This is a genomic window from Mycobacterium sp. Root135, from assembly GCF_001426545.1.
GTDB lineage: Bacteria > Actinomycetota > Actinomycetes > Mycobacteriales > Mycobacteriaceae > Mycobacterium.
Map to the genome: position 1 here is coordinate 1,026,428 of NZ_LMEZ01000005.1, position 56,968 is coordinate 1,083,395.

A 56,968-nucleotide genomic window follows, 5' to 3' on the forward strand; every position below is an offset into this window, starting at 1 on the left:
CCGTCGGCGCGGCCACCAACGTCAGCAGGGTCGCTTCCGGACGGCAGCAGAACCGGTACGGAGCGTACGGCGACGTGCCGAGCCCCGCGGAGACGTGCAATTGCATGTTGGCGCCCCACCGCGACGGTCCCTTGGCCCGCGAGGGGTCGAGATCGCAGTTGGTGACCAGCGCGCCCTTGAACGGCAGGCACAGCTGCCCGCCGTGGGTATGTCCGGCCAGCACCAGCTGATAGCCGTCGGCCGCAAAGCGGTCGAGGACGCGCGTGTACGGCGCGTGGGACATGCCGAGGGTCAGGTTCGCCGCCGGGTTCGGTGCGCCTGCGACGGTGTCGTAGCGGTCGCGCGAGAGGTGCGGATCGTCGACGCCCGCAACGGCGACCAGCTGACCCTTGACCTCGATCTCGCGGCGGGTGTGCGTCATGTCGAGCCAGCCGCGTTCGGTGAACGCCGCGCGCAGGTCCTGCCACGGAAGTGGTTCGCCGGTCTTGCGGTGCGACTTCTTGAACAGGTAGTTCGTCGGGTTCTTCGGTGACGGCCCGAAGTAGTCGTTGCTGCCGAAGACGAACAGTCCCGGCACCGACAACAGGTCGCCGAGCGCCTGGACCACCGACGGCACGGCCTTCGGGTGCGACAGATTGTCACCGGTGTTGATGACGAGATCGGGTTCCCAGCCGGCGAGCTCGCGGATCCAGTCCTGTTTGCGGCGCTGCCGCGGCGTCATGTGGAGGTCGCTGAGGTGCAGCACCCGCAGCGGAGCGGAACCCGGCGTCAGCACCGGCATCGTCGTCTCCCGCACGACGAACGCGTTGCGCTCGATCAAGGTTGCGTAGGCGATCCCCGCGGCCAGTGATCCGGCGGCCGCAGCTGCGGAATTCTTCAATACCGTCGAACGGGCGAACATGGGAGCAGCCTACTGCCACATCGCGGCCGCCATCGCGGGTTGCCCACCCCGCGGGCCGGTTACGGCGGTGGCGGTGGCGGTGGCGGACCCAACACCGGGACGGTTATCGGCGGCAGACCAGGGATCATCACGACGGTCGAACCCACGGGTGCGGGAATCGCGTTCGGGTCGTTCGGGTCGAAGGGGAATCCCGGCGGCGGGGGTGGCGGTGCCGGCGGAATGCCGTTGCTGATCTGGATCGTGATGATCGACCCCGGGACGGTTTGACCGTTGGGCGACGTTCCGACGACCGCACCCGCCGGCGAGCCGCTGTTGACCGGTGTCGCCTGATCGGCGACCTGGAAGCCGGCGTCCTTCAGTCGCTGCCGCGCCAAATCCTGGGTCATGCCCGCCACGCTGGGCACCTTCGAGCCCGGTGCGCCGTCGACGTACCGCGGATCGGTCGGCGGCAGTGCCACGTCCTCGGGGGTGAACTGCTTCATCGCGGTAAACCAGGTACGCGCCGGTTCGTTGCCGCCGTAGAGGTTGCCCGAGCCGCATTGCCGCAGCGGGAACGAGCACAGGTCCGACGGCGACGTCGAGTCGTCGTAGATGTAGTTGGCCGCCGCGTAGGCGCTGGTGAACCCGAAGAAGCCCGACGACCGGTGTGCCTCGGTGGTGCCGGTCTTGCCGGACACCGGCAGGCTCCAGCCGGCCGAATTCGCGGCGCTCGCCGCGGTGCCGCTCTGGTCGTCCTTGCTCATCGCGTTGGCGAGAGTGTTGGCCAGACCCTCGGGGACGACCTGCTCGCAGGTCTCCGTGGTGACGGAGACGTCCTTGCCGTTGCGGTCGTAGATCTTGTCGATCGGATTGGGCGGGCACCACGTGCCACCGGAGGCCAGGGTCGCGGCGACGTTGGACAGCTCCAGCGGGTTGACCTCGATCGGACCGAGGGTGAACGAGCCGAGATTTTGCCGCTTCACGAAGTCGGCGAGGCTTTCGTTGCTGTCGGGATCGTAGGCGCGGGCCGTGCCGGGCAACGCGTAGGAACGCAAGCCGAGCTTGACCGCCATGTCGACGGTGCGCTGCACGCCGACCTGGGAAATGAGCTTGGCGAAGGCGGTGTTGGGAGAGGTCGCCAGGGCGTCGGTGACGCTGATGGCGCCGCGGTAGTTGCCGTCGTTCAGCACGCACCACGTGGCGGGCGGGCAGCCCTTCGCGCCGCCGCTGCCGAGCCCCTTGGCCTCGAACCGGCCGGGGGCGTCGAGCTGGGCGTTGATGCCCATGCCCATCTCCAGGGCGGCCGAGGTGGTGAACAGCTTGAAGATCGACCCCGCGCCGTCGCCAACCAGCGAGAACGGCTGGGGCTGCATGGTCTCGCCGGCGTCGGTGTTCAAGCCGTAGGTGCGGTTGGACGCCATCGCGACGATCGGGTGGCTGTCCTTGCCCGGCTTGATCACGCTCATCACGCTGGCGACGCCGTCGAGGTCGGGTGCGGCGAGGTCGTTGATCGACGACTTCACCGAGTTCTGGATGTCGGGGTCGAGGGTGGTCTTGATGAGGTAGCCGCCCTTGGCTACCTGTTCCTTGCTGATCCCCGCGCGGGCAAGGTAGTCGAGCACGTAGTCGCAGAAGAAGGCGCGGTCGCCGGCGGCGATGCATCCGCGAGGCAGTTCGTTGGGCTGTGGGAGCACGCCGAGCGGCTCCAGCTTCGCCGCGCGCAGCGCCTCGGCCTCCTGGGGAACGTTGTCGATCATGGTGTCCAGCACCACGTTTCGACGTTCCAGGGCGCCCTCGGGGTTGGTGTAGGGGTTCAGCGTGCTCGTCGACTGCACCATGCCGGCCAGGAGCGCCGCCTGCTGCCAGTTCAGCTCGGAGGCGTTGATCCCGAAGTAGGTCTGCGCGGCGTCCTGCACGCCGAACGCGCCGTTTCCGAACGACACCAGGTTGAGGTAGCGCGTCAGGATCTCCGACTTGGTGAACGTCTTGTCCAACGTCAGCGCCATGCGGATCTCACGCAGCTTGCGGGCGGGCGTGGTCTCGATCGCGGCGCGCTTCTCGGCGTCGGTCTGCGCGATCACCAGCAGTTGGTAGTTCTTCACGTACTGCTGCTCGAGGGTGGAGCCGCCGCGGGTGTCGGCCGCCCCGGTCACGTATCCGGACAGGCCGGTGAGCGTGCCCTTCCAGTCGACGCCGTTGTGCTCGGCAAACCGCTTGTCCTCGATGGAGACGATCGCCAACTTCATTGAGTTGGCGATCTGGTCGCTGGGCACTTCGAATCGACGCTGGGTGTACAGCCATGCCAGCGGGTTGCCCTTGGCGTCGACCATCGTCGACACAGCGGGAACTTCGCCCTCGACCAGTTGGGCGGAGCCGTTGGCTACCACATCGGAGGCGCGGTTGGACACCAGCCCGAAGCCGCCGACCACCGGAAACATCAGACCTGCGGCGACGACGCTGGCGAGCAAAACGCACCAGGCGAGCTTGATCAGTGTGACCGCGGCTGGCACGCGCCGCGGTGGCGGCGTCGCCTGCGATCGGTCGGACATGGCTACAGAGTAGCGAGACCGATCACTACCAGCATCGCAGCGGTCCTTCTAACCCGTGGGGCGCGTAAATCGCAAGCGCAAAACGCGCGCAAACACGTATCACGGCACGGTCGTCCCATAAAATCGTGATTTGACTGTTGCGCAAAACCACCCTGACCACCTAGCTTTGACTGACAGTGCGATCTAGGTAACACTCCAAATCGCAATGTGGCGTAGATCGCAGTTGCGTTCTACACCGAGGACTGGGCCGTCGCAGGGGGCGGCTGGACGAAGGGATCGCTGGTGTCAGGAATACGGCCCGCGGCGCGCAGGACAGTCATGAGTTCCCCAGTCAACGGTGTGGTGGTCCAAAGCGCCGAAGCCGAAGCGCGCATCGCATGGGTCTCCCAGGCACGCTGCCGCCAGGCCGATCCCGACGAGTTGTTCGTCCGCGGTGCCGCTCAGCGAAAAGCGGCGGTGATCTGCCGCCATTGCCCGGTGATCTCCGAATGTGGTGCCGACGCACTGGACAACCGCGTCGAATTCGGTGTGTGGGGCGGCATGACCGAACGTCAGCGCCGAGCCCTGCTCAAGCAGCATCCCGAGGTCGTGTCCTGGTCGGAGTTCTTCGCCGCCCAGCGCAAGCACCGCAGCGCCGTCTAAGCGTCAGGCAAACTCGACGTCGCCCGTGATCTGATCGGCGATGGCGCGCAGCGCCTCCAGATCGGACACGTCGAACGGCAGCGACGGCACACCGACGATCGCCACGTGGGGGTTGGCGCCGGTGAACCGCGACAGCAGGCGCACTTCCCGCCTCGCCGTCTGCGCCCGATCGGCGTGCACCCGCAGCACCGCCGCTGCGAGGGCGTCCGCCTCGCCGCCGGTGGCCAGCTGATCGGCCGCCTCCCGAGCCTTGTCGCTCTGCAGATCGCACAGCGTGGGATGGGTGCGGTTGAGGATGAGGCCGGCGAGCGGCATCTTCTCGGTCGACAGGCGATCTACGAAGAAGGACGCCTCGCGTAGGGCATCCGGCTCGGCGGCCGAGACGACGACGAACTGCGTGCCCCTGCGCTTCAGCAATTCGTAGGTGCGATCGGCCTTCTCGCGGAACCCGCTGAACGTCGAATCAAGAGCCTGAACGAAACCGGCTGCGTCGGAAAGCATCTGGGAACCCAGGACGGTCGACAGCGCCTTCATGGCCAGGCCCACCGCGCCGGTCACCAGCTTGCCGATGCCCCGGCCCGGCGCCAACAGCAGACGCCACAGCCGGCTGTCCATGAAGCTGCCGAGCCGCTTTGGCGCGTCGAGGAAGTCCAGCGCGTTGCGCGACGGGGGAGTGTCGACGACGACGAGATCCCACTTGTCCTCGCCGAGTAGCTGGCCCAGCTTCTCCATGGCCATGTACTCCTGCGTGCCCGCGAGTGACGTGGCGACGGTTTGGTAGAACTGGTTCTCCAAGATCGCCTCCGCGCGGTCACCGCCGGAGTACTGGATGACCATCTCGTCGAACGTGCGACGCATGTCGAGCATCATCGCGTGCAGTTCACCGGTCACCTCGGGGGCCAGCGGCACCCGCTGCGGCGTGTTGCCGAGGTCCTTGATGCCAAGGGCCTGCGCGAGCCGCTTGGCCGGGTCGATGGTCAAGACGACCACGGTTCGGCCGTACTCCGCCGCCCGCAGCGCCATCGCCGCGGCGGTCGTCGTCTTGCCGACACCGCCTGCGCCGCAACACACTACGACGCGGTTGGACCGATCCATCAGGATCGAATGCAGGTCGAGCGCGGTCGGTGCGGTGCTCATCGGACTCCTTGCTTGGCAAGCGCTTCGGCCAGTTCGTACAGGCTGCCAAGGTCGACACCGTCGGAGATGGCGGGCAGTTCAAGTCGCGGAATGTCGACCTCGTCGAGCTGCGCCGCGCTCTCCGCTCGAGCGCTCACGCGGGTCGCGTGCTGAATCGTCTCGGTGAGCAAGCCGGCGAAGTCGTCGTCGCCCAACGTGATTCCCACCTTGGCGAGTCCGGCCCGCACCGAGTCCGCGTCGACGTCTCCCTCGGCGGCCTTCGCGATGTCGTCCGCGTCGAGGTATGACGGAATGTTGCGGTTGACGATGACGCTGCCGATCGGCAACCCAAGCACCTTGAGCTCGTCGATCGCCTCGATGGTCTCCTGAATGGGCAGGGCCTCAAGCAGGGTGACGAGGTGGATGGCCGTCAGCTCGGAGTGCAGCAGCTTGACGACGCCGTCGGCCTGCGAGTGTACGGGCCCGCCCTTCGCCAAGTCCGAGACGGCCTTGGTGACGTCGAGGAACCGGGCGATGCGTCCCGTCGGCGGTGAATCCACCACCACGGCGTCGTAACCGGTCGACTTGCCCTTCGACCCCTTCGCGGCGTCCTTCTGGGACCGCACCACGATCTCCTTGATCTTGCCGGTGAGCAGCACGTCACGCAGACCGGGTGCAATCGTCGTCGCGAACTCGACGGCGCCGATGCGACGCATCGCCCGGCCTGCGATCCCGAGGTTGTAGAACATGTCGAGGTACTCGAGGAACGCGGCTTCGGTGTCGATGGCCAGCGCGTTGACCTGACCGCCACCCTCGGCGGTCGCGATCTTCACCTCTTCGTACGGCAGCGGCGGTACGTCGAAGAGCTGGGCAATGCCCTGGCGGCCCTCGACTTCGACGAGCAGCACTCGGCGACCACCCGCGGCCAGGGCCAGCGCGAGGGACGCGGCGATGGTCGACTTCCCGGTGCCGCCCTTGCCGGTGACGAAGTGCAGCCGCGCCTTGGTCAACCGCGACGGCCAGCCAACGGAACTCCGGCTGCTGGATTCGGGAACATCGTTGCTCACCACTGCATGCTAGCCATCGCGCACACAGGCACCGATAAGCTCGGGCGCATGAGCGAACTGATCAAGTGGGAATACGTAACGGTGGCACTCCTGACGCACGCGACCAAGCAGATCCTCGATCAGTGGGGTGAGGACGGATGGGAGCTGGTCTCGATCGTTCCCGGGCCGACCGGTGAGCAGTTGGTGGCGTACATGAAGCGGCCAAAGTGACGACTTCGGAACGGCTTGCCGAGCTCGGCGTCGAACTGCCCGCCGTCGTCGCACCCCTTGCCGCCTACGTTCCGGCCGTTCGGACCGGCAACCTCGTCTATACCTCCGGGCAGCTGCCGATGATCGACGGAAAGCTGCCGCAGGCGGGCAAGGTCGGCGCCGAGGTCACCGCCGAAGAGGCCAAGGGCCTGGCGCGCACGTGCGCGTTGAACGCGTTGGCCGCCATTCACTCCCTCGTCGGCGTGGACTCCGTGGTCCGCGTGGTCAAGGTGGTCGGGTTCGTGGCGTCCGCGTCGGGTTTCAACGGCCAGCCAGGAGTCGTCAACGGAGCCTCGGAACTTCTCGGTGACGTCTTCGGCGACGCCGGCGTCCATGCCCGCTCGGCAGTCGGAGTGTCGGAGTTGCCGTTGAACGCGCCGGTGGAAGTGGAGTTGATCGTCGAGGTCGCGTGAGCGACGGTCAGGCGGAGGTCGCGTGACGGGGCTCGCGCATCCCGCGTACGGGCAGCTGCGGCGGGTCACCGACACCGCGTCGGTGCTGTTGTGCGACAACCCTGGCCTGATGACCCTCGACGGCACCAACACCTGGGTGCTGCAGGGGCCGGGCAGCGACGAGATGGTCGTCGTCGACCCGGGGCCCGACGACGACGCGCACGTCGAGCGGATCGCGGCGCTCGGGAAGATCCCGCTGGTGCTGATCAGTCACAAGCACGGAGACCACACCGACGGGATCGACAACCTCGTCGACCGAACGGGCGCTGTCGTACGTTCGGTGGGCAGCGGCTTTCTGCGCGGGCTTGGCGGCCCGCTGACCGACGGCGAGGTGATCGACGCCGCGGGCATGCGCATCACGGTGCTGGCCACGCCCGGGCACACCGCGGATTCGCTGTCCTTCGTCCTGGACGACGCGGTGCTGACGGCGGACACGGTGCTCGGCCGCGGCACCACCGTCATCGACAACGAGGACGGCAGCCTGCGTGACTACCTGGAGTCGCTGCGACGCCTCAACGGCCTGAGCGGGCGTGCCGTCCTGCCCGGGCACGGGCCGGATCTCGCAGACCTCGAGGCGGTCACGGCGACGTACCTCGCCCACCGCGAACAGCGGTTGAACCAGGTGCGTGACGCGCTGGTGGTGCTCGGTGAGGATGCGACCGCACGCCAGATCGTCGAGCACGTCTACACCGACGTCGACGAAAAGCTCTGGGAGCACGCCGAATGGAGCGTGCAGGCCCAATTGAACTATCTGCGTGACTGATTTGTGGAGTCTGACCGGCGGTGAGCGCCGGTAGAACTCCACAAATCACGTGGGGACTAGCGAGCTCGGCGGGCCAGCCGCTCGGAATCGCTGATCAGGACGCTCTTGCCCTCGAGGCGAATCCACCCGCGGTGGGCGAAGTCGGCGAGCGCCTTGTTGACCGTCTCGCGAGACGCGCCGACCAACTGGGCGATCTCCTCCTGGGTCAGGTCGTGCGTCACGCGGAGCGCGCCGCCCTCCTGCGTGCCGAAGCGCTGCGCGAGCTGCAGCAGCTGCTTCGCGACACGGCCGGGAACGTCGGTGAAGATGAGGTCGGCGAGGTTGTTGTTGGTGCGACGCAGACGCCGGGCCAACACGCGCAGGAGCTGCTCGGCGATCTCGGGCCGGTCGGCGATCCACGCGCGCAACGCATCACGGTCCATCGACACGGCGCGGACTTCGGTGATGGTGGTTGCACTCGAGGTGCGGGGACCGGGGTCGAAGATCGACAGCTCACCGAACATGTCCGACGGACCCATGATGGTGAGCAGGTTCTCGCGACCGTCCGGTGAACGCCGACCGATCTTCACCTTGCCGGAGATGATGATGTACAGCCGATCACCGGGCTCGCCCTCGGCGAACACCGTATGTCCACGCGGAAAGTCGACTGGTTGCAGCTGCTTGGTCAGCGCGGAGACCGCAGTCGGTTCCACCCCCTGGAAGATTCCGGCCCTCGCCAGGATCTCGTCCACGTTGCCCCTTAAGCCGTTGGAAATATGACACACGAAGGCCACCCCTGCGGGATGGCGAAGTCATTCTAAGCGTTGGCGCCTTCGCGAGATGCCAACGCTACACACGATAAGCGTGCCGAGTCGGCCGAAATTCCGTATTCGATTCGTGCGGGATGATCACGCGCGTCGGCAAATGCCGTCTCGAATCGGTGAATACGCTTTCCCGACAGACGTCGTCGTATCCGTCGTCGAGCAATTCATAACTCCCGACGGCACCGGTGCGCGCCGCGGGTTTGGCGCAGTCCGCCTTGGCCTGTTCGAGGAACGCGGTGACGTCCGCGGGAGACACGGTGTCGTCGTCCAGACCTGCCTCCAAGCGGTCGAGCCCGAATGTTGCCAACATCAGCAACACCGGGACGAACGCTACGAGCAACCAGGACACATGGCGAAGTAAACACGCCGAAGGTCTCGGTGGGATCACGAATTGCCACCGGTCCGCGCTTAGACTTGTCGGTTCCCTCAGTAGGCTGATGATCGTGGCAACGCGCGCAGTGGTGGCCCCCAAATCCGCCAAGTACGACAACGAAACTCACACCGGCCTGGTCCGACGGGCGAGGCGGATGAATCGCACGCTCTCCCAAGCCTTTCCGCACGTCTACTGCGAGCTCGACTTCACCAACCCGCTGGAGCTGGCCGTCGCGACCATCCTGTCGGCGCAGAGCACGGACAAGGGCGTCAACCTGGCCACCCCCGCCCTGTTCGCGAAGTACCGCACCGCGGCCGACTACGCCGCCGCCGACCGCGAGGAGTTGGAGGCCCTGGTCCGCACCACGGGCTTCTATCGGAACAAGGCCAATTCGCTGATGCGTCTCGGCCAGGAGTTGGTCGCGCGCTTCGACGGCGAGGTGCCGCGGACGCTCGACGAGTTGGTGACGCTGCCGGGCATCGGTCGCAAGACCGCCAACGTCGTCCTCGGTAACGCCTTCGAAATTCCGGGCATCACCGTCGACACCCACTTCGGCAGGTTGGTGCGCCGGTGGCGGTGGACCGAGCTGGAGGACCCAGTCAAGGTCGAGTTCGCGATCGGCGACCTCATCCCGCGCAAGGAGTGGACGCTGCTCAGCCACCGGGTGATCTTCCACGGCCGCCGGGTGTGTCACGCCAAGAAACCGGCCTGCGGAGTGTGCGTGTTGGCCAAGGACTGCCCGTCGTTCGGCCTCGGCCCGACGGATCCGTTGACCGCCGCCGCGTTGGTCAGGGGCCCCGAGACCGAGCACCTCCTGGCGCTGGCCGGTCTGTAGAGCCTGCCTGCCCCATGCGCGCATCAACTCGATGGACCCTGGCTGGGCTCGTCGTCATCGTGGCACTGGTCGTCGCGTTGTGGCGCGAGGTCGGCGCCGACGACCCGGCCGCGAACCCCGGTGGTGGTCTGTCGGCGGGCGTTGCCAGGGAACACCGCGACGCCGACACCGCCGAGGCGCTGGCGGGTCCGCGCGCCGAGGCCGACCTGCCTCCATGCCCCAGCCCGTCGACCGGATCCTCGCCCGAGGCGCTGCAAGGGATCACGACCGAGTGCGCCGCCGACGGCAGTCGCGCCGACGTCGCGGCGATGGTCGCGGGCCGCAACGTAGTGCTGAACCTCTGGGCCTACTGGTGTGGGCCCTGCGCCGACGAACTGCCCGCGATGGCCGAGTACCAGCGGCGGATGGGGCCGGCCGTGACGGTGCTGACCGTGCATCAGGACGAGAACGAGACCGCGGCGCTGCTGCGGCTGACCGAGCTGGGTGTGAAGCTGCCGACCCTGCAGGACGGTCGACGGCTGGTCGCCGCCGCGCTGAAGGTGCCCAATGTCATGCCCGCCACCGTCGTGCTGCGTTCGGACGGTACGGTGGCAAAAATCCTGCCGCGTGCGTTCACCAGCGCCGATGAGATTGCCGCGGCGGTGAATCCGGCGATGGGAGTGGGCGGTTGATGTCGAACGGTGCCGGGGGACCGTCGGCTGCCCTCGATGCCGCAGCGGCTCCGTCGTGGCTGAAGCCGCTGCTCGAGAACGTCGCCGACGTGCCGCGGGCGTACCGCGAGCGGGTGCCCGCCGACGTGCTCGCCGCCATCAAGGTCGCCAACGCCGCCGCGACGGTGACCGGAACCAAGCGTGACGCCGCCGTCCTGGTGCTGTTCTCCGGGCCGTTCGACTCCCCGTCCGGCGGCCTGCCGCCCGACGCCGACCTGCTGCTCACGGTCCGCGCCTCGACGTTGCGCCAGCACGCCGGTCAGGCCGCCTTCCCCGGCGGCGCGTCCGATCCCGGCGACGGCGGACCCGTCGGCACCGCGCTGCGGGAGGCCAACGAGGAGACCGGAGTCGACGTCACCCGGTTGCAGCCCCTTGTCACGCTGGACCGGATGTTCATCCCGCCGTCGGGCTTCCACGTGGTCCCCGTGCTGGCCTACTCACCGGACCCGGGACCGGTCGGCGTCGTCGACGACGGGGAGACGGCGATCGTCGCCCGCGTCCCCGTCCGCGCCTTCGTCAATCCCGAGAACCGGTTGATGGTGTACCGCAAGGAGAACACCACCCGATTCGCCGGGCCCGCCTTCATGCTCAACCAGATGCTGGTCTGGGGTTTCACCGGCCAGGTCATCTCCGCGATTCTCGACGTCGCGGGCTGGGCGGAGCCGTGGAACGCCGACGACGTCCGCGAACTGGACGTGGCGATGGCGCTCGTCGGCGGCGGCAGCGATTACCGTGATGGCCCACAATGACTTCGTCGCAGTGGCTTGATCTGGCCGTCCTCGCCATCGCCTTCGTCGCCGCCATCTCCGGGTGGCGCTCCGGGGCGCTTGGTTCGCTGTTGTCCTTCGTCGGCGTGATCCTCGGCGCCGTCGCGGGTGTGCTGCTGGCACCGCACGTCGTCGGTCACGTCGACGGGGCGCGGACCAAGCTGTTCGTGGCGCTGTTCCTGATCCTCGGGCTGGTCGTCATCGGTGAGATCGCCGGCGTCGTGCTCGGCAGGGCCGTGCGGGGGGCGATCCGCAACGGCGGGCTGCGCACCGTCGACTCGGTGGTCGGGGTCGCGCTGCAGCTGGTCGCGGTTCTGGTGGCGGCGTGGCTGCTCGCGACGCCGCTGACGTCCTCCGACCAACCCGATCTCGCTGCGGCCGTGCGTGGTTCGCGGGTGCTGTCGACGGTCGACCAGGCCGCGCCGGCCTGGCTCAAGCGGGTCCCGACGCGGTTGTCGTCATTGCTGGACACCTCCGGGCTGCCCGACGTGCTGCAGCCGTTCGGCCGCACCCCGATCGTCAACGTCGACGCGCCGGACGCCGCCCTGGCCAGCGACCCCGTGGTCGCGGCCACCCGGCCGAGCGTGCTGAAGATTCGCGGGGTGGCGACGAGCTGCCAGAAGGTGCTCGAGGGCAGCGGATTCGTCGTCGCGCCCAACCGGGTCATGTCCAACGCGCACGTGGTCGCAGGTTCGGAGAGCGTGACCGTCGAATCCGAGGGCAAGACCTACGACGCGACGGTGGTGTCCTACGACCCGAACGCCGACATCTCGATCCTCGACGTTCCCGACCTTCCGGCGGCACCGCTGCAGTTCGACCTGCAGGAGGCGCCGACGGGGACCGACGCGGTCGTGATGGGGTATCCGGGTGGCGGAGAGTTCACGGCCACCCCGGGCCGCATCCGCGAGATCATCCAGCTCAACGGGCCCGACATCTACCACACGAACACGGTCACCCGTGAGGTCTACACCATCAGAGGCACTGTTCGGCAAGGCAATTCGGGCGGTCCGTTGATCGACAAAGATGGCAAGGTGCTCGGCGTGGTGTTCGGCGCCGCGGTCGACGACGCGGACACGGGCTTCGTGCTGACGTCCCACGAGGTCGAGAAGCAGATGGCGAAGGTCGGCAACACCCAGCGGGTGTCCACCGACACCTGCATCTCCTAGCCGCGGTCGCCGTAGACGCCTGCGAGGAACCTCGTCAGTTGCTCGTTGACCAGCTCGGGATTCTCCTCGTGGGCGAAATGTCCGGAGCCTGCGATGGATACGTATCGTCCATGCGGGGCGAACCGCTGGGTGCGACGCACGGGGTCGGCCAGCACGTAGGGGTCGGCGTCACCCCGCACGTGCAGCATGGGCACCGACAGCGGCCGCTTCATCGACCGCATGAAGCGGCGCCCCTCGCCGCGAAGCTGGCTGCGGACCGCCCAGCGCTGATATTCCAACGCCGAATGTGCCGCCGACGGGATCTGGATGGCCCGGCGCATGTGTCGGATGGTTTCCGAGAAGTCCTCTGAGGCAAGCCAATTCGCGCCGGCCCTGCTGCGGACGACGGCCTCCAGCTCGGCGGCGTCGTCATCGGTGAGCGACCGTTCGGGCCAGAAGGGCACCTGATAGCGCATCATCCACGGCAGCAGTGCCATGCCTTGGTCGCGGCGCGTCAACGCCGACGCGCGCAACGCGACCGGGTGCGGCGAGCTGACGACGGCAATCGACCGCACCACCCTGGGGTGCAGCACCGACGTGGCCCAGCAGACCAGCCCGCCGTCGGCATGCCCGACCAGCGTCGCGGTCTCGTGGCCGAGCGCCCGAACCAGGCCCGCGGTGTCGCCGGCCAGCGTCCAGCCGTCGTAGCCCCTTGGCGGTTTGTCGCTGCCGCCGTAGCCGCGCAGGTCGACGGCCACCACCCTGGCGCCGCTCAGCCCGCGGAGTTGGTGCCGCCACGACCACCAGAACGAGCCGAAGCCGTGAAGCAGCATGACCAGCGGTTGACCGGCAGGCGAGTCGTCGGTCGTGGGGTTGGCCTCGACGACGTGAAAGCGAATGCCGTTGGCGTGCACGTCCATGTGCCGCCACGGGCCGGCAATGCGCGTGATCGACGGATCGGGTGGCGGCTGGGTGGTGCGCCCCCGGGAGCGAGCCACTACCAGCCGGAGGGATCTGCCGTCGGCGCGGAAGGCTTCACGGGGGTCCTGTCGCCGCCGGGCGTCAGCGCGACCCGCGCCTCCTTGACCGACTCGATGGTCTTCCGCGGGCCCCTGATCTTTCGGACCTTGAGGTAGCCAAGGAACGCCAGCAGTCCGGTCGTCAGCAGCATCAAGCCGAAGACGATCAGATCGGCCGCCCACTTCTGCAGCCACAGGTCCAACAGGTCCGAGACGAAGAAGAAGAAGAAGAACGTCGAGTAGAACAGGACGACGAGGGCGAGGATGAAATAGACGCTGCCCGTCAGACCCTTCTTGACGTCGCGGGTGATCTCGGCGCGGGCCAGTTCCACCTCGGCGCGCACCAGCGTGGACATCTGCGCCGTCGCGTCCTTGACCAGGTCGCCCACCGACGGGTCGGGCTTCGGTGCGTGCGGATCCACCAGTGGAATCGAGGTCACCGTCGTCGGAACGCCGCTCTTGCGGTCGCCATTGCTCACGGACACGTCCTCCCCGTTCGATGTACAGTCCCGCAGTTCATGGGGGTCGGCGCCCATGTTGCCATGTCGAGGCCTCTGCAACGATTCCGGCCGACGTTAGACTGACCTCGCTTGGCCGTCGGCCGGAGCAGTCCCCAGGAGGTTCCTTGCAGTTCGTACGAAGTCATCGGAGTCAGTTCGTCCTGTCCGCGCTCTTCGTCGTCCTGGTAGCCGCCCTGACCACACCTCACCCCGCGGTCTCCCGCGCCGATGACAAGGTGGTCCTCGGGGGCGGGTCGGGAATCGTGATCGACGGCGACACCTTCTGCACCCTGACCACGATCGGCAACGACTCCAAGGGCAACCTGATCGGCTTCACCTCCGCGCACTGCGGCGGTCCCGGCGCGCAGGTGGCCTCCGAACGAGCCCAGTCGAGCGGCGTCGTCGGCACGATGGTCGCCGGCAACGACGGTCTCGACTACGCCGTGATCCAGTTCGACCCCGCGAAGGTGCAGCCGGTCAACTCGATCGACGGCTTCGAGATCGACGGCCTCGGACCCGATCCGGTGTTCGGTGAGAACGCCTGCAAGCTCGGCCGCACGACGGGCCAGTCGTGCGGCGTGACCTGGGGGCCCGGCGACAAACCCGGCACCATCCTCAACCAGGTGTGCGGCCAGCCCGGTGACTCGGGTGCCCCGGTCACCGTGAACAACATGCTGGTCGGCATGATCCACGGCGCCTTCAGCGAGGACCTGCCGACGTGCGTGGTGAAGTTCGTCCCGCTGCACACCCCGGCGGTCACCATGTCGATGACCTCGGTGCTGGCCGACATCAACGCGAAGAACCGACCGGGTTCCGGTTTCGTCCCGGTCGGCGCTCCTGCTTCCTAGCTCAGGTGGTGCACTTCCTGTAGCCCGTACACCGGGGTGGGCAGGCCTTCATAGCGCGCCTTGAGTTGGAGCGCCAGATACAGCGAATAGTGCCGGGACTGATGCAGATTCCCGCCGTGGAACCACAGGTTCTCCTGCTGCGTCGGCTTCCACATGTTGCGCTGCTCGCCCTCCCACGGTCCCGGGTCCTTGGCGGTGTCGCTGCCGAGACCCCAGACCTTGCCCACCTTGTCGGCGACGTCCTGGCCGATGAGGTCCGCCGCCCACCCGTTCATCGAGCCGTACCCGGTGGCGTAGACCACGACGTCGGCGGGCAGCACCGTGCCGTCGGTCAGCACCACCGTGTCCTCGGTGAGCTTCTCGACCTGACCGTGCGCCAGCTTGATGGTGCCGTCGGCGACCAGATCGCACGCGCCGACGTCGATGTAGTAGCCGGAGCCGCGACGCAGGTACTTCATGAAGAGGCCCGAATCGTCGTCGCCCCAATCCAATTCGAAGCCCGCCGCGGTCAGCCGGTCGTAGAAGTCCTTGTCCCGCTCGCGGATCGCGTCGTAGACCGGGATCTGGAACTCGTGCATGATTCTGTACGGCAGCGAGGCGAACGTCAGGTCGGCCTTCTCGGTCGTCATGCCGGAGGCCACGGCCCGCTCCGAATAGAGGTCGCCGAGGCCGATGTCCATCAGCGAATCCGACTTCACGATGTGGGTCGAGGACCGCTGCACCATCGTCGTGTCGACGCCGTTCTCGACGAGCGCCTTGCAGATGTCGTGCGCGGAGTTGTTGGACCCGATCACCACGGCGCGCTTGCCGACGTAGCGGTCCGGGCCCGGGTGGACGCTGGAGTGGTGCTGCTCGCCGCGGAACACGTCCTGCCCGGGCAACGTCGGAATGCTCGGCTTGCCGGACATGCCGGTGGCCAGCACCAGCTGCGTGGGGTGCAGCGTCAGCCGCTCCCCGTCGCGGTCGATCTCGACGGTCCACTTCTTCTCGGCCTCGTCGAAGGAGGCAGACAGGCAGCTGGTCTTCGACCAGTACGGCACCTCCATGACCCTGGTGTAGAACTCGAGCCAGTCGCCGATCTTGTCCTTCGGCGCGAACACCGGCCAGTTCTGCGGGAACGGCATGTACGGCAGGTGGTCGTACCAGACCGGATCGTGCAGGCACAGGGACTTGTAGCGCTTGCGCCACTGGTCCCCCGGGCGGTCGTGCTTGTCGACGACGATTGCCGGCACACCGAGCTGACGCAGCCGCGCGCCAAGCGCGATGCCGCCCTGACCGCCGCCGACCACCAGCGTGTACGGCTGGTCGCTGCGGCCAAGGGCGCGTTCCTCGTCCGCCCGCTTCTCCGCCCACGACCTGGTGTCGGCGTCGGAACCGTGCACCGCGCCCAGCACGCGGGTCACGCCCTTGCGCTCCTCGTGGCCCTTGATCTCCTGCATCGCCGTCAGCAAGGTCCAGGCCACGTCGTTGCCGTCGTCGTCGGTCTTGATGCGCAGGTGCCCTGTGCCGCGCCCGACGGCGGTCTCGAACTCGATGAACGCCGAGGCGACGTCGCCGTCGGCAGTGGCCTCCTCGCGGGTGCGGAAACCGGACGGGCTGGTCTCGGCCAACCGCGCGTGCAGCATGTCGGCGACGCCGTCGCGCCCCTCGACCGTCTTGAGGTTCCAGGTGAAGGAGACGAGGTCGCGCCAGAAGCTGTCGACGGCGAACATCGCCACCACCCGCTCGACGTCACGCACGGCCAACGCCGCTTCGAAATTGGCGAGCCACGCGTCGACGCGAGCCTGTGGGGTGATGGCCGCGGAGGCCGGCTTTTCAATCGTTTCGGTCATGTGACTCAGAGCACACCACCGCGGCATCGGACGCAAGGGTTGCAGCGGGTTGCAGCCGGTGCATGCAACGGGGTGCAACTCTTTCGGAACGTGGCCGCCGTCACATAGACATGGCTCATGAGAGCAGCTGTGTACTACGGACCCAACAAACTCGAGGTCGCCGACGTCCCCGAACCCAATCCCACGCCGGGCACCGTCAAGGTCAAGGTCGGGTTCAACGGCATCTGCGGCACCGACCTGCACGAGTACTACGCGGGCCCGATCTTCATCCCGACCACGCCGCATCCCCTGACCGGACAGCAGCTGCCGCTGACCATGGGCCACGAGTTCTCCGGTGTCATCACCGAGGTGGGCGACGGCGTCACCGACTACGCGGCAGGCGACCGGGTGGCCATAATGCCGCTCTACCGGTGTGGGCACTGCGGGCCGTGCCGGGCGGGCACCTACAACATCTGCCAGCAGATCGGCTTCCACGGCCTGATGTCCGACGGCGGTATGGCCGAGTACACCGTCGTGCCAACCGACATGCTGCACCGCCTGCCCGACAACGTCTCGATGGAGCTCGGCGCCCTCGTCGAACCCATGTCGGTGGCCTACCACGCGGCAACTCTGGGCGAGCCGAACGCCGACGGCACCTCGATGGTGTTCGGCGCGGGCCCGATCGGCATCGGACTGTGGTTTGCGTTGCGCGGCAAGGGGGTCGAGGACGTCTTCGTCGTCGAACCGTCGGCCACCCGGCGAGCGTCGATCGAAGCGCTCGGCGCCCGCACGCTTGATCCGACCGCGGTCGACGTGGCGGCCTTCATCGCCGATCACACCAACGGCGCCGGTGCCGACGCGGTGTTCGACGCCGCCGGTGTGACACCCGCCGTCGAGACCGCACTCGCCTGCGTCGGGGCGCGCCGACCGATGGTCAGCGTCGCCATCTACGAAAAGCCCCTGACGACACCGCTTCTCAATTTGGTGATGAACGAATCCCGCATCCAGGGGTCGCTCTGCTACACCGCCGACGACTTCCAAGCGGTCATCGCCCTGATGGCCGAGGACAAGTACGACACCACCGGCTGGGTGACGTCGATCCAGCTGGACGACGTCGTCGACGAGGGGTTCGAAGCGCTGCACGCGGGCACGAAGATGAAGGTCCTCGTCGACCCCTCGACCGCGGACGCGGCGTCGTGAGCGGGGCGTTGGACGGCAAGGTCGCACTGGTCACCGGTGCCGGACGCGGCATTGGGCGTGGCATCGCGTTGCGGTTGGCCCGCGACGGTGCGGACGTCGCGCTGGTCGACATCGGAGCCGACGGAATCTCCGCGGTCGCCGAGGAGATTGCCGAACTTGGTTCGAAGGCAACCACTTTCGTCGCCGACGTGAGCGACCGCGACCAGGTGTTCGCCGCCGTCGACCACGCGGCGACCACCCTCGGCGGTTTCGACATCATGGTGAACAACGCCGGCATCGCCCTGGTCGCCCCCTTGCTCGACACGACGCCGGAGGACGTCGCGAAGATCTGGGCGGTCAACGTCGACGGGGTGCTGTGGGGCGTCCAGGCCGCGGTGACCAAGTTCAAGGAGCAGGCGACCAAGGGCAAGGTGATCAACGCATCGTCGATCGCCGGTCACGACGGGTTCGCCATGCTCGGCGTCTACAGCGCCACCAAGTTCGCGGTGCGCGCGCTGACCCAGGCCGCGGCCAAGGAGCACGCCGCCGACGGCATCACCGTCAACGCCTACTGCCCCGGCGTCGTCGGCACCGACATGTGGGTCGAGATCGACAAGCGGTTCGCCGAGCTGACGGGCGCCGCCGAAGGCGAGACGTACGACAAGTTCGTCGGCGGAATCCTGCTCGGCCGCGCTGAGACCCCCGACGACGTGGCGGGCTTCGTGTCCTATCTGGCCGGGCCCGACGCCGACTACATGACGGGGCAGGCGGGGCTGATCGACGGCGGCCTTGTTTTCCGTTGATGGCTTTCGTCTGTGATCGGGAGCACAATCAGGGGTGATGCAAGACCTTTCCTCTCCCGAACCGGCCGTCGCGGTCGGTGAGGATCCGCGGGACTATGCGCGGCTGATGTCGGCGGTGTACGACGCGACGATGTCGGGTGCCCGCGCGCCTGCCCGCCCGCGGTCGGTGATCGAGGACTCTTGGCAGCGGATGATCGCCAACGGCCTTGCGCCCGATCGACTGTCGGCGCCCGTCGTCGAACTCGCGGGTCTCGAGATGCTGCGCAAGTCCTCGGGTTTGCTCGGCGTCCTCGACGAGGTGTCGCGCAACCTGGAGTCGCTGATCGCCGACGGGGACAACATCCTCGTCGTCGCCGACGCGCTGGGCCGGGTGCTGTGGCGCAGTGGCTCGGCGTCGGTGCTCAACCACGCCGACCGGCTGGGCTTCATCGAAGGGGCGCACTGGGGTGAGAGCGCCGTCGGCACCAACGCCATCGGGACCGCCCTGGCCTCCAACCGGGCGGTGCAGGTGTTCTCCGCCGAGCACTACCAGCGCAGCCATCACCCGTGGACGTGTGCGGGAGCGCCGATCAAGGACCCGCGCACGGGGCAGGTCATCGGCGTCGTCGACGTCTCGGGGCCAGCGGCGACGGTGCACCCCACGACGGTCGCCCTCGTCGACGTCGTCGCGCGGCTCGCCGAGTCGCGGCTGCGCGAACAGCACGACCAGACCCTGAACCGGTTGCGCGCGGTGGCCGCGCCCATCCTCGCCCGCATCGCGGCGCCCGCGCTCGCCGTCGACCAGGACGGGTGGGTGGCGGCGGTGGACTCGGTGCCGATGCACAACCGAATCCTGCTGCCCGCGGAGATCGCACCCGGCCGGGCCTGGGTGCCGCCACTGGGCATGTGCGAGATCGAACTGCTGCCCGGCGGGTGGTTGGTGCGCCCGACCGACGACGACGCCACCCCCGGCATCTCCCGCGTCACCCTCGACGTCCGCGACTCGGGGGCGCCGTCACTGGAGATGGTCGGCCAGTTCGGCTGTTGGCGGCACGACATCTCGCCTCGGCACGCCGAAATCCTGCTGATCCTCGCCACGCATCGCGACGGGCGGTCCGCGCCCGAGCTCGCCGAGGACCTCTACGGCGACCGGTCGCGCGTGGTGACGGTGCGGGCCGAGATGTCGCGGCTGCGAAGGCAACTCGCGGGTCTGGTGCACGGCCGGCCGTACCGATTCCCGTCGGCGGCGGTCGTCGACGTCTGCTACCCGCCGGACCGGGCGACGTTGCTCGCCGCCTCGACGGCACCGGCGATCAGGGCCATGCGCTTGCCGTGAACGTGAAGAAGTGCGCGAGAATTCGAGCATTTCTCGCGCACTTCTTCACGTTCGGCAGGGGTTAGAAGAAGCCCTGCGCCTTGTTGCCGTAGGACACCAGCAGGTTCTTGGTCTGCTGGTAGTGGTCGAGCATCATCTTGTGGTTCTCGCGGCCGATGCCGGACTGCTTGTACCCGCCGAACGCCGCATGTGCGGGGTACGCGTGGTAGCAGTTGGTCCACACGCGACCGGCCTTGATGTCCCGACCCGCGCGGTAGGCGGTGTTGCCGTCACGGCTCCACACGCCGGCGCCGAGGCCGTAGAGGGTGTCGTTGGCGATCGAGATGGCCTCGTCGTAGTCGCTGAACGACGTGACGGCGACGACCGGGCCGAAGATCTCCTCCTGGAACACCCGCATCTTGTTGTTGCCCTCGAAGATCGTCGGCTGCACGTAGTAGCCGCCAGCCAGTTCGCCACCGAGCTCGGCACGTTCGCCGCCGGTGATGACCTTGGCGCCCTCGTCCTTGCCGATCTCGATGTAGGACAGGATCTTTTCCAACTGATCGTTGGAGGCCTGGGCGCCGATCATCGTCTCGGTGTCCAGCGGGTCGCCCTGGCGGACGGCCTTGGTACGGATCGCGGCCTGAGTCAGGAACTCGTCGTAGATGTCGGCCTGCACCAGTGAGCGTGACGGGCAGGTGCACACCTCGCCCTGGTTGAGGGCGAACATCGTGAAGCCCTCCAGCGCCTTGTCCTGGAAGTCGTCGACCTGGGCCATGACGTCGGAGAAGAAGATGTTGGGGCTCTTGCCGCCCAGCTCCAACGTGACCGGGATCAGGTTCTGCGAGGCGTACTGCATGATCAGGCGCCCGGTGGTGGTCTCACCGGTGAAGGCGATCTTCGCGATCCGGTTGCTCGACGCCAGCGGCTTGCCCGCCTCGACGCCAAAACCGTTGACCACGTTGACCACACCGGCGGGCAGCAGGTCACCGATGATCGACATCAAATAGAGGATCGACACCGGGGTCTGCTCGGCGGGCTTGAGCACCACCGCGTTGCCTGCGGCGAGCGCGGGAGCGAGCTTCCACACCGCCATCAGGATGGGGAAGTTCCACGGGATGATCTGTCCCACGACGCCGAGGGGCTCGTGGAAGTGGTAGGCGACGGTGTCCTCGTCGATCTGGGACAGCGAACCCTCTTGGGCGCGAAGGGCTCCCGCGAAGTAGCGGAAGTGGTCAACGGCCAACGGGATGTCGGCGTTGAGCGTCTCGCGGACCGGCTTGCCGTTGTCCCACGCCTCGGCGACGGCGATCGACTCGAGATTCTGCTCGATGCGGTCGGCGATCTTGTTCAGGATGTTGGCCCGCTCGGCAGGCGACGTCTTGCCCCAGGCGGGGGCGGCGGCGTGAGCGGCGTCGAGCGCCTTCTCGATGTCGGACTCGTCGGACCGCGCCACCTCGCAGAACGTCTTGCCGGTGATCGGCGTCGGGTTCTCGAAGTAGCGGCCTGCGGTGGGGGCCACCCAGTCGCCGCCGATGTAGTTGTCGTAGCGGGAGTCGAAGGTCATCACCGAGCCTTCGGTGCCGGGCCGCGCGTAAACAGTCATGGGTTCCTCTCCAACGAACGGGGCGACATCACCGGTGGAAGTGTGTCGGTCGTCACTCAAGATAGGCGAAAAGGGGTTGCATCACGGTTGCACGGTTCAGCCGAATTCGAAGTCGAGGCCGGCGAGGTGTCCACCGGCCCTGGCCCGGTCCACCGGTTCGGCGCTGTCGTGCAGTCGACGCCAGCCGTCGCGGTCGTCGGACCCCTCGGGCAGTTGGAGCCAACGGCGGAGCAGCCCGAGGTCGCCGGTTGCCATGACCGCGCCGCGCAGGCTGGTGCTCAACTCGGTTCGCAGCCGTGCGACGGCCGGGGACACCGACTTGCTCAGCAGTGGGCCGGGGTACGCGTCGAGGGCCGCCGCCACGTCGCCGCGGGCCAGCGCGTCGAAGACCTCGGCGAGATCGCTCGAGATCGGCGCCGTCAGCCGGTAGGGCCGCGACGACAGCAGTTCGGGGCCGACGACCCTGCGTAGCCGCGACATCTCGGCGCGGATCGTGACGACGTCGAGGTGCCCGTCGTCCAACAGCGTGGCGAGGTGGTCGGCGCTCAGCCCCTCGGGGTGTCTGCTGAGCAGGACCAGGATGTCGGCGTGCCTGCCTGTGAGCGCGACGCGGGTCGGCCGCCCGTGTGCGTCGGTGCTCTCCCACCGCGGCCGGTCGGCCCCAAGGACCCGCAAACGCGGTGCTGCAGTGAGGGTTTCGACGCGGGGTGCCTCGATGAAGCGCAGCAGCGCCAGATGGTTCTCGACGGCGACAACGGTGGCGCGCACCAAGGCCAGGGTCTGGGACGACGACACGTCGTCGCCCCCGGTGAGGTCGATCGCGCCGATCAACGTTCCCGTCACGGGGTCGTGCACCGGCACCGCCGTGCAACTCCACGGTTGCACCAGTCGGGAGAAGTGTTCGGTGCCGCGGATCTGCACCTCGGCGTCCAGCGCCAGCGCCGTGCCCGGCGCATTGGTGCCCGCCCCGCGTTCACTCCAGTCCGCGCCGGGGACGAAGTTCATCGACTCGGCCTGACGACATGCCGCGGCGTCACCCTCGACCCACAGCAGGGTGCCGTCCGCCGCGCTGACCGCGACCATCACCCCCGAGGACCGCGCGTCCTCGACCAGCAATCGGCGGATGACCGGCAAGGCCGAGGCCAGGGGATGGGCCGCCCGCATCCGGGCCACGCTGAGCGCGAGGTCGGAGGACTGGGCACCGCCGCGGTCGGGGTCGACGCCCCTGGCCAGGCTGCGCTGCCAACTCTCGACCACGACGCGGCGCAGAGGGGTCGACGCGAGATAGGACGCGTCGACCTCGCCCGCGACGAAGAGTTCGTGAACCGCGCGGACGTCGGCGTCCGCCGCCTTCGATGAACTCACCGGTGATCACGCTCCTCGCGAGGCGTGTCGTCGGCCCGCGTGGGAGCCACGATAGTCCCGTCGGCCACCGATGGGACCCGTCTCTCCGCCCCTACTTACTGGCGCGGATGGCCTCGAAGACGCTGGGGTCGACCAGCGTCGAGGTGTCCCCGAGCTCGCGGCCCTCGGCGACGTCGCGCAGCAGGCGCCGCATGATCTTGCCGCTGCGGGTCTTCGGCAGTTCGGGGACGACGTGAATCTCCCGCGGCCTGGCGATGGGGGAGATCTCGGTGGCAACCTGCTTGCGCAGTTCGTCGACCATGTCCTCCTCGCCACCCTTCGCTGAGGCCTTGAGGATGACGAACGCGCAGATGGCCTGGCCGGTCTGTTCGTCGGTGGCTCCGACGACGGCGGCCTCGGCGACCCCGGAGTGCCCGACGAGCGCGGATTCGACCTCGGCGGTGGAGATCCGGTGGCCGGAGATGTTCATGACGTCGTCGATGCGGCCGAGCACCCAGATCTCGCCGTCCTTGCCGTAGCGCGCGCCGTCGCCGGCGAAGTACCAGCCCTGCTCGGCGAAGCGCGACCAGTAGGTCTCCTTGAAGCGTTCGGGGTCGCCCCAGATGCCGCGCAGCATCGACGGCCACGGCTTGTCGAGCACCAGGTAGCCGCTGGCCTGTTCGCCGTGGTCGGTGCCCGGCTCCAGCTTGTTGCCGTCGTCGTCGACGATCATCGCGGAGATGCCCGGCAGCGGGGTCATGGCCGACCCCGGCTTTGCGTCGGTGACCCCGGGCAGCGGGGAGATCATGATCGAGCCGGTCTCGGTCTGCCACCAGGTGTCGACGATGGGGGTTTCGTCGGCGCCGAAGACGGTGCGGTACCAGCGCCACGCTTCGGGGTTGATGGGCTCACCGACCGAGCCGAGTAACCGCAGGCTGGACAGATCGTGCTCGGCGGCGATCTGGCGGCCGAGCTTCATGAACGTGCGCACCAGCGTCGGCGCGGTGTAATAGATTGTGACACCGCACTTTTCGATGATCTCGAAGTGTCGGTGCTCGGTGGGCGAGGTGGGGGTGCCCTCGTAAACCACCTGGGTGACGCCGTTGGAGAGCGGGCCGTAGACGATGTAGGTGTGCCCGGTGACCCAGCCGATGTCGGCGGTGCACCAGTACACGTCGGTCTCGGGCTTGACGTCGAAGACGTTGAAGTGGGTGTAGCTCGACTGGGTGAGGTAGCCGCCCGTGGTGTGCAGGATGCCCTTGGGCTTGCCGGTGGTTCCCGAGGTGTACAGCAGGAACAGCGGGTGCTCGGAGTCGAACGGCTCCGGGGTGTGCTCGGTCGACGCGGCGTCCACCACGTCGTGCCACCACAGGTCGCGGCCCTCGGTCCACTCGACGTCGATCCCGGTGCGGCGCACCACCAGAACGTGCTCGACGCTCTCGGACTCCTTGACTGCCTCGTCGACGGCTTCCTTCAGGGAGGCGGCCTTGCCGCGGCGGAACTGCCCGTCGGTGGTGATGACCAACTTGGCCTCTGCGTCCTCGACGCGTGCCTTCAACGCTGAGGCGGAGTATCCGGCGAAGACCACCGAGTGCATCGCGCCAAGCCGGGCGCAGGCGAGCATCGCCACGATCGCCTCGGGCACCATCGGCATGTAGATGGCGACGCGGTCGCCGGCGACGAGGCCGAGTTCGGTCAGGGCGTTGGCGGCCTTGCAGACCTCGTCCTTGAGCTGGGCGTAGGTGATGACGCGCTCGTCGTCGACCGGTTCGCCGACCCAGTGGATGGCGACCCTGTCGCCGTTGCCCGCCTCGACGTGGCGGTCCACGCAGTTGTAAGCGACGTTGAGCTTGCCGTCGGGGAACCACTTCGCGAACGGTGCCTCCGACCAGTCGAGGACCTCGGTGAAGGGTTTCGCCCACGACAGGCGCTCGGCCTGGGTCGCCCAGAACGCCAAACGATCGGCTTCGGCCTCGTCGTAGAGGGCGGCGGATGCGTTGGCCTGCTCGGAGAACGCGGCGGAGGGCGGATAGGACGGCGCCACGGTGTCATTCGATGCCATGAACGTGAGCGTAGTCACCCCTGATGTCGCTTCTCCGAACAACTCACACCGCCGGCTGCGGACGGTGCCCGGTACGCGCCGAACGCGCACGTGGACGGGTCCAACGGTCGGCCACCCCGCGCCGATGCGACGCGCCGGGGCACTACCGTGTCCTCGTGGCCGCTCCCGATCCCCTTGCCCCACTGGCGGACTTGCCGGGGGTCGCCGACGCCGGTGAAGCGGCCCGCGAGGCGCTCGCACTGGCGCATCGACACAAGACGAACCGGCGGGGTTGGCCCGCGACCGCGGCCGAGTCGGCGATGCGGGCCGCCCGCGCGTCGTCCGTCCTCGACGGCGGATCGTTGGTGCTCAACCCCGACGAGGGGCCCGACCCGGTATTGGCGGGCGCGCTGCGCGTCGCCGAAGCGCTCGAGGGCGGGGCGTCGTCGCTCATCGGGGTGTGGCAGCGCGCGCCACTGCAGGCAATCGCGAAACTTCACGCTCTGGCCGCCGCCGACCTGACCGACGACGACCGGCTCGGTCGGCCGCGTGCGGACGCGGGCGTCGGGCGTCGCCTCGAGATGCTGGCCGACGTCGTCACGACCACGCGCGTGCCGGCGCCGGTGCTGGCTGCGGTGGCCCACGGTGAACTGTTGGTGCTCGCCCCCTTCGGGGTGGCGGACGGCGTGGTGGCGCGTGGCGTGTCGCGGCTGGTCACCATCGCCAGTGGGTTGGACACCCGCGGCCTTGGCGTCCCGGAGCAGTTCTGGATGCAGAAGCCTGGCGACTACCGGGCGGCGGCCCGAGGCTTCGAGTCGGGGACGCGCGAGGGTCTGACCGCCTGGCTCGTCAACAGCAGTCATGCACTGAGGGCGGGTGCGCGCGAGGCGTTGGCGATTGCCGAGGCGGCGTCGAAGAAGTGACGTCAGCAAAATGAGGCGGGCGGCGCCCCGAAGTGATTCGGCTCGCCGCCCGCTAGCACGGAACTCCGGATACCATGCGTGCTGCGTGGGTTGCGTGGGTGGCCTCGGCGTTCTTACGATGCGCTACGGCTGCTGACCCCACCCAAGGGATCCTCGCTTGGCGTCCGCTCTTCGCAATTACGCAGGCCCGCAACACTTTTACCATTATCGCGGTATGTGCTCCGCGTGGGTTCGCAGGTCCCGTGCTGGGATGCCTCTGTCGGGAGTGCGAACCTTCTCTTCTGGTTCGAACTTGGCCTCTAGCGGCTTCCGTGACTCCTTTGTACTCCGTGACCGCGGTCACATCAAGGGCCAGTTTCGGCGAGTCGTCAGATCGTGACCCCGAGGCCGTCAGCAACCGCCCCGAGAGATGCTTTGCGCGCCTAGAAGGCGAAGCGTCGTAGCAACGAATACGTCAGGGCGCCGGCGGCCAACGCGCTGATGCCGACGGCGACCGACGTGGCGACGGCGGCACCGGACGGGGCGCCGATGCGTTCCCTCAGCGACACCGCTCGGGAGAACGTCAGCACGGGCCAGCCCCTGCCTGCCGCTTCCCTGCGCAGCGCGCGGTCGGGATTGACGACGGTCGGGTGCCCGACCGCCTCGAGCATCGGCAGGTCGGTGATCGAGTCGGAGTACGCGTAGCAGTGGTCCAGCGCGTAGCCCTCGCGAGCGGCGAGCTCCTGGATGGCCTCGACCTTGCCCTCGCCGTAACAGTAAAAGGCCACCTCGCCGGTGTACTTGCCGTCCTCGACGACCATCCGGGTGGCCATCGCGTGCGTCGCGCCGAGGGCCTTGGCGATCGGCGCGACGATCTCCTCGCCCGACGCGGACACGACGACGACGTCGCGGCCGCACAACTTGTGGTCGGCGATGAGGTTGGCGGCCTCGACGAAGACAAGGGGGTCGACGATGTCGTGCATCGTCTCGGCGACGATCGACTTCACCTGTTCGACGTTCCACCCTGCGCACATCGTGGTGATGTAGGAGCGCATGCGATCCATCTGCTCGTGGTCGGCGCCGGACATGTGGAACAGGAACTGCGCGTAGGTCGACTTGAGGACCGCTTGCCGGTTAATTAGCCCCTGGTCGAAGAAGGGTTTGCTAAAAGCCAACGTGCTCGACTTGGCGATCACCGTCTTGTCAAGATCGAAGAACGCCGCGGTGCGGATTTGGCGATCACCGGGGGTGGCGGAATGCGGCTCTGTCGGGTCCGCCGAGGCGGCGCCGGAAGCAGTCACGATGTCAGCATATGCGGCGGTCGTGTCGGGTGAGGTGCCCGTTGACGCGAAGTGGCAGTCTCCGCCACCTGTCGCCCCGTGTAACTTTCCAGGTCACCGCGCGATTTCATTGCAGATTCATAGGGTCTCGATGACTTGCGCTAGCCCGTATTGACGTGTGTATAGTGAGCATTACCCGGCTTATGTCGGGTGTGGATCAGCCCGACCCCCCGGGGCTGATACACGACGACCTCCGCCTCCTCCCCCCTGGCGGGGGTCGTCCCTTTTTCTGGACAAGTTCGCGAAATCGTGCCCCGACGGCTGGTCTTCACCGGCCGATGTTTGCGAGCGGGATTCGCAGCCGATTCATCCACAGACGCACCTTCATCCACATTTCGTCAGATGGGGATGGCGTCGCGTCCGTCGTAGCCACACAGTGATGGCATGAATTCGAGCAACGGCATCCTTGCGGTGGTCGTCGACGCTTCCCTCCTGCGCGACGTCGACCGCGTCGCGGCGGCGGCGAGCGTGCGAGTCGTCCACGTCGACTCGCCGTCGAGCCGCAAGGCGTGGTTGGCGGCGTCTGCCGTCGTCCTCGATCTTGCCGGTGCCCGCCGCTGCGCCGAACTGGGCCTGCCGAGACGAGATCGCGTCCTGCTGGTCGCACCCGCGGAGCCCAACCCCGAGCACTGGCACGTCGCGATCGCGATTGGCGCCGAACGTGTCGTGTCCCTGCCGGCGGACGAGGCGGCGCTGGTGTCCGAACTGTCCGACGCCGCCGACTCCGCGAGCGACGACGGCCGACGGGGTGCGGTGCTGGCCGTCGTCGGCGGATGCGGCGGAGCCGGCGCCTCGGTGTTCGCGACGGCGCTGGCCCACGCCGCGACCACATCACTGCTGGTGGACGTCGACCCCTGGGGCGGCGGAATCGACCTGACTCTCGGCAGTGAGCGGGACGCCGGGCTGCGGTGGCCCGACCTTGCGCTCGGCGGCGGTCGAGTCGGGTACGCCGCACTGTCTGCGGCGTTGCCGTCGCGCCACGGCGTCACGGTGCTGTCGGCTGGTCAATCCGGTGGCGAGATCGACGCGGGCGCACTCACCGCGGTGGTCGACGGCGGTTCCCGCGCGGGCGTCACCACGGTCTGCAACCTGCCGCGCCGCGCGACGCCCGCGGTGGGGGCCGCACTCGACGCGGCCGACCTCGTCGTCGTCGTCACGCCCGCCGACGTCAGGTCCTGCGCCGCCGCAACGGCAGTCGGACGGTGGCTGGTGGAGAACAATCCGAACGTCGGGCTCGTCGTGCGCGGCCCCGCTCCCGGTGGACTGCGCGCCGTCGACGTGTCGCGCATCGCGGACCTTCCACTCCTGGCGGCGATGCGCACTCAGCCAGGCCTCGCCGCCGAACTCGAACGCGACGGGCTCAGGCCGCGACGCCGTTCGCCGCTGATGTCGGCGGCCAGGCAGGTACTCGAGGTGCTTCATCGCCAGCCCGGCGCGACGGACAAGCAGATGGTCGCATGAGCGGTTCGCTCGTCGAACGGGTCAGGGAGCGGCTGGCAGCCGAGCCGGGACCGCTCGGCCCGAACGTGGTCGCCGAAGCGATCCGCGCCGAGTCGTCCGGTCTGCTCGGTGACACCGACGTCCTGAGCAATCTGCGCGTGCTGCAGACCGAGCTGACCGGCGCCGGAATCCTCGAGCCGCTGCTCTGTGCCGCGGGGACGACCGACGTTCTGGTGTCGGCGCCGGATGCGGTGTGGGTCGACGACGGTCGCGGACTGCGCCGAACCGACGTCCGCTTCGACGACGAGACCGCGGTGCGCAGGCTGGCCCAACGGCTGGCGTTGGCGGCCGGACGCCGACTCGACGAGGCCCAGCCGTGGGTCGACGGTCAACTTCTCGGCCTTGGCGCCGGCGGTTTCACCGTGCGACTCCACGCTGTGCTCCCTCCGATCGCGCCCGCGGGTACCTGCCTGTCGCTGCGGGTCCTGCGGCCCGCCACCCAGGACCTTCCCGCGCTCGTCGGCTCGGGCGCTATCGCCCCCGCCGCAGCCGCGATCCTCGGCGAAGTGATCGCCTCCCGGCTGGCGTTCCTGGTCTCGGGTGGCACCGGTGCTGGCAAGACGACACTGCTGTCGGCAGCCCTGGGCGCCGTCGCGGCGGACGAACGCATCGTCTGCGTCGAGGACGCGCCCGAACTCGCGCCGCGGCATCCGCATCTGGTCAACCTCGTCACCCGCTACGCCAACGTCGAAGGCGTCGGCGAGGTGACCGTCCGCGACCTCGTCCGGCAGGCGCTGCGGATGCGACCGGACCGCATCGTCGTAGGGGAGGTGCGCGGTGGCGAGGTCGTCGACCTTCTCGCCGCGCTCAACACCGGTCACGACGGCGGCGCGGGAACGGTGCACGCCAACAGCCCCGCCGAGGTACCCGCGCGTCTCGAGGCCCTCGCCGCGGTCGGCGGACTGGACCGGGCCGCGCGGCACAGTCAGCTCGCCGCCGCGGTCAGGGTGGTACTGCACGTCGGGCGGGACCGGGCGGGGGTTCGCCGCCTCGAGGAGATTGCGGTCTTGGGAAGGGGCGACGACGGATTGGTCGCCGCGACGACGGCCTGGCACGCCGACCGAGGGTTCGAGGACGGGATGGACCGGTTGACGGGCCTAGTGTCGGCGCGCCGCCCGTGACGGTCGCGGCGCTGGCGCTGGCCGCGGCGTTGATGGTCGCTCCCTGGCCACCCCGTCGACTCGGTTCGTGGCACCCGCCGCGGCGCAGCCGTCGGGCACTCGCGATCGCGGGATGCGTGGTCGCGGCCACCACGATCGTCGTCCTCGCACCCGTCGCGGCGTCGGTGGCAGCCGCGGTCGTCACGGCGTCGATCACATTGCGCCGCAAAAGTTCCCGCAAGAGGGCTCGAAGAGCCCAGGAGGCGGCCGCACTGCAGGCCGCGCTGGGCGTCCTGGTGGGGGAGCTGCGGGTGGGCGCGCATCCGGTCGTCGCATTCGAACGGGCCGCGGCCGAAGTCGACGGAACCGTCGCCGACTCGCTGCGGGCGGTCGCGGCCAGAGCCCGACTCGGGGCTGACGTGTCCGCCGGATTGCATTCGGCGGCACTGCAATCGACCGTGCCGCAGTACTGGGAGAGGTTGTCGGCCACGTGGCTGTTGGCCCAGACCCGTGGCTTGGCGATCGTCGCGCTCATCCGCGCGGCCGAGCAAGACGTCGTCGAGCGCGAGCGCTTCAACGCCGGGGTGACGGCCGGAATGGCAGGTGCGCGCGCCACCGCGACGATCCTGGCTGGGCTGCCGGTGCTCGGCGTCGGCCTGGGGCACCTCATCGGGGCGCAGCCGTTGCGGTTCCTGCTGTCCGGTGGTGTCGGCGGGTGGTGCCTCGTGATCGGCGTGACCCTCGCCTGCATTGGATTGTGGTGGTCCGATCGCATCACCGATCGGGTGCTCGGATGAGCCTGGCCGCAGTGCTTCTCGCGGTGGCGATGCTGCTCACCGGTGGTCGGGTGCGCACCACCAGGGCGCCGGTGGTGGTCGCGCTGCCCGCCCCGCAGGCCGGCGACGGCGACGATCCGCTGGCGGTGGCATCTGCCCTCGACGTGTTCGCCGCGTGTCTGTCGTCGGGCATGGCGGTGGCAGGCGCAGCGAGGGCGACCGCGCCGTTCGCGCCGCAGGCGTTGGCGGACGTACTCGGGCGTGCCGCGGATCTGCTGGCTCTCGGCGCCGACCCGGAGACCGTCTGGACGACCGGCGACACCGCGGGCGACCCCCGCGTCGACTCGCTGTGCAGGCTTGCCCGGCGCTCGGCGTCGTCGGGAACCGCTCTGGCGCAGGCGGTGTCCGATCTGGCCGACCAGTCGAGGCGGGATGCGTCGGACTCCGCGCGGGCAGCCGCCGAACGGGCGTCGGTGCTCATCGCGGGTCCGCTTGGCGTCTGCTATCTGCCTGCCTTCGTCTGTCTCGGGATCGTCCCCGTGGTGGTCGGTCTGGCCGGTGACGTGCTGCGGTCGGGCGTGTGGTGAACCAAGTCGTGGCGTGCGGGGAAGCCGCGCGCCCTTGGAAGATGAATGGGGACGGATATGTTCGAGGACAACGTGTTTCGGCGGCTGCACGCCCGCTTGGTGTTGCTCGCGGTGGACGAATCGGGAATGTCCACCGTCGAGTACGCGATCGGAACCATCGCGGCGGCGGCGTTCGGGGCGATTCTCTACACGGTGGTCACCGGAGACTCGATCACGAGTGCGCTGACCAACATCATCACCCGAGCGTTGAACACCAACGTCTAGGTGAGGAGGGTGGCGTCACCGTCGAGGCGGCGTTCGCCGTTGCGGCGTTGGCGGTCGTCCTGGTGCTGTGTGTCGGTGGTCTCGCGGCGGTCGGGATGCAGGTGCGGTGCGTCGACTCGTCGCGGGAGGCCGCCCGGCTGGCGGCTCGCGGCGACCAGGGCGCCGCCTCGGACGTGGTGCGCAGGGCAGGGCCGGTCGGCGCGGAACTGGCGCTCCGCCGTGACGGCGGCTTCGTCGTGGCGCGGGTCAGTTCACGGTCAAACCTGTTGCCAGGCATCACGATCAGTGCAGAGGCGGTGGCGGCGGTCGAGCCTGGACTCTGACCGCGGCTCGGCCAGCGTGGTGGCTGCGGCGATGATGGCGGTGCTGATGGCGTTGACCGTGGGCGGCGCGGCGGTGGGCTCGGCGGTGGTGGCCAGGCATCGGGCGGAGGCCACCGCGGACTTGGCCGCGTTGGCGGCGGCGGGGCAGTTGACCGCTGGCCCCCGGGTGGCGTGCGCGTCGGCAGCGTCGCTCGCTGCGGCGATGTCGGCAACGATGACGGCCTGCACCGTCGCCGAACTCGACGTCGTCGTGACTGCGGAGGTGACCGTGCGTCTCGGGCGCTGGGGTGTGCACGTGGCAAGCGCGAGTGCCCGCGCCGGCCCGGCGTGAGCCGGCCCGCCCCCGTGCTCGGCCCACCTCCGTCGCGTGTGCTGACAGATCGCGAATCCACGCGCTTGGGCGATCCCACAGCACACTCGGCGAAGTGGGAGGGGCTGGGAGTCGACGAAAGGGGTGGCTCGCCTTAAGTGCGGGCGCGGCGGGGGGCGGCCGAACGGCGGGTAGCCTTGCGTGGCTGCGGGGCCCGTTCGTCGTCGGTCGGCAATCTGAGCGACAGCAGGCCGGCGTAGGTGTCCTCGGCGATCTCGACCCGGTGGGCCGTGACGTGGACGGGCGTCCACCCGCCGTCGAGCCCCCGCAGCCTCAGCACGCGCGAGGCCGAACCGTCACCGAAATCGGTTGTCATCGACGTCATCTCGTCCTCGTCGTCCGGGTGGACGATGGACGTGCCCGCAGCTCTGGCGTGCCAGTCGAAGAACGGGCACGGCTCGTCGAGCCACTTGAGCAGCTTCCACGACCGCAGGTCCACCAGAGCCCGGTGCACGCCAGGCTGGGCCAAACCGTTGAGGATCCGTTGGCCGAGGTCTTCGGACCGGACCGACGGTGCGTCACTCACCCCGCGCCAGTTCATCGCCCGGCAGATCAACCTGTCGCGGCCGGCCCCGTCGACCTCCTGCAGCACCCTGGCCGCGAACCCGACGGTGATCAGCTTGCCCTTGTAGTCGGTCACGTCCCAGGTGCTGCAGAACGTTCGGCCCGCCTCTGGCTTGATCGCCACCGCCAGCACCCTGGCCTCGTCGGGGTTCAGATTCCTGGTGGGGAGGTCTTCGGCGAACGCGCGGCCCTGGGTGGCCTCGGTGGTGGGATCCAGCCCGCTGTTCATCAACGACTCGGGGGTGTCCGTCGCGACGCCGTCCGTCAGATCCCACTTCAACGGACCGGGCAGTACGCGGTCCGGCGGATCCTGGTCCAGCGGCCCGATCCACACGTGAACGCCGTGAATGCGGCCGTCGGTCATTTGCACCACCTCGGTGCGGATAACGCGGTCGCTCTTGGGGGTCAGACTGCTCAGTGCCTTCCCGGCCTGAACGGTCTCGTTGATGGCCGTCTGAATCGCCATCAGGTTGGGGTTTCGCCTCAGGAACGCGCTGATAGGTACCAGGTTCTTGGTGTGCTGTCCTTGCGCGACGACGGCTGGTTCGGCGCCAAGTGTCTCCACCAGAAGCCAGTCGTGCGTCATGACAGCATCCTAGGCTGCCGAAGCTACGCGCCTTAGCCGGAACGCCTGTCCAGATGCTGAACCACCGGTGTTCATGCAGCATTCGCCCGGTTTTCGTGGTTCGGCGGGTGGAAAGGGGCGGTTGCGCGACCTGCGGGAAGGGAGTAATTTCTCCGATGCGCCCGGTTCGCCGGGACTGAGAGCGGATCGCGTCGTCCGGCCGCTCCCCGCCGTCGTTCACGTAACTGGCGTGCGTGGCTGAGCCGTGGAGGACGACCGTCGAGGGGTGGTCGTCTCCACGGACGGCTCATCTCGGATGCTTTGCCAACTCGTCGAGTACCAGCCTGAGCACCGTGACCGCTCCGGCCTTGTCCAGCGGGTCGTTTCCGTTTCCGCACTTGGGTGACTGCACGCACGACGGGCATCCCGACGGACACTCGCACGATTCGATCGCCGAGGCCGTCGCCTCCCACCAGGTGCTCATCTGGCGATACCCGCGGTCGGCGAAGCCCGCACCGCCGGGATGGCCGTCGTAGACGAAGATCGTCGGCGTACCCGACTCCGGCCCCACCGCAGTCGACACGCCCCCGATGTCGCCGCGGTCGCAGCTGGCGACCAGCGGCAGCAACCCGATCGCCGCGTGCTCGGCCGCGTGCAGCGACCCCGGAACGCGGATGTCGTCGATGCCGCTGCCGCCCAACGCTTCCGGCTCGATCGTGCACATGACGGCCATCGTCTCCAGGGTCTGGGTGGGCATGTCGAGGTCCACGAAGTCGATCACCTCGCCGTTCATCCGCCGACGCAGGAACCCGATCACGGTGTGGCTGACCGACACCGGCACGATTCCCACGGTGACCGGGCCTGCCGTGTGCCGCTCGCCGGGACCGGTCACGGCGACGTCGGTCAGCTCCCGCGCCGAGGTCGAGTAGCCGGGATCGTCGGCGCGGACGAAGGCGATGCCGTCCTCGAAGTCGAGCGAGTCGACCACGTAACTCTCGCCCTGGTGCAGGTAGACGGCGCCGGGATGGATCGACGACGGAGCTTGGCCGGCCCCGGTGCTGCCCAGCATCCGACCCGTTCCGGTCTCCACGATGGCGATCTGCCCACCCGAGGAACCGCGGATGTCCACGGCGGGATGGGGATCGAGCCCTGGTGCGGGGAAGTACCCGGCGGGGCGCCGCCGGAGGAGGCCGTCGTCGACCAAGGCATCGGCAACGGCCTCGGCGTTCCACGTCCGCACCTCGGCCTCGGTGAGCGGCAGTTCAGTTGCCGCGCAGAGCAATTGCGGTCCGAGCACGTACGGATTGGTCGGATCGATCACGACGCGTTCGATCGGCTTGTCCAACAGCGCCGCGGGATGGTGCACCAGGTAGGTGTCCAGCGGGTCGTCCCTGGCGATCAGCACGATCAGTGCGCTCTGGCCACGTCGCCCGGCCCGCCCCGCCTGCTGCCAGAACGACGCCACCGTGCCGGGGAACCCGGCCAACACCACCGCGTCGAGGCCCGCGATGTCGACGCCCAGCTCGAGCGCGTTGGTCGTGGCCAGACCCCGCAACTCGCCGTCGGACAGGGCCCGCTCCAGCGTCCGCCGGTCCTCGGCGAGGTACCCGGCGCGATAGGACGCCACCAGGTGGGCGAGGTCGGGCGCGACGTCCTCCAACCTGGCCCGGGCGCCGAGGGCGGTGAGCTCGGCGCCCCGTCGCGACCTGACGAACGTCAGGGTGCGCGCGCCTTCGGCGATCAGGTCGGCCATCACGCGTGACGCCTCGGATCCCGCGGATCGCCGCACCGGGGCACCGTTCTCGCCCGTGATGTCGTCGCGCAGAGCGGGTTCCCACAGCGCGACGGTCCGGCCGCCCTGCGGTGAGCCGTCGTCGGTCACCTCGGCGACGGTGTGGCCAAGCAACTCCGACGCGGTGGCTGCGGGTGCGGACGCGGTCGCGCTCGCGAAGATCACCGTCGGGCCACCGCCCTCGTCGGTCGAGTACCGCTCGCACAGTCGCACGAGGCGGCGCAGCACCATCGCCACGTTCGAGCCGAATATGCCTCGGTAGTAATGGCATTCGTCCACCACGACGTACTTCAGGTTGCGCAGGAACACGGCCCAGCGGGGGTGGTTGCGCAACAGCGACAGGTGGATCATGTCCGGATTGGAGAAGATCCACCGCGACCGCTCGCGGGCCAGTCGGCGCGCGTCGTTGGAGCTGTCCCCGTCGTACGGGCTTGGCGCGACGTCGCGCAACCGCGGGACCGCGTCGGTCAGCGCCTGCGCGGCCCGCAACTGGTCGTGGCCAAGGGCCTTGGTCGGCGAGAGATACAGCACCCGGGCCCGGGGGTCCGCCGCGAGCGTCGTCAAGATCGGCAGCTGATAGGCCAGCGACTTGCCCGACGCGGTGCCCGTGCTGAGAACCACGTGCAGACCGGAGTGCGCCAGGTCGGCCGCGACCGCCTGGTGGGCCCACGGCTCCGTCACTCCCCGGTCGACGAACGCCCGGACGACGTCCGGGTCGGACCAGGACGGCCACGGCTTGGTTTGGGCACGGCGCGGCGGCAGATCGGCTACGTGCCGTAGCGGGTGATCGTCGGGGTCGGCGCCCTCGACGGCGCGGGCGAGCAGCTCGCGGCCGAAGTCCGACACCACTTCAGCCACGCTCCACCCCCTCGACGTCGACGACCACTCCATGATCGTCCATCGACGTGCGGCCCGGTGTCGCGGCGGGAATGCCCCGCTGGCCTAGTGTCGGATCGGTGAGCCAGCTCTCCTTCTTCTCGGCAGAGGCGGTGCCCCCTGCGGTCGCCGACCTGACGGGGATTCTGGCTGCGCCGGGACAGGTGGTGCTCGTCGGTGACGGCGCGGACCGGGCCGCCCGCCTGTCGGTCGTGGTCGACGCGCAGTGGCGCGCCGAGGCGCTCGCCGAGATGATCGCCGCCGCGGGCTTGGTGCCGGAGATCGCGCGGACCGACGAGAACACTCCGTTGGTGCGGACGGCGCCCGACACGCGGCTGACGGTCATCGCGAAGAACTGGACGCGCGGCGCGGTGAAGACCGTCCCGCCGCATTGGCTGCCCGGCCCCCGCGAGTTGCGGGCGTGGACGCTGGCCGCCGGAATGCCCGAGTCCGACCGATACCTTCTCGGACTGGACCCGCACGCCCCAGATACGCATACCGCACTCGCGGCGGCGATGATGAGGGTAGGAATTGCACCAACCCTGATTGGCACTCGCGGGACACACCCGGCGTTGCGGATCAGCGGCCGCAGACGCCTATCGCGCCTGGTAGAGAACGTGGGGGAACCTCCGGACGACGCCGAGGCGTTTCACTGGTGGCCGCGCTCAGATTGAGCTCGGCCGGCGAAGCCAGTTTGCGTAGGCTCGTCCAGAGTGCGAAATTGTCAGTTGCCGCGGGCTGGTGGGACTACTTATTCAGTGGTCCCGCGCTTTCGGCAACATAGAAGTGGAGCGTAAAAACAGTTGGCTGACTCCGGCGGTGGCAGCGGCAATGGCACGATTCGGCGACTCGTCATAGTCGAGTCGCCCACCAAGGCGCGCAAGATCGCGGGCTACTTGGGTTCGAACTACATCGTGGAATCGTCGCGTGGGCACATCCGCGACCTGCCACGAGCCGCAGCCGACGTGCCCGCCAAGTACAAGACGGAGCCATGGGCGCGCCTCGGGGTCAACGTCGATGCGGACTTCGAACCGCTCTACATCGTCAGCCCGGAGAAGAAGAGCACGGTCGCCGAGCTCAAGGAACTGCTCAAGGGCGTCGACGAGCTCTACCTCGCGACGGACGGTGACCGGGAGGGCGAGGCGATCGCCTGGCACCTCCTGGAAACGCTGAAGCCACGCATCCCCGTCAAGCGGATGGTCTTCCACGAGATCACCGAGTCGGCCATTCGGGCCGCCGCCGACGATCCCCGCGATCTCGACATCGACCTGGTCGACGCCCAGGAGACCCGCCGCATCCTCGACCGCCTCTACGGCTACGAGGTCAGCCCGGTGCTGTGGAAGAAGGTCGCGCCGAAGCTGTCGGCTGGCCGGGTCCAGTCCGTCGCGACCAGGATCATCGTCCAGCGCGAACGCGAGCGCATGGCGTTCCGCAGCGCCGGCTACTGGGACGTCACCGCCGAGCTCGACGCGTCGGTCTCCGACGCCCAGGCCACACCGCCCAAGTTCACGGCCAAGCTGAACTCCGTCGACGGCAAGCGCGTGGCCAGCGGCCGCGACTTCGACTCCCTCGGCGGTCTGCGCAAGCCCGACGAGGTGCTGGTGCTCACCGAGCAGGCCGCCTCCGCACTGGCTGGTGGCTTGCGGGGCGCTCAGCTCAGCGTGGCGTCGGTCGAACAGAAGCCCTACACCCGTCGCCCATACGCGCCGTTCATGACCTCTACGTTGCAGCAGGAGGCCGGTCGCAAGCTGCGGTTCTCCTCGGAACGCACGATGAGCATCGCGCAGCGGCTGTACGAGAACGGCTACATCACCTACATGCGTACCGACTCGACGACGCTGTCGGAGACGGCGGTCAACGCGGCCCGCAACCAGGCCAGGCAGCTCTACGGCGAGGAATACGTCCATCCGACGGCCCGCCAGTACACCCGCAAGGTCAAGAACGCGCAGGAGGCCCACGAGGCCATCAGGCCGTCCGGCGACGTCTTTCAGACGCCGGGCCAGCTGCACTCCGCGCTCGACAACGACGAGTTCCGGCTCTACGAGCTGATCTGGCAGCGCACCGTGGCCTCGCAGATGGCCGACGCGCGGGGCACGACGCTGAGCCTGCGCATTGCCGGAGCGGCGACGTCCGGTGAGCAGGTCGTGTTCAGCTCCAGTGGCCGCACCATCACCTTCGCCGGCTTCCTGAAGGCCTACGTCGAGAGCCTCGACGAGCAGGCCGGCGGCGAGGCCGACGACGCCGAGAGCCGGCTGCCGAACCTGACCCAGGGGCAGCGGGTCGACGCATCCGACCTGACCGCCGACGGTCACACCACCAGCCCGCCCGCCCGGTACACCGAAGCGTCGCTGATCAAGTCGCTCGAAGAACTGGGCATCGGCCGTCCGTCGACGTACTCGTCGATCATCAAGACGATTCAGGATCGCGGGTACGTCCACAAGAAGGGCAGCGCGCTGGTCCCGTCGTGGGTGGCGTTCGCCGTAATCGGGTTGCTGGAGCAGCACTTCGGCCGCCTGGTGGACTACGACTTCACCGCGGCCATGGAGGACGAGCTCGACCAGATCGCCTCGGGCAACGAGCGACGGACCAACTGGCTCACCAACTTCTACTTCGGTGGTGACCACGGAGTCGACGGCTCGATTGCCCGCGCCGGTGGTCTGAAGAAGTTGGTCGGCGGCAACCTCGAGGAGATCGACGCGCGAGTCGTCAACTCCATCAAGCTGTTCGAGGACGACCAGGGCCGAATCATCAACGTCCGGGTCGGACGAAACGGTCCGTACCTGGAGCGGATGATTGACGATCCGGACAACCCGGGTGAGCTCAAGCCGCAGCGCGCCAACCTCAAGGACGAGCTGACGCCAGACGAGCTCACCCTCGAACTCGCCGAGAAGCTGTTCTCCACTCCGCAGGAGGGCCGTTCGCTCGGCGTCGACCCGGAGTCCGGTCACGAAATCGTCGCCAAGGACGGCAGATACGGGCCGTACGTCACCGAGGTGCTGCCCGAACCGATCGTGCCGCCGGAGGATCCGGGCGCCGCGCCGGCGAAGAAGGCCAAGAAGCCGCCGCCAGGACCCAAGCCACGCACGGGCTCGCTGCTGCAGTCGATGGACCTCGAGACGATCACCCTCGACGATGCGCTGAAGCTGCTGTCGCTGCCCCGCGTCGTCGGCGTCGACCCCGAGAACAAGGAAGAGATCACCGCGCAGAACGGTCGCTACGGGCCATACCTGAAGCGCGGCACCGACTCTCGGTCGCTTGCCAACGAGGAGCAGATGTTCACCATCACCCTCGAGGAAGCGCTGAAGATCTACTCCGAGCCCAAGCGGCGCGGCAAGCAGGGCGCCGCGACGCCTCCGCTGCGCGAGCTGGGCAACGACCCGGTGTCGGAGAAGCCGATGGTGATCAAGGACGGCCGCTTCGGTCCGTACGTCACCGACGGCGAGACCAACGCCAGCCTCCGCAAGGGCGACGACGTCATGTCGATCACCGACGGTCGGGCCTCCGAACTGCTTGCCGACCGCCGTGCGCGTGGTCCGGTCAAGAAGACGGCGCCCGCGAAGAAGGCCGTCAAGAAGGCGCCAGCAAAGAAGGCGCCCGCCAAGAAGGCCGCGGCGAAGAAGGCGTAGGCCCGAGAAGGTCTGGCCCGGAGAAGGGCTAGGGCTAGGTCTGGGCCTGGCTCGAAAACCGCCGTGGCGCAGCCAGATTCAGCGGCCGCGCCAACTGGGTGGGTGCGTTGCGGCCACGGAGTTCGACGGTCTCGCCGACGTCCCAGCACAACGCCTCAGCGTCGAGGGCGCCGCTGACCGCGATCGCCGACGCCAGCACGTGACCCTCCTCGAGCTTCGCCAGCTCGGTGAGCCGGGCGGCCTCGTTGACCGGGTCGCCGATGACTGTGTACTCGAAGCGGGCCTGGGCGCCGATGTGACCGGCGATGGCCCGGCCCGCGGACACTCCGATGCCGAAGTCGGTCTGGCCCAACACCTCGATGAGCTCGTCGTGCAGTTCCCTCGAGGCAGCCAGTGCCGCACCGGAGGCGTCGGGGTGCTCGATCGGAGCGCCGAAGATGGCGAGCGCGGCGTCGCCCTGGAACTTGTTGACGAACCCGCCATGCCGGTTGACAGCGTCGACGATGACGCGGAAGAACTCGTTGAGTAGCCCCACGACCTCGGCGGCGGGCCGGGTCGAGGCCAGTTGCGTCGAGCCCACCAGGTCGACGAAGAGCACCGCGACGTCACGTTCCTGGCCGCCGAGCTCGGTGCCGCGTTCCAGCGCGCGGCGGGCGACGTCCTCGCCGACATAGCGACCGAACAGGTCTCGCAGCCGTTGCCGCTCGGCGAGGTCGCGGACCATGTCGTTGAATCCGGCCTGCAGCAAGCCCAACTCGCTGGCGTCGTAGATCTGCATGTGCGCGTTGTAGTTGCCGCGCTGCACTTCGCCGAGGGCCCAGCGCAATTGGCGCAGCGGGTCCGCGATCGACATCGCGACCAGCACCGTGCCCGCCAGCCCGATTACCAGCGCCGCGACGGCCAACAGCAGGATCGGGGTGTTGAGACGGTCGGCGGGTGCGGTCAGGATTCTGAACTTGCTTGCCACCAAGGCCAACACGATGGCGAGAACCGGAACGCCGGTCGACAGCACCCAGGTGAGCACCTGCCGCTGGATGACCCCGGGGGCTCGGAAGCTCTCGGGGACGCCACCCCGGAGCGCGGCGACGGCGACGGGCCGCAGCACGCGCTCGGACTGCAGGTAACCGATGATGGCGGTCGCAGTGGCGCCGAGTGCCGCGGCGACGGCCACCACGGGCGCCGACCGGCTGGCGACTGGCCAGCTCGCGACGATGAACACGATCGAGCCGAGGAACCAGTTCGACACGTTGATCACGGACCGGTAGAAGGGCATCCTCAAGGCCCGCACGCGGGCCAGGTCGGTCACCGCGGGGTCACCACCGCCCAGCAGGCTGTCGCGGCGCTGCCAGCGGATCACCGGGATCAGCAGTCGCAGGGTCAGCCACGACAGGATCGTGAAGGACACGAAGAGGTAGCCCAGGAAGATGGCCAAGTTGAGGGCCGGCAGGTCCTGGAGCTGAATGCGGTCCTCCGCAGGCAGCCCGAACCGCAGGAAGCCCAGCACGAAGAGGGCGCCGATGATGTCGGCCTGCAGCATGCCGAGGGTGAACACCGGCCATGGTGTGCGCGCCACCCACCGGACGAAGGCGGTGATTCGCCCCATCTGTGGTGTCGGCCCGGTCATGCGTCAACCGTATCGGTCCAGAGGCGTCGGCACGGGCCCTGTTCGCCGACGTCTTCTGTCGAGTGTCGGCGGGGCGCACTAGGGTGGCGCCTGATGAGCGGTGTTTTCTCGCGTCTGGTGGGTCAGGACGCCGTCGAAGCGGAACTGGTGGGTGCCGCGTACGCGGCCCGCGGTGATTCGGCTCACAACCCACTGGGCGCCGCGGGCGGCCGGATGACCCACGCCTGGTTGATCACGGGCCCGCCCGGCTCGGGTCGGTCCATCGCTGCCGTGTGCTTCGCGGCTGCCCTGCAGTGCACGTCGGACGGTCCACCCGGGTGCGGGGAGTGCCGTGCCTGCACCACCACCATGGCGGGCACCCACGCCGACGTACGGCGGATCATCCCCGAGGGCCTGTCGATTGGCGTCAAGGAGATGCGCGACATCGTCCAGATTGCGTCGCGCAGGCCGGGCACCGGGCGCTGGCAGGTCGTGGTGGTCGAGGACGCCGACCGGCTCACCGAGGGCGCGGCGAATGCCCTGCTCAAGGTGGTGGAGGAGCCGCCGGCGTCGACGGTGTTCCTGTTGTGCGCGCCGTCGGTGGACCCGGAGGACATCTCGATCACCCTGCGGTCGCGGTGTCGGCACGTGGCCCTGGTGACGCCGCGGCTGGAGGCGATCGCGCGGGTGCTGGTCGACGTCGACGGCATGGCCGAGAAGGACGCCACGTGGGCGGCGTCGGTCAGCGGCGGCCACGTCGGGCGTGCCCGCCGGCTGGCCACCGACGAGCAGGCCAGAGGCCGCAGGGAACGCGCGCTGGGGCTGGCCCGTGACGCGGCGACGCCGGCGCGGGCCTATGCCGCCGCCGAGGAGCTGGTGGCCAGTGCGGAGGACGAGGCGAAGGCCCTCACCGGTGACCGCAACGAGGCCGAGACCGAGGAGTTGCGGACCGCGCTCGGGGCTGGCGGCACGGGCAAGGGTGCCGCGGGTGCGCTGCGGGGCGCCGCCGGGGCGCTCAAGGACCTCGAGAAACGCCAGAAGTCGCGGCAGACGCGAGCCTCGCGCGACGCGCTCGACCGGGCGCTGATCGATCTGGCGACCTACTTTCGGGACGCCCTCCTGGTGTCGTCCGGGGCCGGCGCGATCCAGGCCAATCACCCCGACATGTCGGAGAAGGTGGCGGCGATGGCGGCCCACGTCCCGCCCGATCGGCTGCTGCGGTGCATCGAGGCCGTGCTCGAATGTCGCGACGCGCTGGCGATCAACGTCAAGCCGAAGTTCGCGGTGGACGCCCTGGTGGCCACCGTCGGGCAGGCTCTTCGCGGCTGACGCAGGGGATCGTTTTGGGTTGGCGCCGGTGCCTGCCGTAGACTCGTCCCGCCTGGCTGACCAGGCGTCGCCGCCTTAGCTCAGTCGGTAGAGCATCTCACTCGTAATGAGAAGGTCTGGGGTTCGATTCCCCAAGGCGGCCCCAGATTTCCTGGACGTGATCGGCGACGGACGTGCCCGTCAAGGTGCCCGTCTTCCAGCGGTCGAAGTCGTCGACGAATCGGTCGCGGAACGCACCCAACAGGTCCGCAGTGTTCGCCGACGAATGCGGGTTGATCCTGATTCTGGGCACTGCCCACAACGGCGAATCGCGACCAAGCGGCTCGTCGACCGTCACGTCGAGGGTTGCGGCGCCGATGACGCCCCACCGGACCGCGTCGACCAAATCGGCCTCGACGACGCAGCCGCCGCGCGCGACGTTGACCAGATGGGCGTCGGACTTCATCGACGCCAGCGCCGACGCGTCGACGATTCCGGCCGTCCGCGCGGTCAGCGGGGTGGCGACCACGACGAGGTCCGCCCACCGAAGCTCCGACGTCATGTCTGCACTGTTCGTGATGCGGTCGAAGTCGGGGTCCTCGGTGCGGGCGGTCCGCCCCGCTCCTCGGACGTGCACACCCAGTGCCCGCAGTTTGCGTGCCGTCGCCCGGCCGATGCCGCCGCATCCGACGACCAGGCAGGTGGACCCGGCGAGGCGGCGCACCGAGATCTCCTTCCAGAGACGGCCGTCCTGCTGTCTGGCGGCGAGGTCGAACTCCTTGACGTGGGACAGCGCCGCGGCGACGACGAACTCGGCGATGTCCTCGTCCTGGATGCCTGCGGCGGTCGTGACCGTTGCGGTGAGATGCCCCAATCGGGGTGACAGCACCGCGTCGAGACCGGCCGCCGCGACGTGGATCCAGGACGCACCGGTGGCGTCGCGCAGCACGTGGTCAATCGCGGGAAACGTTGTGTCCCAGACCAAGACGACGTCCGCGGTGGCGACGAGGTTGGAGTGTTGGCCCGGCGCGACCACGCTGATCGCCGCCTCCGCCTCAAGTGCCGCGAGATCTGGCGGGGGCAGGTCCGGATCGGCACCCGTGAGGACGACGAGGTGGGGCGCCGACGCCGTCACGTCAGGACCGAGTCCACATCGGGAACGAGGTTGCGCTGTGCCCACTGAAAGGACTGCCACGCCATGCCGTCGTCGTACTCGTCGTGCACCAGGCGTGCCGCCTCTGCGCTGATCGGCCGTGCCGCAGGGGCCTTCAGCTGGACCTCGGCCGATCGCTCCATGAGCAGGAAGAATCCGACCGCCGAGTCGACCGACAGTCCGACGGTCAGCAGGCCGTGGTTGCGCAGAATCGTCCCGCGCTTCGCACCAAGTGACGCGGCTATCCGTTTCCCGCCCGCGGCCGACGTGATGCTGACCTCCTCGTCGTCGAAGACCGAATGGTCGTTGAAGAAGGCGCAGGCCTCCTGCGAAATGGGAAGCAGCTCAGTAACGTTCGCGGAGAACGGCGTGCCGTACGGCGTGTGGCAGTGCACTGCCGAGACCACTTCCGGTCGGGCCTCGTGAAGGGGACCGTGGATGTAGTAGGCGGCGTCGTTGATGTGACCGCCGCCCGCGACGGACCCGTCCGGTTGCACCAAGACCAGATCGTCCACGGTCATCGCCCCGAACGGCACCCCGTAGCGCGCCAGCCAAAAGCAGTCCAGCCGTTCGGGATCGCGGGCGGAGATGTGTCCGTCCCCGAGCAGACCCCAACCGGTGGCCCCTAGTACGCGGTACGCGAGCGCCAGTCGGTGCTTTCGTCGAGCGCGCAGTTGCGCCGGATCTGCGATGACGGGCTCGGTGGCATGGGGATCGAGATCGCGGGGTCGGTCGTGTTCGAGCGTCATCTGTGGGTCACGTGTCCTCTCGGGTGAAGCCGGGTGACCACGTCGTCCGTTGGGATCGTTCAAACGCAATACCCGCGCCTGCTTTTAAAGATATAGTAGTAGATGATATGTGCGGGTTGGTGCGGCTTCGACTCGACGTGGCTATGCGCGCGCCAGAAGTGTTGTCGTCAAACGCATTGCGGGGATGTGCCGCGTCACCTCCCGGTTCGCTGCGTTCACCCGGGTTTGCGTTCCTCTTGACCCCGGCCTCAGAAAAGATATAGTTCAATCGGATTAAAGCTCCCCGTCGGCCCAAAGGAAGCAGTCATGTCGAAAGCATCGTTACGGAGAGCGGCGCAGTTTGCCGCCATCGGATTGTCCGGAGTGCTGGTCGCTGCTTGTGGCGGGTCGCCCGCCCCGGCGCCGGACGCCAGCCGGTTCGACCCCGCAGTGTTTCCCGCGTCCACGTTCAGTGGGCTGAAGGGCTCGCTCACCTGGTACGACTCCTCTGGCGGCGCCACGACGGAGGCCAAGGATTCGACCGTGTGGAAGGACTTCACCGCGCTGACGGGATTGCCCGCGCAGGCGGAGTACACCGACGGCACCTCGACCAAGTTCCGGGCCGCCGCCGAGGCGGGACAGGTGCCATGGAACCTCATCGAATTCGGCAGCGGTGGCGAGTTCTTCCAGGCGGCCGACGCCGGACTCCTCGCTCCGATCGACAAATCCGTGGTGCCGACCGACAAGCTGGCACCGACTTCCGTTGAGGACTATGGCATTCGGGTTGAAGAGAACGGCGCCCTGCTGGCGTGGAACACGAATGCGCTGAGTGGCAAGACTCCGACGTCGACCGCAGATCTGTTCAACACCAAGGACTTCCCGGGCAAGCGCTGCATGTACAAGTACCCCGTCAGCGCCGGGACGCTCGAAGTCGCGTTGCTGGCGGACGGTGTGCCTGCCGACAAGATGTACCCGCTCGACGTGAAGCGTGCGATCGCCAAGCTCGCCACGATCAAGGACGACATCGTCTGGTGGGATTCCGGCACCACCTCCATGCAGCTTCTCAGCAACGGTGAGTGCTCGATGGGAATGATGTGGAACGGCAGGCTCTTCGACGCCATCGAGAATCAGAAGCTGCCGTTCGGCTACACCTGGAACGGGGGCTTGCGGACCGCCGCCTACTACGCGGTGCCCAAGGGTGCGCCGGAGACGAAGACCGGGATGGCGGCCATGGCGATGTGGTTGCTGGATCGCCAGGGCCAGATCGACTTCGTGAACAAGACGACCTACAACACCGACATCAAGGACCTCACCCTGGAGGACTACCAGGCGAACGTCCGCCCCTACATCGCGCAGGGGCCGAATGTGGCGAAGACGGTCACCGAGGACTCGCAGTACTACGGCAAGAACCTCGACGCGGTGTCGCAGGAGCTGGCTGAGTTCCAGAGTCAATAGGGTCACACGCCCCAACGCCTGAATGAAGATGCGGTCCAACGGGTTTTCCCGTTGGACCGCATCTTCGTCTGTCCGACTACGCGGAGCCCGCGTCTTCGGGCACCACCAGAGCGTGCTTTGGCTGCCATCCGAAGGCGACGCGTTCGCCGCTGTATCGGGGTGACTCGCCGTCGTAGAGCAGCGCCGAGGTCTTCCCCAACAGATCGGACTCGATCACCACGCTGCGACTGTTTCCCAGGAACGTGGACTCGACGATCACACCCGTGTCCACCAACTGCACGTCGGCGTGGGGCACCGAGTCGTCGGGGTGCCATGCCCATACCTTTTCGGGGCGCACCGCGGCGAGGAGGGAATCCGTTCCGCCCGGGGCTGCAGTGCCGTAGGAGGCGTCGAAGGACGCGCCGCCGTCGGTGCGTGCGTGGACCAGGCCCCCGCCCCGCGGAGACACCTCGACCGGCCACAGGTTGACCTCGCCAACGAAGTTGGCCACGAACGCATCTCGCGGTGTGGAGTACACCTCTTCGGGGGTTCCGATCTGCCGAATCTCGCCGTGGTTCATCACCACCACGCGATCGGACATCGTGAACGCCTCCTCCTGGTCGTGGGTGACGTAGATGGTGGTGATGCCGGTCTCGCGTTGCACGCGTCGGATCTCACGTCCGAGCTGTTGGCGTAGACGACGGTCCAGCGCGCCCAGCGGCTCGTCGAGCAGCAGGACCTTGGGGACGGCCGCGATGGCGCGGCCGACCGCGACCCGCTGCTGCTGGCCACCGCTGAGCTGCTCGGGCCGTCGCTGGGCGAGGGCGCTCAGCTCGACGAGTTTCAGCACCTCTGCGACGCGCGCGGCGGCTTCGGTGTCCGAGACCTTGCGAACGTTCAGGGGAAAGCGAATGTTCTCCTCGGCCGTCATGTGCGGGAACAGCGCGTAATTCTGGAATACCAGCCCGATCTCGCGCTTCTGCGGTGGTGTCCGGGTGACGTCGGTGCCGGCAATGGAGATGGTTCCCGACGAGGGATCGACGAGCCCTGCAAGGATGTGCAGGAGCGAGCTCTTGCCTGATCCGCTTGGTCCCAACAGGGTGACGAACTCACCTGGCTGCACGTTGAGCGACACGCAGTCGAGTGCGGTGATCCCACCGTATTCGTGGTGAAGGTCGGTGACCTTGATGTAGGCCTGTGGAGCCGAGGCGGCGGTGGTGTCGTCGAGGTGTTGGGTGATCGTCATTTGGTGTGGCCTTTTCGCGAAGGAGAGTCGTCAACCGACGACGGTTCTTGGGTACGTCGGCGCCCGACCACGGCTCGGATGCCGACGTAGAGCGCCGCCAGGACGACGACGAGGAGCATGAGCATCGAGCCGATGGCGGCGATGACGGGGCTGGCGCCGCTCTTGAGCGACGAGTAGAAGTTGACCGGCAGCGTCTTGTCGAAGCCCGTTTGGAAGAGCGCCACGACGGCCTCGTCCCACGAACTGATGAAGGCGAGTAGTGCGGCGCCGATGAGGGCGGGGACGATCGTCGGGACCACCACCTTCCGCAACGCGTAGAGCTTGCTGGCGCCCATCGTCCACGCAGCCCGCTCCAGGCTCGGGTCGACGTTGTCCAAGGCGGCAGCCACGACGAGATAGGTGAAGGGAAGGGCCAGAACGGTTTCCACCAACACCAGGCCCCACCAGGTGTCCAGCGCGCCGATCCGCGCCTGCACGTCGAACGTGCCGATGGCCAGCAGGATGACGGGTACCACGATGGGCAGGTAGACGACGCTCACCACGAAGCCCTGCAGTCGTGGCCGGGCGGCGAGACCGCGAACCCAGCGCGCCAGGAAGATCGCGATCACCAGGCAGAGGACGGCCACCGCTGCGCCGACGAGGACGCTCTTGCGCATCGACGCGGTCCACAGCGGATCGGTCAGTGCCTTGGCATACCAGTGCAGGGTGAAGCCCTTTGGTGGCCAGGCGATGGTGGAGTCGACGCCCCACGACAGCGGGAGGACGAAGAGCAGCGGCGCGAACAGGAACAGCAGCACGGCGCTGGTCACGGTCCACAGGGCGACCTTGGCAGGCCCGAAAGGCATTGCCTGCTCTCGCGATACGCCCTTTGACCCGCTCAGCACCACGCCGGATCCCGACGTCAGGCCCGTCATTCGGCCAGCCAGCGTGAAGCCGAGACACGTCGCAAGGAGCAGCACGACGCCGAATGCGCTCGCCGTTCCCCACTTGTAGTTCTGCACCTGTTGGGCGATGTAGGTCGACACCGTGGTGTCCTGTGGTCCGCCGAGAATGGCCGGCGTCAAGAAGAACCCCGTGGCGATGATGAAGTTCAGCAGCAACGCACCGACGATCGATCCTCGTACCAGCGGCAGGTACACCGATCGGAACGCGCGCCAGCTGGAGCATCCCAGGGACTTCGCGGCCCTGGTCAGGTTCGGGTCGATACCGCTCATGGCGGCGAACAAGACCAGGATCATGTAGGGCAGAAGGTAATTCGCCATCCCGATGACGGTGCCGGTCGTGTTGAAGAGCAGCGATTGGCGGCCGAGCCCCAGCGTCTCGAAGAGGCTGTTGACCGGGCCGTTGGCCGACAGTAGCTCCAGGAAGGCGAACAGCCTGACCAGGATCGAGACCCAGAACGGCAACAGGATCATCATGAACAGCGTGGTGGAGACCGACCGCCGAAGGCGCGTCATCAGATACGCCGTTGGGAAGGCGAACACGAAGGTCAGGATCGTCGAAACCGAGGCGGTGACAACGGTGTTGACGACGACGTCGCGAAGGATCTTGTCGGTGAACAGCAGCTTGTAGTTGACGATGGAGAAGCCGCCGGGGTCGTACGACAGGGTCCCGGTTGGGCTGAAGCTGCGCATCGCCACGTTGACCAGCGGCCAGAGGAAGAAGACCCCGTAGAGTGCGCCGATCGCCAACAGGAACGCTCCGGAACCCAGCGAACGTCCCACCCGCGGGGCTCGGACGGTGACGCGCGGCGTCGCGGATCGCTCGTGCGTGTCCACGCGAAGCGGAGTCGTCGTTGCCAAAATGTCCCCTTGACGGCCGGTCTTTAAAAGATACAGTTCTATCGGATATATTCAATCTGACTCAAAGGCTCAGTCGTGTCAAGAGGAGGACTCGTACCCACGCTGACACCTGCTGCCACCGTCCCGACGCGAAGAGGAACCAGATGTACCAGGTAGTGACCGAGCCCGCCGGCGACTACGACGTAGCCGTCTTGGGCGGCGGGTTCGCAGGCGCCGCGGCGTCACGCCGACTGACGCAGGCGGGTCTGCGGGTGATCGTCGTCGAGGCGCGAGATCGTCTCGCCGGGCGGATGTGGTCACAGCCGGACTTCCACGACGGCCACGTCGTGGAGTGGGGCGGGGCGTTCATGATCGACCGGGACACCTATCCGTTGACCTGGCGCGAGATCGACGCCGTCCAGTTGCCGCTCGAGTGGGGCAGCACCGAGCCCACCCAACTCATCTGGCTCAGTGAGGGCGAGCGACGCACCGGCCCGATCCCGGTGCCGCTGGACGAACTCGCGTCCCTTGAGCGACTACTCGTTCGACTCAACGAGCTGGCTAGTCGCGTCGACGCGAACCGGCCCGCCGAGGAGCAGGACCTCTCCGAGCTCGACGTTCCATGGCCCAAGCTCCTGGAGGGCCTGGACCTCGGCCCACACACTCGCGACCTGTGGCGTTCGCACATCGCCACGTTGGCCGGAGATTCCTGGGACGTTCCGTCCGCCCTGCCGCTGCTGTACTCGATCGCGCGCGCCGGATCGGTGGCAGGGGCCTCCTTCTTCGCCGCGCCGTACGACACCCCGATGGCTCGGACCCTCGGTCCCCAGCTGGCGGAGGGAACGGCATCCCTGTACGACGCCGTCATGTCGACGTCGACTGCCGACGTGCTCCTCGGCGCGAGCGTCGAGGCCGTCGACGACGGACCGTCGGCGGTGACCGTGTCGACGACGGCCGGCACCGTCACCGCCCGGGCCGTGGTGTGCGCCTTGCCCATTGGCGTGCTGTCGGCCGTCCGGTTCACCCCGGAGTTGGCCCCCGAACTGCAGGCGCTCGCGTCCGAGGGCGTGGCCGGCCAGGCCGAGAAGGTCACGGTCTTCGTCTCCCAGTGCCCCGAGCCGTTCTACGGCCACGGCATCACCCCCGACGGAGGTTTCGCCACTGCGTCGACGACCTGGCACGACGGCGACCGGGCGATCGTGGTGGGATTCACCGCCGAGCCGGGAGTGCTCGATCTGAACGACGCCGCCGCCGTCGAGGCGTCACTGCGCCACTACGTTCCCGGCATCGTCGTCGAAAAGGTCGCCTGGCACGACTGGTCCAACGACCCGTTCGCCAGGGGCACGTGGAGCTACGTCCGGCCGGGCCAGACGCCGCTGCGGCCCGCGGCGCGGCAACCCCGCGGGCACCTCACCTTCGCCGGCTCGGACTTCGACGCGCGCCTCGGCGTCGAGGGCGCTTTGTACACAGCGGGTTTGGCGGCCGAGGAGGTCGTCGCACTGCTCCGATAGTCGGCGGGCGGTGGATGGCAGGGTTTAGGATGAGGCTGGGTCGTGACCGTGCCCGGCTCGTAGAAGCGAAAGTTGGTTTCAACGTCCATGGCGGCACCGCAGACGTCGGACATTCTGCGCTCGGTGATCTTCACGCCGTTCGAATACGGCGGACGAACCAAGGCGATCGTGGAAAGGCTGCGCAACGCAGTCGCACTGGACGTCTTCAAGGACGGTGACCAGCTTCCCCCGGAGCCCGAACTGGCGGCGCAGCTGGGGGTGTCGCCGGTGACGTTGCGCGACGCGCTCGCGCTGCTGCGGGAAGCCGGCCTCGTCGAAACCAAGCGCGGCCGGTCTGGCGGCAGTTTCGTGCGGCGATCCGCCTACGAACCGGTCGAACACGGTCGGGCCCAGCTGCGTGAGCTGTCCCCGGTGGATCTGCGTGATCTCTCGGATTGGCGCATCTCGGTGGCCGCTGCCGCAGCTGCGCTGGCAGCCGAACGGGCCTCGGACGAAGAGGTGGACGTCCTCCAGGTCCACGTCGACTCCTTCGCCAATGCCGCGGACGCCGCCGCGGCGCGGCGGACCGAGGGCCGGCTGGTCATCGCGCTGGCCACCGCATCTCAGTCGTTGCGGCACACCCGGGCGGCCGTCGAGTCGGTCGTCGACTACGGACCGCTGCTGTCGGTGGCCTACCAATCGGAGGACCTGCGCGTCCGGGTAGCCGAATTCCACGCCGCCGCAGCCGCGGCGGTCCGCGACGGGAATGCCGCCGACGCTGCCGTCGCCATCCGCGCCGCGGGATTGCTGGTCGCCGTCGAGTTGGCCAACTACGCAGCGGATCTCAGTGCGGAGGCGGCGAAGTGAGCACCAATGCCACGGCTCTCGACAAGCGACTCAAGCGCTTCGCGGCGAAGGTCGCCGAGCGCATCGACGACACGGTGGCGGCATTGCAGTCGGCCGCGCACGAAGCGCAAGCCTCCGATGGCGCTGGGGCGACGAAGCTCTCGCACTTCGTCGACGCCACGTGTCGACTGCTCGAGCAGCGCAGTGCCGACGACGTCCTCGCCGGCGCCGGGTATGCCGTCGACGCAGCGGCCCAGTCGTGCGCTCCTGCGATGATCTGGTGGGTCCGCCGTGGCGGCTCACTCGTCGAACGGTCGCACAGCGTCGACCCGGAAGCCGACAGCTTCTACGACTACGCAGCCATGCGCTGGTTCAAGGCGGCCAAGACCGACTGTCGCCCAACGCTTTCCGGACCGTTCATCGACACGTGGGGCTCCGACGACTACACCGTCACCGTCTCGGTTCCGGTCGCGATGGACGGGCAGTCGTGGGGTGTCCTCGCAGCCGACGTCGACGTGCGTCGGTTCGTCGACGCCTTGGCCACCGACCTGCGCGCGATGCGGGCACCGGTGGCGCTCGTCAACGAGGCGGACCGGGTGGTGGTCTCCACGGTTCCGTCTCTGAGCACCGGCCTGCCGATCCGGCCCCGCGGAATGCGGGACGACCCCGCCGTCGAAAGGCGGCGCCACCCAGTGTCGACCTACGGGTGGTCGGTCGTCGTACTCGACGGCTAGGGCGTGATGCCCTGTTCGTAGCGGAACGTCTGATGCGGGTCGTAGGTCGCCTTGACCTCCCGTAACCGTGCCACGTTGGCGCCCCAGTAAGCGGTCGAGAAGTCGGGGTCGTCGGCGTTGGGCACGTTCACGTAGGCGCCGTCGGCGAAGGGCGCCAACGCCTTTGCGAAGTCGGCGGTCCACTGCAGGCATCGAGCGGTCAGCGCGTCGTCTGATTTGGGTCCTCCGCGTTCACCCCAGCCGGCCCCCGGCTCGGCGTAGAACAGAGCACCGCGGTGGGCGAACGCCGAGCCGCCCGCAGGTTCGGTGTGGGTGACCGCGCCGCCGAACGCATTGACGAAGTAGTTGCAGCCCGGCGTCGGCGCCGCCGCCAGGAACGAGCCGATCAGGTCGACCGCCTCGTCGGGAAGGGGGTGAGAGATGAACTGGGAGAGGAACTTCCAATTGGCCGCCTCGTCGTCGTTCGGGACTTGGAACCCCGCGTAGACGTCGGCCCAGTCGCCGTCGAGCATCGAGACCGCCGGGTCGCCGACGGCCAGGACGGGCTCCAGAATATGGGCGGCCTCGGCCTCGGAACCACCTGCGAGAACGGCGATCAGCTGGATCTCGCCCCGACTGATCTCCAGCTGACTGGTCACCCGCTCGTCGGCGAACGGTGCCGAGCCCTGCCAGGCGTGGAAGACCTCGCGAAGGTGGGTCAGCCCCGGCCAGCTCGCGGTGACGTAGACGATCTGGCGCAGCGGGTGCACGCGGTAGGTCAGCGACGTGACGACGCCGAAGTTGCCGTTGCCGGCGCCTCGCAGCGCCCACAGCAGATCGGGGTGGTCGTCATCCGAGACGGTGATCGCCTCGGCGCCGTCGACCCCGGACGTCACGACGACCTCGGCGGCGAGCAGGTTGTCCGACGCCATCCCGAACGCGCGGGTCAACAAGCCGAACCCGCCGCCAAGCGTCGCACCGACCAGGCCGACGGTCCCCTCCGTTCCGGTCGCGGCGGCCACACCCGCCGCGCCGAGCGCGGTGACGGCCTCCAACTGGTTGAGTCCGGCTCCGACCGTTGCCGTCCCCGCGGCCGCGTCGACCGCGACGGACTTCATCTCGCTGACGTCGATCACGATGCCGTCGTCGACGCTGTTCCAGCCCTCCAGGCAGTGGCCGCCGCTGCGTACCCGCACGGCGACCTGGTTGCGCCGAGACCAGGCCAATGCGGTGACGACGTCGCTTGTCTCCCTGGCGAATACGATCGCCATCGGATGGTGGTCGAACAGCAGGTTCCAGCCGGCGCGTGCGGTCGGGTAGGCGTCGTCTCCGGGTCGGACGACGCGGCCGGTCAATCCCTCGGTGGTCGACGTCATGGGCTGAGTATGGGGGATCGGGGACGGAATTCTCCACGTCGCTACGGGGGCGCCACGTACCCAACGGGGCCGGACGCCAGGCACACCGACAGCGCCGAGGTGTTGGCGATCGCGATGACGGCGTTCCCCGCCCCCGAGAGCCGGACGAAGATGCGGTTGAGCCCGGGATGGACCTGTACCCGGGTGGCGTCGCCGTCCGACAGCGCGAAGGTCATCGAACCGTCGTTGTTGGCCAGGTAGTTGATCTCGGCCGTCCACTCCGTCGGCAGCATCGGACCGTCCAACGGCATCCGGACCGGGGCGTCGGGCTGAACGAGGTATCCGCACTGGGGTTTTGGCCCTGCAAGGGTGTGCCGCACCCAGGTCACCTGGGCGTCGACCAATCGACCCTTGCGGTCGAAGGTGCGCAAATTGGTTGTGCTGGTGCTGAATTCGGGTCGATCCCGAACCAGGGCGAACACGTGACCGAAAAGATTGTCGGGCCACGCGAAGCGCTGCAGGATCAGGGGGTCCACCTCCTGCTCCAGCAGCGGTGCCGTGGTGGCGGCGTTGGCCGCGGAGAGACTGGTCAACACGTTCGCGACGTAGGCCCGCGTCGGGTTGTCGCGCCACCGCGTCGTGAACGTCACGGTCGAATACACGCAACTGACGACGAAGAGCGCGGCGCACGACACGACGACGACAGTCCGGGTCCGTGAGGCGTCCAGCCGGGCCGAGGTGACCCGGTTCGGCGCAAGGAATCCGACGGCCGCCAGCAGCGTCAGCACCACCGCAAGGTCGGGCAGGTAGCGCAGCGTCTGGGCCAGTTCGATGGCGGTGAAGCGCGACGACCGCATCAGATAGATCGGCAGCTGACACGCCACGACATATGCCGCCGCGGCGAACCACAGCATGCGGGCGTGCTCCTTGCGGGCCACCGACACCGCGATCACCGCCACCAGCACCACCCAACCAACCACCATGACGGGCCACTGCGGCAACGCCCAGGGGGACGACGGAGCCCAGCGCTCCCACTGCCAGGGGCCACCGATCAGGCCGGGCACGATGCCGTGGGTCACCGATCGCACCAGCAGATCCCCGGTCATCGGATAGTCCAGCGTCCAACGTCGTTGGTCGACGACCAGGAGGTAGATCCCGACCCACGCCGCGGTCAGTGCGCCCGTGGCGATCCAGAGCCGAAGCCCGCCGCGCCACACGGTCTTGACGGCGGAGCGGTCGCCGAGCACGTAGGCGAGCAGCGCGGCGACGGCGAACGCCACGAAGGGGATGACCGCGGCCTTCTCGAAGAACGTCAGCCCGAGGAAGAACACCAGGGCGCCGCTGAGGGCGTACTTCTGATTGCCGGTGCGCACCAGCATGATCGCGTCGGCACAGACCCAGGCCATGGCGGCCACCATCGGCAGTGCGTTCAACGCCGCCGCCCACCATGCGAACGCAGGCAGGGTCAGCGGGGAGAAGAGCGCGAAGGTCAGCGGGATCAGCAGCAGCGGCCGCCACCCCAGGATCACGTGAAGCGCCCGCAGGATCGCCAGCGACGCGACCAGCTGCAGAACCACCAGACTGATGGCCGGGCCGATCCAGTTGAACGGCGCGACCTTGGCGATTGCGCCCGCGACGAGGAACGCGGCTGGCATGACGTGGCCGTCGTGGTCGTCGAACAGATACGCGGGGGACCACAGCGCGTGGGTGCCCGCGCGGGAGATCAGGATCAGGTCGTCCCAGTAGAAGTAGCCCTGGAACGCCAGCACTGCGCGCAGGACCAGCTGCGCCAGGATCAGCGCCACGGCGGCGTGCAGAACCCAGCGCGCCCCAGGTCGCCACGCTCGCAGCCGCCGAATCACCGGAGCGACTGTACGTGTCGGTAAGGTGGCCCGGTGCGAACACTGGTCACCGGGGCAGCTGGCTTCATCGGATCAACGCTGGTAGATCGACTGCTGGCGGATGGTCATACCGTCATCGGCCTCGACGACCTCAGCTCGGGCAGCAGCACCAACATCGTCGGCGCGGAACGCCACGACACCTACGAGTTCGCCAAGGCCGACATCGTCGACGCCGATCTGGTCGACCTGTTCGCCGAAACCCAGCCCGAGGTGATCTTCCACCTGGCCGCGCAGATATCGGTGAGCCGCTCGGTCACCGACGCGCAGTTCGACTCCAGCGTCAACGTCGTCGGCACGGTGCGGCTCGCCGAGGCCGCCCGCAAGACCGGGGTGCGCAAGATCGTCCACACCTCATCCGGCGGGTCCATCTACGGAACGCCGCCGGTCTACCCGACCGACGAGAACGTGGCGGTCAACCCGTCGTCGCCGTACGCGGCCGGCAAGGTGTGCGGCGAGGTGTACCTCAACATGTTCCGCAACCTGTACGACCTGGACTGCTCGCACATCGCGCCTGCCAACGTCTACGGGCCACGGCAGGATCCGCACGGCGAGGCCGGTGTCGTCGCGATCTTCGCCAAGGCGCTGCTGGCGGGCAAGCCGACCAAGATCTTCGGTGACGGCTCCGACACCAGGGACTACGTGTTCGTCGACGACGTCGTCGACGCGTTCGTCAGGGCCAGCGGCGAGGCGGGCAGTGGCCTGCGCTTCAACGCGGGCACCACGATCGAGACGTCGACGCGCGCCCTACACACGGCCGTCGCCGCCGCCGCTGGCACGCCCGACGAGCCCGAGCTGCATCCGCCCCGGCTCGGCGACCTCCGGCGGTCCTGTCTGGACATCGGCCGGGCCACCGAGGTCCTCGGTTGGACTCCGAAGGTTCCGCTTGCGGAGGGCATCGAGCGCACGGTGGCGTTCTTCCGCGCCCAGCTCCCCTAATCCCCGGTGACTTCGGCGCGTAAATCCGCGCTCGTCAGCGCGGACGAACGCGCCGAAATCGCTACTTGGGGGAGGGCTCCCGGGCGCCTTCCATCGCGACCGCCCGGGCCAGCTGCGCGTACCGCAGCTCCAGGTCCTTGAACCGCATGTAGGTGCTGATGGTGGTGAACAGGAACGCCACGATCAGGGCGTACTCCAGCAGGTCGGCGCCGCGGGCGACGCCGAGCCAGTTCGCCACCACGGTCGTGTCGTCGGGGCGGACGATCGCGTACACCGCCGCGAGGACGAACAGCACGTAGCCGATCTTCACCCACGCCTTGGCCTGCGCGCTGCGCCTGGACCGCAGCAGGTAGACCAGGACCCCCAGCACGGCCGCGATCAGCAGGACCTGAATCCAGTTCATCTGCGCATCCTCTTCCGCAGCAGCCCGTCGAAGATGATGTTGACGCCGTTGACCAACGGCTGACCCTTCGACATCGAATAGTCGGTGTACAGGATTTCGACGGGTTCCTCGGCCACCCGCCAGCCGTTCTCGACGATCAGGGCCACGATCTCACTGGCGTGCGCCATGCCGCTCATCGTGAGGTTCAGCCCGTCGGCCACGGCCTTGTCGAACACCCGCAGCCCGTTGTGCGCGTCGGTCAGGCCGAGCTTGCGACTGGCCGGGCTGAGTTTCGCGATCAGGGGGAAGACCAGGCGGCGCAGTGTCGGCATGTTGTTGGGGGTGCCGTCGGCGAAGCGCGTCCCGACGACGATGTCGAGCTCCTCCGTGCGAAGGCGGTCGATCATCCTGATCACGTCGGCGATGCGGTGCTGACCGTCGGCGTCGAACGTGGCGAACACCGCCGCGCCGGGCCTGCTGCGCGCGTACTCGACGCCGGTCTGGATCGCCGCTCCCTGGCCGAGGTTGACGGGGTGGCGCACGACGTGGGCCCCGGCCCGCCATGCCTGCTCGGCGGTGTCGTCGCGGCTGCCGTCGTCGACGCACACCACGTTGTCGAAGGTCGAGCGAACGTCACCGACGACGTCGGAGATGACGGTCGCCTCGTTGAAGGCGGGGATGACGATCCACACGTCGCGCATGTCAATGCCG

General features: G+C 68.3%; 53 protein-coding genes and 1 tRNA gene (2 of these 54 cut by a window edge). 29 read left to right on the forward strand and 25 right to left on the reverse strand.

Translation table 11 applies throughout. The features are described 5' to 3' along the window. Together ASD37_RS16065 and ponA2 are read right to left on the reverse strand one after the other, a co-directional pair. Positions 1-901, reverse strand: partial view of a metallophosphoesterase gene (locus ASD37_RS16065; protein ID WP_056552687.1) — the 5' portion only. Its footprint begins 59 nt before the window's first position; 901 of the gene's 960 nt are visible here — the first part of the coding sequence; its start codon is at positions 899-901; its stop codon lies off the left edge, out of view. 59 nt (positions 902-960) lie between these two features. Then, on the reverse strand, positions 961-3,429 hold the full coding sequence (gene ponA2, locus ASD37_RS16070; protein WP_056552690.1) for a transglycosylase/D,D-transpeptidase PonA2: 2,469 nt from the start codon (positions 3,427-3,429) through the stop codon (positions 961-963). Positions 3,430-3,711: 282 nt separating this feature from the next. Between ponA2 and ASD37_RS16075 the strand changes: the two genes are divergently transcribed. Further along, on the forward strand, positions 3,712-4,071 hold the full coding sequence (locus ASD37_RS16075) for a WhiB family transcriptional regulator (protein ID WP_056552694.1): 360 nt from the start codon (positions 3,712-3,714) through the stop codon (positions 4,069-4,071). A gap of 3 nt (positions 4,072-4,074) precedes the next feature. Here ASD37_RS16075 and ASD37_RS16080 read toward each other — a convergent pair whose 3' ends face one another. After that, positions 4,075-5,208: an ArsA family ATPase gene (locus ASD37_RS16080; RefSeq protein WP_056552698.1), complete on the reverse strand. Its 1,134-nt coding sequence runs from the start codon at positions 5,206-5,208 to the stop codon at positions 4,075-4,077. Continuing rightward, entirely contained in the window at positions 5,205-6,254 is a 1,050-nt protein-coding gene (locus ASD37_RS16085; protein WP_056553487.1) for an ArsA-related P-loop ATPase, read from the reverse strand. Before ASD37_RS16085 ends, ASD37_RS16080 begins: the two co-directional genes overlap by 4 nt. Positions 6,255-6,302: 48 nt before the next feature. On the opposite strand from ASD37_RS16085, the gene ASD37_RS16090 reads away from it, so the two are divergent. The 3 genes from ASD37_RS16090 to ASD37_RS16100 are packed head-to-tail and all read left to right on the forward strand — an operon-like array spanning position 6,303 to position 7,718. Then, positions 6,303-6,464: a DUF4177 domain-containing protein gene (locus ASD37_RS16090; protein WP_156720899.1), complete on the forward strand. Its 162-nt coding sequence runs from the start codon at positions 6,303-6,305 to the stop codon at positions 6,462-6,464. Next, positions 6,461-6,916: a RidA family protein gene (locus ASD37_RS16095; RefSeq protein WP_056552705.1), complete on the forward strand. Its 456-nt coding sequence runs from the start codon at positions 6,461-6,463 to the stop codon at positions 6,914-6,916. The genes ASD37_RS16090 and ASD37_RS16095 overlap by 4 nt, the downstream gene beginning before the upstream one ends. A 22-nt stretch (positions 6,917-6,938) precedes the next feature. Beyond that, on the forward strand, positions 6,939-7,718 hold the full coding sequence (locus ASD37_RS16100) for an MBL fold metallo-hydrolase (RefSeq protein WP_056552708.1): 780 nt from the start codon (positions 6,939-6,941) through the stop codon (positions 7,716-7,718). A gap of 56 nt (positions 7,719-7,774) precedes the next feature. On the opposite strand, the gene crp is transcribed toward ASD37_RS16100, so the two are convergent. Both crp and ASD37_RS16110 read right to left on the reverse strand, forming a co-directional pair. Continuing rightward, positions 7,775-8,449 carry a cAMP-activated global transcriptional regulator CRP gene (gene crp, locus ASD37_RS16105; RefSeq protein ID WP_003883807.1) on the reverse strand — a complete coding sequence of 225 codons (675 nt, stop codon included), beginning with the start codon at positions 8,447-8,449 and terminating at the stop codon, positions 7,775-7,777. A gap of 97 nt (positions 8,450-8,546) precedes the next feature. After that, positions 8,547-8,831 carry a hypothetical protein gene (locus ASD37_RS16110; RefSeq protein WP_370073013.1) on the reverse strand — a complete coding sequence of 95 codons (285 nt, stop codon included), beginning with the start codon at positions 8,829-8,831 and terminating at the stop codon, positions 8,547-8,549. Between the two features lie 217 nt (positions 8,832-9,048). Here ASD37_RS16110 and nth point away from each other — a divergent pair, with 217 nt between their 5' ends. From nth to marP, 4 genes are read left to right on the forward strand one after another with little or no spacing between them, the layout of a single operon-like run. Next, positions 9,049-9,729: an endonuclease III gene (nth, locus tag ASD37_RS16115; protein ID WP_235568438.1), complete on the forward strand. Its 681-nt coding sequence runs from the start codon at positions 9,049-9,051 to the stop codon at positions 9,727-9,729. Positions 9,730-9,743: 14 nt separating this feature from the next. After that, a complete protein-coding gene (locus ASD37_RS16120) occupies positions 9,744-10,400 on the forward strand; it encodes a TlpA disulfide reductase family protein (RefSeq protein ID WP_056552717.1) in 657 nt (218 codons plus the stop codon). Beyond that, the gene (locus ASD37_RS16125; RefSeq protein WP_056552720.1) at positions 10,400-11,188 is read left to right on the forward strand and encodes a CoA pyrophosphatase; all 789 of its coding nucleotides are present in this window, start codon (positions 10,400-10,402) and stop codon (positions 11,186-11,188) included. Before ASD37_RS16120 ends, ASD37_RS16125 begins: the two co-directional genes overlap by 1 nt. Then, the gene (gene marP / locus ASD37_RS16130; protein WP_056552722.1) at positions 11,185-12,372 is read left to right on the forward strand and encodes an acid resistance serine protease MarP; all 1,188 of its coding nucleotides are present in this window, start codon (positions 11,185-11,187) and stop codon (positions 12,370-12,372) included. Before ASD37_RS16125 ends, marP begins: the two co-directional genes overlap by 4 nt. On the opposite strand, the gene ASD37_RS16135 is transcribed toward marP, so the two are convergent. Continuing rightward, positions 12,369-13,271, reverse strand: a complete 903-nt coding sequence (locus ASD37_RS16135) for an alpha/beta fold hydrolase (protein WP_056552725.1) — start codon at positions 13,269-13,271, stop codon at positions 12,369-12,371. The two genes, marP and ASD37_RS16135, sit on opposite strands and share 4 nt — an antisense overlap. Before the next feature lie 77 nt (positions 13,272-13,348). Next, a complete protein-coding gene (locus ASD37_RS16140; protein ID WP_056552728.1) occupies positions 13,349-13,849 on the reverse strand; it encodes a phage holin family protein in 501 nt (166 codons plus the stop codon). A gap of 146 nt (positions 13,850-13,995) precedes the next feature. Here ASD37_RS16140 and ASD37_RS16145 point away from each other — a divergent pair, with 146 nt between their 5' ends. Beyond that, positions 13,996-14,718: a S1 family peptidase gene (locus ASD37_RS16145; RefSeq protein WP_082570170.1), complete on the forward strand. Its 723-nt coding sequence runs from the start codon at positions 13,996-13,998 to the stop codon at positions 14,716-14,718. Here ASD37_RS16145 and ASD37_RS16150 read toward each other — a convergent pair. Next, a complete protein-coding gene (locus tag ASD37_RS16150) occupies positions 14,715-16,550 on the reverse strand; it encodes an NAD(P)/FAD-dependent oxidoreductase (RefSeq protein WP_056552731.1) in 1,836 nt (611 codons plus the stop codon). The two genes, ASD37_RS16145 and ASD37_RS16150, sit on opposite strands and share 4 nt — an antisense overlap. Positions 16,551-16,667: 117 nt before the next feature. Here ASD37_RS16150 and ASD37_RS16155 point away from each other — a divergent pair, with 117 nt between their 5' ends. The 3 genes from ASD37_RS16155 to ASD37_RS16165 are packed head-to-tail and all read left to right on the forward strand — an operon-like array spanning position 16,668 to position 19,826. Next, positions 16,668-17,729, forward strand: a complete 1,062-nt coding sequence (locus ASD37_RS16155; RefSeq protein ID WP_056552734.1) for a 2,3-butanediol dehydrogenase — start codon at positions 16,668-16,670, stop codon at positions 17,727-17,729. Further along, positions 17,726-18,511, forward strand: coding sequence for an acetoin reductase (locus ASD37_RS16160; RefSeq protein ID WP_056552736.1), 786 nt, complete (start codon positions 17,726-17,728; stop codon positions 18,509-18,511). Before ASD37_RS16155 ends, ASD37_RS16160 begins: the two co-directional genes overlap by 4 nt. A gap of 37 nt (positions 18,512-18,548) precedes the next feature. Continuing rightward, entirely contained in the window at positions 18,549-19,826 is a 1,278-nt protein-coding gene (locus tag ASD37_RS16165) for a helix-turn-helix domain-containing protein (protein WP_056553492.1), read from the forward strand. Between the two features lie 61 nt (positions 19,827-19,887). On the opposite strand, the gene adh is transcribed toward ASD37_RS16165, so the two are convergent. The 3 genes from adh to acs form a co-directional block, all read right to left on the reverse strand. Beyond that, the gene (gene adh / locus ASD37_RS16170; protein ID WP_056552739.1) at positions 19,888-21,411 is read right to left on the reverse strand and encodes an aldehyde dehydrogenase; all 1,524 of its coding nucleotides are present in this window, start codon (positions 21,409-21,411) and stop codon (positions 19,888-19,890) included. A 96-nt stretch (positions 21,412-21,507) separates the two neighbouring features. Then, a complete protein-coding gene (locus tag ASD37_RS16175) occupies positions 21,508-22,776 on the reverse strand; it encodes a GAF domain-containing protein (protein WP_056552742.1) in 1,269 nt (422 codons plus the stop codon). A 91-nt stretch (positions 22,777-22,867) separates the two neighbouring features. Beyond that, entirely contained in the window at positions 22,868-24,817 is a 1,950-nt protein-coding gene (gene acs, locus ASD37_RS16180; RefSeq protein WP_056552745.1) for an acetate--CoA ligase, read from the reverse strand. A gap of 155 nt (positions 24,818-24,972) precedes the next feature. Between acs and ASD37_RS16185 the strand changes: the two genes are divergently transcribed. Next, a complete protein-coding gene (locus ASD37_RS16185) occupies positions 24,973-25,719 on the forward strand; it encodes a hypothetical protein (RefSeq protein ID WP_056552748.1) in 747 nt (248 codons plus the stop codon). A 422-nt stretch (positions 25,720-26,141) separates the two neighbouring features. Here ASD37_RS16185 and ASD37_RS16190 read toward each other — a convergent pair whose 3' ends face one another. Further along, positions 26,142-26,930 carry an HAD-IB family hydrolase gene (locus ASD37_RS16190; protein WP_235568439.1) on the reverse strand — a complete coding sequence of 263 codons (789 nt, stop codon included), beginning with the start codon at positions 26,928-26,930 and terminating at the stop codon, positions 26,142-26,144. 492 nt (positions 26,931-27,422) lie between these two features. Here ASD37_RS16190 and ssd point away from each other — a divergent pair, with 492 nt between their 5' ends. Genes ssd through ASD37_RS16225 form a run of 7 tightly spaced genes read left to right on the forward strand, consistent with a single transcriptional unit; the run spans position 27,423 to position 31,919 of the window. Beyond that, positions 27,423-28,499 carry a septum site-determining protein Ssd gene (gene ssd, locus ASD37_RS16195; protein WP_056552754.1) on the forward strand — a complete coding sequence of 359 codons (1,077 nt, stop codon included), beginning with the start codon at positions 27,423-27,425 and terminating at the stop codon, positions 28,497-28,499. Beyond that, the gene (locus ASD37_RS16200; RefSeq protein WP_056552758.1) at positions 28,496-29,659 is read left to right on the forward strand and encodes a TadA family conjugal transfer-associated ATPase; all 1,164 of its coding nucleotides are present in this window, start codon (positions 28,496-28,498) and stop codon (positions 29,657-29,659) included. Before ssd ends, ASD37_RS16200 begins: the two co-directional genes overlap by 4 nt. Positions 29,660-29,691: 32 nt before the next feature. Continuing rightward, positions 29,692-30,435, forward strand: a complete 744-nt coding sequence (locus ASD37_RS16205; protein WP_235568440.1) for a type II secretion system F family protein — start codon at positions 29,692-29,694, stop codon at positions 30,433-30,435. Beyond that, positions 30,432-31,001, forward strand: a complete 570-nt coding sequence (locus ASD37_RS16210; protein ID WP_056552765.1) for a type II secretion system F family protein — start codon at positions 30,432-30,434, stop codon at positions 30,999-31,001. Before ASD37_RS16205 ends, ASD37_RS16210 begins: the two co-directional genes overlap by 4 nt. Positions 31,002-31,058: 57 nt before the next feature. Next, the gene (locus tag ASD37_RS16215; protein ID WP_056552768.1) at positions 31,059-31,265 is read left to right on the forward strand and encodes a DUF4244 domain-containing protein; all 207 of its coding nucleotides are present in this window, start codon (positions 31,059-31,061) and stop codon (positions 31,263-31,265) included. 47 nt (positions 31,266-31,312) lie between these two features. After that, positions 31,313-31,588, forward strand: coding sequence for a TadE family type IV pilus minor pilin (locus tag ASD37_RS16220; RefSeq protein ID WP_082570171.1), 276 nt, complete (start codon positions 31,313-31,315; stop codon positions 31,586-31,588). After that, entirely contained in the window at positions 31,551-31,919 is a 369-nt protein-coding gene (locus ASD37_RS16225) for an Rv3654c family TadE-like protein (RefSeq protein WP_304438714.1), read from the forward strand. Before ASD37_RS16220 ends, ASD37_RS16225 begins: the two co-directional genes overlap by 38 nt. 133 nt (positions 31,920-32,052) lie before the next feature. Here ASD37_RS16225 and ASD37_RS16230 read toward each other — a convergent pair whose 3' ends face one another. Further along, positions 32,053-33,108 carry a PAS domain-containing protein gene (locus tag ASD37_RS16230; protein WP_056552773.1) on the reverse strand — a complete coding sequence of 352 codons (1,056 nt, stop codon included), beginning with the start codon at positions 33,106-33,108 and terminating at the stop codon, positions 32,053-32,055. Positions 33,109-33,394: 286 nt separating this feature from the next. Further along, positions 33,395-35,725: a DEAD/DEAH box helicase gene (locus ASD37_RS16235; RefSeq protein WP_370073061.1), complete on the reverse strand. Its 2,331-nt coding sequence runs from the start codon at positions 35,723-35,725 to the stop codon at positions 33,395-33,397. Between the two features lie 110 nt (positions 35,726-35,835). Between ASD37_RS16235 and ASD37_RS16240 the strand changes: the two genes are divergently transcribed. Next, positions 35,836-36,429, forward strand: a complete 594-nt coding sequence (locus ASD37_RS16240) for a hypothetical protein (protein ID WP_056553498.1) — start codon at positions 35,836-35,838, stop codon at positions 36,427-36,429. Between the two features lie 129 nt (positions 36,430-36,558). Next, positions 36,559-39,381 carry a type I DNA topoisomerase gene (gene topA / locus ASD37_RS16245; protein WP_056552780.1) on the forward strand — a complete coding sequence of 941 codons (2,823 nt, stop codon included), beginning with the start codon at positions 36,559-36,561 and terminating at the stop codon, positions 39,379-39,381. Positions 39,382-39,415: 34 nt separating this feature from the next. Here topA and ASD37_RS16250 read toward each other — a convergent pair whose 3' ends face one another. Next, positions 39,416-41,005, reverse strand: a complete 1,590-nt coding sequence (locus ASD37_RS16250; RefSeq protein WP_056552783.1) for an adenylate/guanylate cyclase domain-containing protein — start codon at positions 41,003-41,005, stop codon at positions 39,416-39,418. Between the two features lie 93 nt (positions 41,006-41,098). Here ASD37_RS16250 and ASD37_RS16255 point away from each other — a divergent pair, with 93 nt between their 5' ends. Together ASD37_RS16255 and ASD37_RS16260 are read left to right on the forward strand one after the other, a co-directional pair. Next, a complete protein-coding gene (locus tag ASD37_RS16255; protein WP_056552787.1) occupies positions 41,099-42,313 on the forward strand; it encodes a DNA polymerase III subunit delta' in 1,215 nt (404 codons plus the stop codon). 69 nt (positions 42,314-42,382) lie between these two features. Then, positions 42,383-42,458 (forward strand) — tRNA-Thr (locus ASD37_RS16260). Here the strand turns inward: ASD37_RS16260 and ASD37_RS32710 are convergent. Together ASD37_RS32710 and ASD37_RS16265 are read right to left on the reverse strand one after the other, a co-directional pair. Further along, positions 42,411-43,487, reverse strand: a complete 1,077-nt coding sequence (locus tag ASD37_RS32710; protein ID WP_082570206.1) for a D-2-hydroxyacid dehydrogenase — start codon at positions 43,485-43,487, stop codon at positions 42,411-42,413. The genes ASD37_RS16260 and ASD37_RS32710 overlap by 48 nt on opposite strands. Beyond that, entirely contained in the window at positions 43,424-44,194 is a 771-nt protein-coding gene (locus tag ASD37_RS16265) for a class II aldolase/adducin family protein (RefSeq protein ID WP_056552790.1), read from the reverse strand. The genes ASD37_RS32710 and ASD37_RS16265 overlap by 64 nt, the downstream gene beginning before the upstream one ends. 306 nt (positions 44,195-44,500) lie before the next feature. Between ASD37_RS16265 and ASD37_RS16270 the strand changes: the two genes are divergently transcribed. Next, complete coding sequence (locus tag ASD37_RS16270) at positions 44,501-45,628, forward strand: extracellular solute-binding protein (RefSeq protein ID WP_082570172.1); 1,128 nt, start codon at positions 44,501-44,503, stop codon at positions 45,626-45,628. 76 nt (positions 45,629-45,704) lie between these two features. On the opposite strand, the gene ASD37_RS16275 is transcribed toward ASD37_RS16270, so the two are convergent. Next, on the reverse strand, positions 45,705-46,853 hold the full coding sequence (locus ASD37_RS16275) for an ABC transporter ATP-binding protein (RefSeq protein WP_056552796.1): 1,149 nt from the start codon (positions 46,851-46,853) through the stop codon (positions 45,705-45,707). Then, on the reverse strand, positions 46,850-48,655 hold the full coding sequence (locus ASD37_RS16280) for an ABC transporter permease subunit (RefSeq protein WP_235568345.1): 1,806 nt from the start codon (positions 48,653-48,655) through the stop codon (positions 46,850-46,852). The genes ASD37_RS16275 and ASD37_RS16280 overlap by 4 nt, the downstream gene beginning before the upstream one ends. A 143-nt stretch (positions 48,656-48,798) precedes the next feature. Between ASD37_RS16280 and ASD37_RS16285 the strand changes: the two genes are divergently transcribed. From ASD37_RS16285 to ASD37_RS16295, 3 genes are all read left to right on the forward strand, one after another. Beyond that, on the forward strand, positions 48,799-50,145 hold the full coding sequence (locus ASD37_RS16285; protein WP_056552802.1) for an NAD(P)/FAD-dependent oxidoreductase: 1,347 nt from the start codon (positions 48,799-48,801) through the stop codon (positions 50,143-50,145). Positions 50,146-50,232: 87 nt separating this feature from the next. Then, on the forward strand, positions 50,233-50,991 hold the full coding sequence (locus ASD37_RS16290; protein ID WP_056552805.1) for a FadR/GntR family transcriptional regulator: 759 nt from the start codon (positions 50,233-50,235) through the stop codon (positions 50,989-50,991). Further along, complete coding sequence (locus ASD37_RS16295; protein WP_056552808.1) at positions 50,988-51,704, forward strand: PDC sensor domain-containing protein; 717 nt, start codon at positions 50,988-50,990, stop codon at positions 51,702-51,704. The genes ASD37_RS16290 and ASD37_RS16295 overlap by 4 nt, the downstream gene beginning before the upstream one ends. On the opposite strand, the gene ASD37_RS16300 is transcribed toward ASD37_RS16295, so the two are convergent. Then, positions 51,701-53,059 carry an FAD-binding oxidoreductase gene (locus tag ASD37_RS16300; RefSeq protein WP_056552811.1) on the reverse strand — a complete coding sequence of 453 codons (1,359 nt, stop codon included), beginning with the start codon at positions 53,057-53,059 and terminating at the stop codon, positions 51,701-51,703. The genes ASD37_RS16295 and ASD37_RS16300 overlap by 4 nt on opposite strands. A gap of 41 nt (positions 53,060-53,100) precedes the next feature. Then, positions 53,101-54,900 (reverse strand): hypothetical protein, encoded by a 1,800-nt coding sequence (locus ASD37_RS16305; protein ID WP_235568347.1) that lies wholly within the window; start codon positions 54,898-54,900, stop codon positions 53,101-53,103. A 33-nt stretch (positions 54,901-54,933) separates the two neighbouring features. Between ASD37_RS16305 and ASD37_RS16310 the strand changes: the two genes are divergently transcribed. Continuing rightward, positions 54,934-55,875 carry an NAD-dependent epimerase/dehydratase family protein gene (locus tag ASD37_RS16310; protein ID WP_056552814.1) on the forward strand — a complete coding sequence of 314 codons (942 nt, stop codon included), beginning with the start codon at positions 54,934-54,936 and terminating at the stop codon, positions 55,873-55,875. A 61-nt stretch (positions 55,876-55,936) separates the two neighbouring features. Here the strand turns inward: ASD37_RS16310 and ASD37_RS16315 are convergent, their stop codons facing one another. The 3 genes in view from ASD37_RS16315 to ASD37_RS16325 are tightly spaced (at most 1 nt apart) and all read right to left on the reverse strand, a layout consistent with a single transcriptional unit that may run on beyond the window. Then, entirely contained in the window at positions 55,937-56,278 is a 342-nt protein-coding gene (locus ASD37_RS16315; protein ID WP_056552816.1) for a DUF2304 domain-containing protein, read from the reverse strand. Beyond that, positions 56,275-56,958: a glycosyltransferase family 2 protein gene (locus tag ASD37_RS16320; RefSeq protein WP_056552818.1), complete on the reverse strand. Its 684-nt coding sequence runs from the start codon at positions 56,956-56,958 to the stop codon at positions 56,275-56,277. The genes ASD37_RS16315 and ASD37_RS16320 overlap by 4 nt, the downstream gene beginning before the upstream one ends. A 1-nt stretch (position 56,959) precedes the next feature. Further along, positions 56,960-56,968, reverse strand: the end of a protein-coding gene (locus ASD37_RS16325) for a hypothetical protein (RefSeq protein ID WP_056552821.1). It continues 1,263 nt past the right edge of the window; only the last 9 of its 1,272 coding nucleotides appear in the window; its start codon lies off the right edge, out of view — the gene reads right to left on this strand; its stop codon occupies positions 56,960-56,962.

Coding starts and splice junctions, on each gene's coding strand:
- ASD37_RS16275 (WP_056552796.1), bottom strand. CDS start 46,853: ATGACGATCACCCAACACCTCGACGACACCACCGCCGCCTCGGCTCCA.
- ASD37_RS16285 (WP_056552802.1), top strand. CDS start 48,799: ATGTACCAGGTAGTGACCGAGCCCGCCGGCGACTACGACGTAGCCGTC.
- ASD37_RS16165 (WP_056553492.1), top strand. CDS start 18,549: ATGCAAGACCTTTCCTCTCCCGAACCGGCCGTCGCGGTCGGTGAGGAT.
- ASD37_RS16250 (WP_056552783.1), bottom strand. CDS start 41,005: ATGACCGGGCCGACACCACAGATGGGGCGAATCACCGCCTTCGTCCGG.
- ASD37_RS16200 (WP_056552758.1), top strand. CDS start 28,496: ATGAGCGGTTCGCTCGTCGAACGGGTCAGGGAGCGGCTGGCAGCCGAG.
- ASD37_RS16320 (WP_056552818.1), bottom strand. CDS start 56,958: ATGCGCGACGTGTGGATCGTCATCCCCGCCTTCAACGAGGCGACCGTC.
- ASD37_RS16110 (WP_370073013.1), bottom strand. CDS start 8,831: ATGTTGGCAACATTCGGGCTCGACCGCTTGGAGGCAGGTCTGGACGAC.
- ASD37_RS16080 (WP_056552698.1), bottom strand. CDS start 5,208: ATGAGCACCGCACCGACCGCGCTCGACCTGCATTCGATCCTGATGGAT.
- ASD37_RS16230 (WP_056552773.1), bottom strand. CDS start 33,108: ATGACGCACGACTGGCTTCTGGTGGAGACACTTGGCGCCGAACCAGCC.
- ASD37_RS16135 (WP_056552725.1), bottom strand. CDS start 13,271: ATGGACGTGCACGCCAACGGCATTCGCTTTCACGTCGTCGAGGCCAAC.
- nth (WP_235568438.1), top strand. CDS start 9,049: ATGAATCGCACGCTCTCCCAAGCCTTTCCGCACGTCTACTGCGAGCTC.
- marP (WP_056552722.1), top strand. CDS start 11,185: ATGACTTCGTCGCAGTGGCTTGATCTGGCCGTCCTCGCCATCGCCTTC.
- ASD37_RS16215 (WP_056552768.1), top strand. CDS start 31,059: ATGTTCGAGGACAACGTGTTTCGGCGGCTGCACGCCCGCTTGGTGTTG.
- ASD37_RS16265 (WP_056552790.1), bottom strand. CDS start 44,194: ATGACGCTCGAACACGACCGACCCCGCGATCTCGATCCCCATGCCACC.
- adh (WP_056552739.1), bottom strand. CDS start 21,411: ATGACTGTTTACGCGCGGCCCGGCACCGAAGGCTCGGTGATGACCTTC.
- acs (WP_056552745.1), bottom strand. CDS start 24,817: ATGGCATCGAATGACACCGTGGCGCCGTCCTATCCGCCCTCCGCCGCG.
- ASD37_RS16150 (WP_056552731.1), bottom strand. CDS start 16,550: ATGACCGAAACGATTGAAAAGCCGGCCTCCGCGGCCATCACCCCACAG.
- ASD37_RS16210 (WP_056552765.1), top strand. CDS start 30,432: ATGAGCCTGGCCGCAGTGCTTCTCGCGGTGGCGATGCTGCTCACCGGT.
- ASD37_RS16155 (WP_056552734.1), top strand. CDS start 16,668: ATGAGAGCAGCTGTGTACTACGGACCCAACAAACTCGAGGTCGCCGAC.
- ASD37_RS16125 (WP_056552720.1), top strand. CDS start 10,400: ATGTCGAACGGTGCCGGGGGACCGTCGGCTGCCCTCGATGCCGCAGCG.
- ASD37_RS16290 (WP_056552805.1), top strand. CDS start 50,233: ATGGCGGCACCGCAGACGTCGGACATTCTGCGCTCGGTGATCTTCACG.
- ponA2 (WP_056552690.1), bottom strand. CDS start 3,429: ATGTCCGACCGATCGCAGGCGACGCCGCCACCGCGGCGCGTGCCAGCC.
- ASD37_RS16315 (WP_056552816.1), bottom strand. CDS start 56,278: ATGAACTGGATTCAGGTCCTGCTGATCGCGGCCGTGCTGGGGGTCCTG.
- ASD37_RS16255 (WP_056552787.1), top strand. CDS start 41,099: ATGAGCGGTGTTTTCTCGCGTCTGGTGGGTCAGGACGCCGTCGAAGCG.
- ASD37_RS16120 (WP_056552717.1), top strand. CDS start 9,744: ATGCGCGCATCAACTCGATGGACCCTGGCTGGGCTCGTCGTCATCGTG.
- ASD37_RS16205 (WP_235568440.1), top strand. CDS start 29,692: ATGGTCGCTCCCTGGCCACCCCGTCGACTCGGTTCGTGGCACCCGCCG.
- ASD37_RS16270 (WP_082570172.1), top strand. CDS start 44,501: ATGTCGAAAGCATCGTTACGGAGAGCGGCGCAGTTTGCCGCCATCGGA.
- ASD37_RS16300 (WP_056552811.1), bottom strand. CDS start 53,059: ATGACGTCGACCACCGAGGGATTGACCGGCCGCGTCGTCCGACCCGGA.
- ASD37_RS16090 (WP_156720899.1), top strand. CDS start 6,303: ATGAGCGAACTGATCAAGTGGGAATACGTAACGGTGGCACTCCTGACG.
- ssd (WP_056552754.1), top strand. CDS start 27,423: ATGAATTCGAGCAACGGCATCCTTGCGGTGGTCGTCGACGCTTCCCTC.